General features: G+C 63.9%; 41 protein-coding genes and 1 pseudogene (1 of these 42 only partly in view). 22 read left to right on the top strand and 20 right to left on the bottom strand.

Features of this window, described 5'->3' with window-relative positions; all coding sequences use genetic code 11:
- Window positions 1-135: 135 nt before the first annotated feature.
- From J0L98_RS03870 to J0L98_RS03860, 3 genes and pseudogenes are all read left to right on the top strand, one after another.
- Window positions 136-507, top strand: a pseudogene (locus tag J0L98_RS03870) (transposase); the annotation flags it as partial.
- A gap of 16 nt (window positions 508-523) precedes the next feature.
- The gene (locus J0L98_RS03865) at window positions 524-1207 is read left to right on the top strand and encodes a restriction endonuclease subunit S (RefSeq protein ID WP_296410201.1); all 684 of its coding nucleotides are present in this window, start codon (window positions 524-526) and stop codon (window positions 1205-1207) included.
- Between the two features lie 206 nt (window positions 1208-1413).
- Window positions 1414-3027 carry a type I restriction-modification system subunit M gene (locus tag J0L98_RS03860; RefSeq protein WP_296410199.1) on the top strand — a complete coding sequence of 538 codons (1614 nt, stop codon included), beginning with the start codon at window positions 1414-1416 and terminating at the stop codon, window positions 3025-3027.
- Between the two features lie 269 nt (window positions 3028-3296).
- On the opposite strand, the gene glmS is transcribed toward J0L98_RS03860, so the two are convergent.
- Both glmS and glmU read right to left on the bottom strand, forming a co-directional pair.
- Window positions 3297-5126: a glutamine--fructose-6-phosphate transaminase (isomerizing) gene (gene glmS, locus J0L98_RS03855; protein WP_296410198.1), complete on the bottom strand. Its 1830-nt coding sequence runs from the start codon at window positions 5124-5126 to the stop codon at window positions 3297-3299.
- 253 nt (window positions 5127-5379) lie between these two features.
- On the bottom strand, window positions 5380-6741 hold the full coding sequence (gene glmU / locus J0L98_RS03850) for a bifunctional UDP-N-acetylglucosamine diphosphorylase/glucosamine-1-phosphate N-acetyltransferase GlmU (RefSeq protein ID WP_296410195.1): 1362 nt from the start codon (window positions 6739-6741) through the stop codon (window positions 5380-5382).
- Window positions 6742-6942: 201 nt separating this feature from the next.
- Between glmU and J0L98_RS03845 the strand changes: the two genes are divergently transcribed.
- The gene (locus J0L98_RS03845) at window positions 6943-8355 is read left to right on the top strand and encodes a bifunctional enoyl-CoA hydratase/phosphate acetyltransferase (protein WP_296410193.1); all 1413 of its coding nucleotides are present in this window, start codon (window positions 6943-6945) and stop codon (window positions 8353-8355) included.
- Window positions 8352-9548: an acetate/propionate family kinase gene (locus J0L98_RS03840; protein WP_296410191.1), complete on the top strand. Its 1197-nt coding sequence runs from the start codon at window positions 8352-8354 to the stop codon at window positions 9546-9548. Before J0L98_RS03845 ends, J0L98_RS03840 begins: the two co-directional genes overlap by 4 nt.
- Before the next feature lie 229 nt (window positions 9549-9777).
- On the opposite strand, the gene J0L98_RS03835 is transcribed toward J0L98_RS03840, so the two are convergent.
- From J0L98_RS03835 to J0L98_RS03785, 11 genes are all read right to left on the bottom strand, one after another.
- Window positions 9778-11241 (bottom strand): glutamate synthase subunit beta, encoded by a 1464-nt coding sequence (locus J0L98_RS03835; RefSeq protein WP_296410190.1) that lies wholly within the window; start codon window positions 11239-11241, stop codon window positions 9778-9780.
- Window position 11242: 1 nt separating this feature from the next.
- Window positions 11243-15919, bottom strand: a complete 4677-nt coding sequence (gene gltB / locus J0L98_RS03830; RefSeq protein ID WP_296410188.1) for a glutamate synthase large subunit — start codon at window positions 15917-15919, stop codon at window positions 11243-11245.
- Between the two features lie 233 nt (window positions 15920-16152).
- Window positions 16153-17277, bottom strand: a complete 1125-nt coding sequence (locus tag J0L98_RS03825) for a deoxyguanosinetriphosphate triphosphohydrolase (RefSeq protein ID WP_296410187.1) — start codon at window positions 17275-17277, stop codon at window positions 16153-16155.
- A gap of 13 nt (window positions 17278-17290) precedes the next feature.
- Window positions 17291-18373, bottom strand: a complete 1083-nt coding sequence (gene aroB, locus J0L98_RS03820) for a 3-dehydroquinate synthase (RefSeq protein WP_296410185.1) — start codon at window positions 18371-18373, stop codon at window positions 17291-17293.
- Window positions 18361-18888, bottom strand: a complete 528-nt coding sequence (locus J0L98_RS03815; RefSeq protein WP_296410184.1) for a shikimate kinase — start codon at window positions 18886-18888, stop codon at window positions 18361-18363. The genes aroB and J0L98_RS03815 overlap by 13 nt, the downstream gene beginning before the upstream one ends.
- Before the next feature lie 48 nt (window positions 18889-18936).
- Window positions 18937-21015: a hypothetical protein gene (locus tag J0L98_RS03810; RefSeq protein ID WP_296410182.1), complete on the bottom strand. Its 2079-nt coding sequence runs from the start codon at window positions 21013-21015 to the stop codon at window positions 18937-18939.
- Window positions 21016-21039: 24 nt separating this feature from the next.
- Window positions 21040-23220 (bottom strand): type IV pilus secretin PilQ, encoded by a 2181-nt coding sequence (locus J0L98_RS03805; protein WP_296410212.1) that lies wholly within the window; start codon window positions 23218-23220, stop codon window positions 21040-21042.
- Between the two features lie 2 nt (window positions 23221-23222).
- Entirely contained in the window at window positions 23223-23747 is a 525-nt protein-coding gene (locus tag J0L98_RS03800; protein WP_296408238.1) for a pilus assembly protein PilP, read from the bottom strand.
- A 5-nt stretch (window positions 23748-23752) separates the two neighbouring features.
- Window positions 23753-24427 carry a type 4a pilus biogenesis protein PilO gene (locus J0L98_RS03795; RefSeq protein WP_296410180.1) on the bottom strand — a complete coding sequence of 225 codons (675 nt, stop codon included), beginning with the start codon at window positions 24425-24427 and terminating at the stop codon, window positions 23753-23755.
- The gene (locus J0L98_RS03790; protein ID WP_296410177.1) at window positions 24427-25029 is read right to left on the bottom strand and encodes a PilN domain-containing protein; all 603 of its coding nucleotides are present in this window, start codon (window positions 25027-25029) and stop codon (window positions 24427-24429) included. Before J0L98_RS03790 ends, J0L98_RS03795 begins: the two co-directional genes overlap by 1 nt.
- Entirely contained in the window at window positions 25026-26102 is a 1077-nt protein-coding gene (locus tag J0L98_RS03785) for a pilus assembly protein PilM (RefSeq protein ID WP_296410175.1), read from the bottom strand. The genes J0L98_RS03790 and J0L98_RS03785 overlap by 4 nt, the downstream gene beginning before the upstream one ends.
- Window positions 26103-26277: 175 nt before the next feature.
- Between J0L98_RS03785 and J0L98_RS03780 the strand changes: the two genes are divergently transcribed.
- Window positions 26278-28572 carry a penicillin-binding protein 1A gene (locus J0L98_RS03780; RefSeq protein ID WP_296410174.1) on the top strand — a complete coding sequence of 765 codons (2295 nt, stop codon included), beginning with the start codon at window positions 26278-26280 and terminating at the stop codon, window positions 28570-28572.
- A 66-nt stretch (window positions 28573-28638) separates the two neighbouring features.
- Here the strand turns inward: J0L98_RS03780 and cyaY are convergent, their stop codons facing one another.
- Window positions 28639-28959: an iron donor protein CyaY gene (gene cyaY / locus J0L98_RS03775; protein ID WP_296408231.1), complete on the bottom strand. Its 321-nt coding sequence runs from the start codon at window positions 28957-28959 to the stop codon at window positions 28639-28641.
- A gap of 47 nt (window positions 28960-29006) precedes the next feature.
- Here cyaY and J0L98_RS03770 point away from each other — a divergent pair, with 47 nt between their 5' ends.
- The 4 genes from J0L98_RS03770 to J0L98_RS03755 are packed head-to-tail and all read left to right on the top strand — an operon-like array spanning window position 29007 to window position 34661.
- The gene (locus J0L98_RS03770; RefSeq protein WP_296410173.1) at window positions 29007-29204 is read left to right on the top strand and encodes a lipoprotein; all 198 of its coding nucleotides are present in this window, start codon (window positions 29007-29009) and stop codon (window positions 29202-29204) included.
- Window positions 29201-30463, top strand: coding sequence for a diaminopimelate decarboxylase (lysA, locus tag J0L98_RS03765; protein ID WP_296410172.1), 1263 nt, complete (start codon window positions 29201-29203; stop codon window positions 30461-30463). Before J0L98_RS03770 ends, lysA begins: the two co-directional genes overlap by 4 nt.
- A 38-nt stretch (window positions 30464-30501) precedes the next feature.
- Window positions 30502-31593: an efflux RND transporter periplasmic adaptor subunit gene (locus tag J0L98_RS03760; RefSeq protein ID WP_296410170.1), complete on the top strand. Its 1092-nt coding sequence runs from the start codon at window positions 30502-30504 to the stop codon at window positions 31591-31593.
- Window positions 31590-34661 (top strand): efflux RND transporter permease subunit, encoded by a 3072-nt coding sequence (locus J0L98_RS03755; RefSeq protein ID WP_296410169.1) that lies wholly within the window; start codon window positions 31590-31592, stop codon window positions 34659-34661. The genes J0L98_RS03760 and J0L98_RS03755 overlap by 4 nt, the downstream gene beginning before the upstream one ends.
- A gap of 39 nt (window positions 34662-34700) precedes the next feature.
- Here the strand turns inward: J0L98_RS03755 and J0L98_RS03750 are convergent, their stop codons facing one another.
- From J0L98_RS03750 to J0L98_RS03725, 6 genes are read right to left on the bottom strand one after another with little or no spacing between them, the layout of a single operon-like run.
- Window positions 34701-36116: a 3'-5' exonuclease family protein gene (locus tag J0L98_RS03750; RefSeq protein ID WP_296410168.1), complete on the bottom strand. Its 1416-nt coding sequence runs from the start codon at window positions 36114-36116 to the stop codon at window positions 34701-34703.
- A gap of 8 nt (window positions 36117-36124) precedes the next feature.
- Window positions 36125-36313 (bottom strand): DUF3460 family protein, encoded by a 189-nt coding sequence (locus J0L98_RS03745; protein ID WP_296408224.1) that lies wholly within the window; start codon window positions 36311-36313, stop codon window positions 36125-36127.
- Window positions 36314-36351: 38 nt separating this feature from the next.
- On the bottom strand, window positions 36352-38562 hold the full coding sequence (locus tag J0L98_RS03740) for a bifunctional (p)ppGpp synthetase/guanosine-3',5'-bis(diphosphate) 3'-pyrophosphohydrolase (protein ID WP_296410167.1): 2211 nt from the start codon (window positions 38560-38562) through the stop codon (window positions 36352-36354).
- Between the two features lie 25 nt (window positions 38563-38587).
- Window positions 38588-38803 carry a DNA-directed RNA polymerase subunit omega gene (gene rpoZ / locus J0L98_RS03735; protein WP_169145968.1) on the bottom strand — a complete coding sequence of 72 codons (216 nt, stop codon included), beginning with the start codon at window positions 38801-38803 and terminating at the stop codon, window positions 38588-38590.
- Window position 38804: 1 nt separating this feature from the next.
- A complete protein-coding gene (gene gmk, locus J0L98_RS03730) occupies window positions 38805-39419 on the bottom strand; it encodes a guanylate kinase (RefSeq protein WP_296408220.1) in 615 nt (204 codons plus the stop codon).
- A gap of 10 nt (window positions 39420-39429) precedes the next feature.
- Window positions 39430-40296 (bottom strand): YicC/YloC family endoribonuclease, encoded by an 867-nt coding sequence (locus J0L98_RS03725; RefSeq protein WP_296410165.1) that lies wholly within the window; start codon window positions 40294-40296, stop codon window positions 39430-39432.
- A gap of 85 nt (window positions 40297-40381) precedes the next feature.
- On the opposite strand from J0L98_RS03725, the gene J0L98_RS03720 reads away from it, so the two are divergent.
- From J0L98_RS03720 to ptsP, 12 genes are all read left to right on the top strand, one after another.
- A complete protein-coding gene (locus J0L98_RS03720) occupies window positions 40382-41332 on the top strand; it encodes a serine/threonine-protein kinase (protein ID WP_296408152.1) in 951 nt (316 codons plus the stop codon).
- On the top strand, window positions 41329-42237 hold the full coding sequence (locus J0L98_RS03715) for a PP2C family serine/threonine-protein phosphatase (RefSeq protein ID WP_296410164.1): 909 nt from the start codon (window positions 41329-41331) through the stop codon (window positions 42235-42237). The genes J0L98_RS03720 and J0L98_RS03715 overlap by 4 nt, the downstream gene beginning before the upstream one ends.
- Window positions 42234-42974, top strand: coding sequence for a ribonuclease PH (gene rph / locus J0L98_RS03710; RefSeq protein ID WP_296410163.1), 741 nt, complete (start codon window positions 42234-42236; stop codon window positions 42972-42974). The genes J0L98_RS03715 and rph overlap by 4 nt, the downstream gene beginning before the upstream one ends.
- A 23-nt stretch (window positions 42975-42997) precedes the next feature.
- Entirely contained in the window at window positions 42998-43591 is a 594-nt protein-coding gene (gene rdgB / locus J0L98_RS03705) for an RdgB/HAM1 family non-canonical purine NTP pyrophosphatase (RefSeq protein WP_296410162.1), read from the top strand.
- A gap of 44 nt (window positions 43592-43635) precedes the next feature.
- Window positions 43636-44859, top strand: coding sequence for a radical SAM family heme chaperone HemW (hemW, locus tag J0L98_RS03700; RefSeq protein ID WP_296410161.1), 1224 nt, complete (start codon window positions 43636-43638; stop codon window positions 44857-44859).
- 83 nt (window positions 44860-44942) lie between these two features.
- Window positions 44943-46184 carry a class I SAM-dependent methyltransferase gene (locus J0L98_RS03695; protein WP_296410160.1) on the top strand — a complete coding sequence of 414 codons (1242 nt, stop codon included), beginning with the start codon at window positions 44943-44945 and terminating at the stop codon, window positions 46182-46184.
- Window positions 46185-46320: 136 nt separating this feature from the next.
- Entirely contained in the window at window positions 46321-47622 is a 1302-nt protein-coding gene (gene gshA, locus J0L98_RS03690; RefSeq protein ID WP_296410158.1) for a glutamate--cysteine ligase, read from the top strand.
- Between the two features lie 9 nt (window positions 47623-47631).
- Complete coding sequence (gene gshB, locus J0L98_RS03685) at window positions 47632-48573, top strand: glutathione synthase (RefSeq protein ID WP_296410157.1); 942 nt, start codon at window positions 47632-47634, stop codon at window positions 48571-48573.
- On the top strand, window positions 48564-49610 hold the full coding sequence (locus J0L98_RS03680) for an FAD:protein FMN transferase (protein WP_296410156.1): 1047 nt from the start codon (window positions 48564-48566) through the stop codon (window positions 49608-49610). The genes gshB and J0L98_RS03680 overlap by 10 nt, the downstream gene beginning before the upstream one ends.
- Before the next feature lie 77 nt (window positions 49611-49687).
- Window positions 49688-50071, top strand: a complete 384-nt coding sequence (locus tag J0L98_RS03675) for a PTS fructose transporter subunit IIA (protein ID WP_296410154.1) — start codon at window positions 49688-49690, stop codon at window positions 50069-50071.
- Between the two features lie 75 nt (window positions 50072-50146).
- Window positions 50147-50416, top strand: coding sequence for an HPr family phosphocarrier protein (locus J0L98_RS03670; RefSeq protein WP_296410153.1), 270 nt, complete (start codon window positions 50147-50149; stop codon window positions 50414-50416).
- A 37-nt stretch (window positions 50417-50453) separates the two neighbouring features.
- Window positions 50454-51870 carry the 5' portion of a phosphoenolpyruvate--protein phosphotransferase gene (gene ptsP / locus J0L98_RS03665; RefSeq protein WP_296410151.1) on the top strand. 305 nt of this gene lie beyond the right edge of the window, so only the first 1417 of its 1722 coding nucleotides appear in the window; its start codon is at window positions 50454-50456; the stop codon falls past the right edge of the window.

Raw genomic sequence — 51870 nt, 5'->3', positions numbered from 1 at the left:
GCCATCATCCGTTGCAGCACCGTCGCCTTTAGTTCTTTGGAATACCTCACTGCGTCCTCTTCTTCACCCCAGGTTCAGGACCCAATTTTAGATCGGGATTAGAGGACATCTATCCTGACACCTGGGGGTGACAACCTCGGCGACGAGCAGGCGGTCAAGCTCGAAGAGTTGCTGGCCGCCAACGCGCCGCTGGCGACCGTCTATCTCCTGAAAACGGCGATCAAGGAAGTCTGGTTCGCCCCGAACGTGCGAGAAGGGGCGCGAAGATGGAAGGACTGGTACCGACTGACGATCGACAGTGGTATCGCGCCGGCGATTGCCTTTGCCAAACGACTGCGCAAATACCTGCGCGGAATCCTTGCCTCCGCAATCTTCCCGCTCAACACCAGCGTCCTGGAGGGCGTCAATAACCGGATCAAGGTCATCAAGCGCATGGCCTACGGCTTCCGCGACTCAGCCTATTTCTTCCTGAAGATCAAGGCCGCCTTCCCCGGAAAAGCGCGATGAACCTAAAAAAGGGCTGATGCAGCAGCTTTTTCCCCGCGAAGGCGAAACCCAACCCCGCCTCCGCTTCCCCGAATTCCAAAATGCCGGGGAGTGGGAAATGAAGAGGGTAGATGAACGGGGGGACGTGCTCGCGGGAAAGGCGTTGGCGGTCAATGCGCCTGGCTCATTGCGACCATATCTGCGAACGAAAAACGTCTTGGACGGCGCAATCGAGCTATCAGACGTGCTGACGATGCCTATGACCGACGCTGAGTTCAGCCGGTTCGAGATTCTCGATGGAGACATCTTGTTAAACGAGGGGCAATCATTGGGCCTCGTGGGCCGTGCGTCGATCTACCGAGGCCAGTTCGGTGGACGCTGCGCGATGCAGAACCAGTTAATTAGATTTCGCGCATACCCTTCAACGTGCCCGGAGTTTGCTGCACAGGCCTTCCGGCAATGCCAGAAAGACGGCACGTTTGCCAGCATTGCAACTCAAACAACGTCAGTAGCTCATCTTGGCAGTTCGAGGTTCAGTGCGCTTGAGCTGAGCTGGCCGCCATCCCTCCCCGAACAACAACGCATCGCCTCGTGCCTAAGCAACCTCGACGCCCTGATCGCCGCCGAAACCCAAAAGCTCGCAACCCTCAAGACCCACAAGAAAGGGCTGATGCAGCAGCTTTTCCCATCCCCGGAGGCGGAGGCGGAGGCGGAGGCATGAGCCGGCGGGGTTCGTGGGCAGACGTCAAGGATTCCTTGACAACTTAAATGCGACCGAGCCGTGCGGCAACTACCGAGGAATCCTCGGGAGTTCAAATACCCGAACCTGTCGGGAATTCCAACAGATTGCCAAGGCCGATCACTTGGATCGCGATTTTGAGCAGGCGATGAAGCTGCAGCCACAGCCCAATCCATTAAAGAAAAAACATGACTGAACAAAACCAGAAACAACTGGGCAGCACCCTCTGGAGCATCGCCGACCAACTGCGCGGGGCGATGGATGCGGACGACTTTCGCGACTACATGCTGTCCTTCCTCTTCCTGCGCTACCTATCGGACAACTACGAGATGGCCGCGAAGAAGGAACTGGGCCGGGATTACCCGGATGTGGGCGGTGACACTCGCAAGGTGCCGCTGGCGCTCTGGTATGCGAACAATGTGGACGACATCCCGGCGTTTGAGAAGCAGATGCGGCGCAAGGTGCATTACGTCATCCAGCCCGCGCACCTCTGGAACAGCATCGCCAACCTGGCCCGCACCCAGAACGGCGAGCTGCTCAACACGCTGCAAGCAGGCTTCAAGTACATCGAGACGGAATCCTTCGAGAGCACCTTCCAGGGCCTGTTCTCCGAGATCGACCTGAGTTCCCCCAAGCTGGGCAAGAAGTATGAGGACCGGAACGCCAAGCTGTGCGCCATCATCCAGAAGATTGCCGAAGGGCTGGCGGAGTTCTCCACAAACATCGATGCGCTGGGCGATGCCTATGAATACCTGATCGGCCAGTTTGCCGCCGGGTCCGGCAAGAAGGCGGGCGAGTTCTACACGCCGCAGCAGATTTCCGACATCCTCTCCGCCATCGTCACGCTGGACAGCCAGGAACCGAAAACCGGGACCAAAAAGCGGCTGGAGAGCGTGCTGGACTTTGCTTGCGGCTCCGGCTCCCTGCTGCTCAACGTGCGCAAGAAGGTGAATAAGGCCGGCGGCACCATCGGCAAAATCTTCGGCCAGGAGAAGAACATCACCACCTACAACCTCGCGCGCATGAACATGCTGCTGCACGGGGTGAAGGACACGGAGTTCGACATCTTCCACGGCGACACCCTGCTCAACGAGTGGGACATGATGCGCGAGCAGAACCCTGCGAAAAAGCCGGCTTTCGATGCCATCGTCGCCAATCCGCCCTTCAGCTACCGCTGGGAGCCAACCGACGCGCTGGCCGACGATGTGCGCTTCAAAAGCCACGGCCTTGCCCCAAAATCCGCCGCCGATTTCGCCTTCCTGCTGCACGGCTTTCACTTCCTCAAAGACGAAGGCGTGATGGCGATCATCCTGCCGCATGGCGTGCTCTTCCGTGGCGGCGCCGAGGAACGCATCCGCACCAAGCTGCTCAAGGACGGCCACATCGACACCGTCATCGGCCTGCCCGCAAACCTCTTCTACTCCACCGGTATCCCGGTCTGCATCCTCGTGCTGAAGAAGTGCAAGAAGCCCGACGACGTGCTCTTCATCAACGCAGCCGAACACTTCGTGAAGGGCAAGCGGCAAAACCAGCTAAGTGAGGAGCACATCGCCAAAATCATCGACGCCTACCGATTCCGACAGGAAGAGACGCGCTATTCACGACGGGTGTCGATGGCGGAGATCGAGAAGAACGACTTCAACCTGAATATTTCACGCTACATCAGCACGGCGGTGGGCGAGGCTGAAATCGATTTGCAGGAAATCAATACCGAGCTGGTCACCCTGGCGCAGAACATCAAGGATGCACGGGACAAACACAATGGCTTCCTCAAGGAGCTGGGATTGCCAGCCTTGCCGTAAGTCTCAAAGCGCTTCGTCAACTCGCATAACAAGGCTAGAGCGGACGGCAATTCCGCTACGCCCCTTTGCTGCCGAAGAGCTTGGACGTTGCAGAAGTGCCGCATCTTCTAGTGGGCTATTTCCGCTTTGGTTCGAATACCGCCCCCCAAGAACGTCAAAACGCCCGGCTCACCGGGCGCTTTTACGTACCAAGCTCTCAACCAGCCTGACCCGCTCAGCGGATCAGGCAAGGCGAGGGCGACAAGCAGACATGGCCTGCCGCCGCCCGATCACTCCACCGTCACGCTCTTCGCCAGATTCCGCGGTTTATCCACATCGGTGCCCTTCACCAGCGCGGCGTGGTAGCTGAGCAGTTGCAGGGGGATGACGTGGAGGATGGGGGAGAGCATGCCGTAGTGTTCGGGCAGGTGCAGGATGTGCACGCCTTCGCTTTCGGGGATCTCGCTGCCGGCGTCGGCAAACACGTAGAGCTCGCCGCCGCGGGCCTTTACTTCCTGCAGGTTGCTCTTGAGCTTTTCGAGCAGGCTGTCGTTGGGGGCCACGGAGATGACGGGCATGTCCTTGTCCACCAGGGCCAGGGGGCCGTGCTTGAGCTCGCCCGCGGGGTAGGCTTCGGCGTGGATGTAGGAGATTTCCTTGAGTTTGAGGGCGCCTTCGAGGGCGATGGGGTAGTGCTCGCCGCGCCCCAGGAAGAGGGCGTGCTGCTTGTTGGCGAAGCGTTGGGCCCAGCGTTCGATCTCGGGTTCGAGCTCGACGACCTTGGCGACGGCCACGGGGAGGTGGCGTAGCTGGGTGAGGTGTTCGGCTTCGGCCTGTTCGCTGAGGCGGCCGTTGACCTTGGCGAGGGCCAGGGTGAGGAGCGCCAGGGCGGCGAGCTGGGTGGTGAAGGCCTTGGTGGAGGCGACGCCGATCTCGGGGCCGGCGCGGGTGACGAAGCGCAGGGCGGTTTCGCGGACGATGGCGGACTCGGGCACGTTGCAGATGGCGAGAGTCTTGGTCATGCCCAGGCCCTTGGCAAACTTGAGGGCGGCCAGGGTGTCAGCGGTTTCGCCGGATTGGGAGATGACGACGACCAGAGTTTCGGGGTCGGGCACGGATTCGCGGTAGCGGTATTCGCTGGCGATCTCGACGGTGCACTGGAGCTTGGCGACGGATTCGATCCAGTAGCGGGCGACGAGGCCGGCGTGGTAGCTGGTGCCGCAGGCGAGGATGAGCACCCGGCGGGTGGCGCCGAAGATGTCGACGGCGGCGGTGCCGAAGAGCTGCGGGGAGATGCCGCCGCCACCGGCGATGATCTCGAGGGTGTTGCCCAGGGCCTGGGGCTGCTCGAAGATTTCCTTCTGCATGTAGTGGCGGTACTTGCCCAGCTCGACGGCGTCGGCCGACAGGCTGGAGATGTTCACCGGGCGCTCGACGGGGGTGCCGTCGGCGAGGGTGATGCGGTAGCCGTCGAGGGTGAGCTCGGCCACGTCGCCGTCTTCCAGGTACACCACCTTGCGGGTGACCTGCAGCAGGGCGGCGGTGTCGGAGGCGGCGTAGTGGCCGTCTTCGCCGATGCCCAGCAGCAGGGGCGAGCCCTTGCGGGCGACGATGGCGCGGTGGGGTTCGGCTTCGCTGACTACGCCGATGGCGTAGGCGCCGATGAGTTGCCCAAGGGTGATGCGCACGGCCTCGAAGAGGTCGGGGGTGGTCTTGAGGGTGTCGTGGAGCAGGTGGGCGATGGCCTCGGTGTCGGTCTCGGAGGTGAAGGCGTAACCTTTGGCCTGCAGGGCGCTGCGCAGCGCTTCGAAGTTTTCGATGATGCCGTTATGCACCACGGCGAGGCCGGCGGAGATGTGGGGGTGGGCGTTGCGCTCACAGGGCACGCCGTGGGTGGCCCAGCGGGTGTGGGCGATGCCGATCTCGGCGCTCAGGTGGGTGGCATCGGCCTGGGCGGCGAGCTCGGCGACGCGGCCGACGGCGCGCAGGCGCTGCAGCTTGCCGTCCTTGAGCACGGCGAGGCCGGCGGAGTCATAGCCCCGGTATTCGAGCTTGCGCAGGCCCTCAAGCAGCACGGGAACGATGTTGCGACGGGCAATGGCGGTAACGATGCCACACATGGTGGGGGGGCCTTTCAGATGTTGGGTGTTGTCAGGGCAAGACGAGGGGGGCGCCGTCGGCCACACGTAGGGGCGACTTCCGTCGCCCGCGGACTTCGATCAGCGGCAGGCCTGTCATGGGCGTGCGGTGGGCGACTGTGCGGTCTCGTAGGGGCGACTTCAGTCGCCCGCGGACTTTGATCAGCGGCATGCCTGTCATGGGCGTGCGGTGGGCGACTGAAGTCGCCCCTACAGGTGCCCCCAACGGAGATCTTCACTTCTTCACTTTCACCGGGCGCTGCCAGCCGGCCAGGGAGATCTGCTTGGCGCGGGACACGGTGAGTTGTTCGGCGGGGGCGTCCTTGGTGAGGGTGGTGCCCGCACCCAGGGTGGCGCCCTTGCCCACGCGCACGGGGGCGACGAGTTGGGTGTCGGAGCCGATGAAGACGTCGTCTTCGATGACGGTGCGGAATTTGTTGGCGCCATCGTAGTTGCAGGTGATGGTGCCGGCGCCCACATTGACGCGCTGGCCGATGTCGGCGTCGCCCACGTAGGCCAGGTGGTTGGCCTTGGAATGGTCGGCGATGGTGCTGTTTTTGACTTCGACGAAGTTGCCCAGGTGCACGTCGTTGCCGAGCACGGTGCCGGGGCGGGTGCGGGCATAGGGGCCGATGATGCAGGCTTCGCCCGTGATGGTGTCTTCGATCTGGGAGAAGGGGGCAACGCGGGTGCCGGCCCCAAGGGTGGCGTCGCGCACGATGCAGTTGGCGCCGATACGCACACCGTCACCCAGCACCACAGTGCCTTCGAAGACGCAGTTGATGTCGATCTCCACATCGCGGCCGCATTCGAGGCTGCCACGCACGTCGAGGCGGGCCGGGTCGATGACGGTGACGCCGGCGTCGGTGAGGCTACGGGCGATGTTGCGCTGGTGGATGCGTTCGAGCTCGGCGAGCTGGGTCTTGTTGTTGACGCCAAGGGTTTCCTCGAAGGCGTCGGGCTGGGTGGTGACCACGTCCAGGCCGTCGGCCACGGCCATGGCGATGATGTCGGTGAGGTAGTACTCGCCCTGGGCGTTGTCGTTCTTCAGCTTACCCAGCCACTGGCGCAGGCGGGTGACCGGGGCGGCGAGGATGCCGGTGTTCACTTCCCGCACCTGGCGCTCGTCGGGGGTGGCGTCCTTCTCTTCGACGATGCGGGTGACCTTGCCGGCGCCATCGCGCAGGATGCGGCCGTAACCGGTGGGGTTGTCCATGGACACGGTGAGGAGCGCCAGGGCGGTGTCGCTGGCGGCGGCCATCAGGCGCTGCAGGGTGGGGACGCCGATCAGGGGCACGTCGCCGTAGAGGATCAGGGCGGTGTCGCCGTCTTCCACCAGGGGCATGGCCTGCTGCACTGCGTGGCCGGTGCCCTGGGGCGGGTCCTGGCGGGCCCAGGCCAGATCGGGGGCATCGAGGGCTTCACGCACCACTTCGCCGCCGTGGCCATACACCACCACGATGCGCCGCGCTTCAAGGGTGCGGGCGGTATCCAGCACGTGGGCCAGCATGGGCTTGGCGGCGAGGGGCTGCAACACTTTGGGCAGCACCGAACGCATGCGCTTGCCTTGGCCGGCGGCCAGTACGATCACTTCCATGGATGCTTGGGGGCGGGATGACGATGCCACAAATTCTAGCATGGTGGATTTTGGCGCCTTCGCGGAGCAGTTCTCGAATTACATACCGCCACAAAACCGCCCCAGGTGATGCATTGCAACATTCCTTTGATCTAATGCTAAAGTTCCCGCGAGGCATTTCCGTAGAATGGCCGATGCTGCAGTGCAACTTCAGGACACACCATGACAAGCCAAGCCCACGATTTCATCGAGAACCGGACCTTTGACGAAATCGCCGTGGGCGATTCCGCGCTCCTGGTCCGTACCCTGCGCCCCGAAGACATCCACCTTTTCGCGGTGATGTCGGGCGACGTCAACCCCACCCATGTGGATCCCGAGTTTGCCCGCTCCAGCCAGTTCCGCGAGGTGGTGGGGCACTCCATGTGGGGCAGTGTGCTGATCTCCTCCATTCTCGGCACCGAGTTTCCCGGGCCGGGCACGGTTTACGTGGGCCAGACCCTCAAGTTCTGGCGCCCCATCACCATTGGCGACACCCTTACCGTCACCATCACCTGTACCCAGCGCTTCGAGCACAACCACCATCTGCTGCTCGATTGCCAGTGCGTCAATCAGGACGGGCTGAAGGTCATCGACGGTACGGCCGAGGTGATGGCGCCCACCCAGAAGATCAAGCGCCCGCGCATGGCCCTGCCGGAGGTCACCATTTCCGACCGCCAGCAGCGCTACCTCCATGTGCTGGAGATGACCAAGGGCATGGAACCCATTCCCATTGCGGTGGCCCACCCCTGCGATACCGAATCCCTGCGTGGCCCCATCCAGGCGCGCGATGCGGGGCTGGTGATTCCGGTGCTGGTCGGCCCGGAGAGCAAGATCCGCGAGGTAGCGGCCCAGAACGGCATCGATCTGCGCGGCGTGCGCATCATCGACGTTCCCCACAGCCACGCCGCCGCCGAAACCGCTGTGCGCCTTGCCCGCAATGGCGAGGTGGAGGCCCTGATGAAGGGCTCGCTGCATACCGACGAGCTGATGAGCGAGGTGGTGGCCAAGGAGACCGGCCTGCGCACGGCGCGGCGCCTGTCCCATGTGTTCATGGCCGACGTGCCCACCTACCCCCATCCGCTGCTGATCACCGACGCCGCCATCAACATCGAACCGACCCTGGCCGACAAGGTGCATATCATCCAGAACGCCATCGAACTGGCGATCATGATGGGCGTGCCCGAACCCAAGGTGGCCATCCTGTCGGCGGTGGAAACGGTCAACGAGAAGATCCGCTCGACCCTCGATGCCGCCGCCCTGTGCAAGATGGCCGACCGGGGCCAGATCAAGGGGGGCCTGCTGGATGGCCCGCTGGCCTTCGACAATGCCGTGTCCCTGGTGGCTGCCAAGACCAAGGGCATCCGCTCGGCCGTGGCCGGTCAGGCCGACATTCTGGTGGTGCCCGATCTCGAGTCCGGCAACATGGTGGCCAAACAGCTCGAATACCTCGCCGACGCCCTGATGGCCGGTGTGGTGCTGGGTGCCCGTGTCCCCATCGTGCTCACCAGCCGTGCCGATACCGCCGAAACAAGAACCGCCTCCTGTGCCATTGCACAGTTGATGGCCCACAAGCGTCGCCAGGGAGTCCGTCTATGAAAGCAGTCCTGATCCTCAACGCAGGGTCTTCGAGCCTGAAGTTTGCCCTTTTCCCCATGACACCGCGTCTGGCCGACACGCCGCGCCTGTCGGGCCAGGTGGAGGGCATCGGCGCCGAGCCACTGATGCACGCCAAGGACACCCTCAGCGGCGAGCGCTTCACCGAGGCGCTCAGCGTGCCCGAGGGCACCGACCAGAATGGCCAGCACCGTTTGGCCCTGGAGTTCATCTTCGGCTGGATCAACCGCCACAGCCCGGGCGTGGACATCGTGGCTGCCGGCCATCGCATCGTGCATGGGGGCGATCACTACGGCGCACCCGTGGTGCTGACGCCAGAAGTGGTGACCGAGCTTGAAACCCTGATCCCGCTGGCGCCCCTGCACCAGCCCCACAATCTGCGCGCCATCAAACTGCTTTTCGGACTGATGCCGGACGTGCGTCAGGTGGGCTGTTTCGATACCGCCTTCCATCGCACCCGCCTGCCGGTGGCAAGCCGTTTCCCTATCCCGCGTGCGCTGACCAACGAGGGCATCAAGCGCTACGGCTTCCATGGCCTGTCCTACGAGTTCGTGTCGCGCCAATTGCCCGACCTGCTGGGCGAGGAGAAGGCGCGGAGCGGCATCGTCATCGCCCACCTGGGCAACGGCGCCAGCATGTGCGCCCTGCGGGATGGCCAGTCACGGGATACCAGCATGGGCTTCACCGCCGTGGACGGCCTGATGATGGGCACCCGCACCGGCAGCCTGGACCCGGGTGTGATCCTGCACCTGGTGGAGCAGAAGGGGATGGATGCCAAATCCCTGAGCAATCTGCTCTACAAGCAATCCGGCCTGCTCGGGGTGTCCGGCCTGAGCCAGGACATGCGGGCGCTGCTGGAATCGGATGAGGAATCGGCCAAGGAAGCCATCGAACTGTTCTGCTACCGTGCGGCCTGCATGATCGGCCAGCTCAGCATGGCCGCTGGCGGGCTTGATGCGCTGGTATTCACCGGCGGCATCGGTGAGCACGCGGCGCCGGTACGCGCCCGCATCGCCGAGTGGCTGGCCTGGACGGGACTGTCCCTCTACCCTGCCGCCAACGAGCGCCACGCCACCCGCATCCATGCCCGGGACAGCAAGATCGAAGTCCTGGTGGTGCCCACCAACGAGGAATGGATGATCGGCCACCATGCCGTAAATCTGCTGGGCCTGTAAGAGATGCCGCGCCACGGGAGCTCTCCTCCCGTAGGGGCGACGTCAGTCGCCCGCGGGCTTCGATGAAGGGCATGCCTGTGATTCAGCGGGCGGATGGGAGACTGAAGTCGCCCCTACAAGTCGCCCCTCCTCCTCAAGCCAGCACATCGCGATATCCATAAAGGTACGCGCCCTGCATCAAAACGAAAAAGCCCGCAATTGCGGGCTTTTTCGTGGAGCAGTGCTTGCCTCAGCGCGGCAGGACGCTGCTGCCCATCAGGAAGGTGTCCACCTCGCGGGCGGCCTGGCGGCCTTCGCGAATGGCCCACACTACCAGGGACTGACCACGGCGCACGTCACCTGCGGCAAAGACCTTGGCCACGTTGGTGGCGTAGCAGCCTTCGCCGTCGGTAGTGGCCTTGGCATTGCCACGGGCATCCTTGTCGACACCAAAGGCTTCCAGCAGCGAAGCCACCGGGTTGGTGAAGCCCATGGCAAACAGCACCAGATCGGCCGGCAGCTCGCGCTCGGAGCCCGGAACTTCAGAAGGCTTGCCGTCCTTCCATTCGAGCTCGACCGTGCGCAGGGCCTTGACCTTGCCGTTTTCACCGATGAATTCCTTGGTGGACACGGCAAACTCGCGCTGGCAGCCCTCTTCGTGGGAGGAGGAAGTGCGCAGCTTGATCGGCCAGTAGGGCCAGGTCAGGGGGCGGTTCTCTTCCTTCGGCGGTTCGGGCATCACTTCAAACTGGGTCACGGATGCTGCACCGTGACGGTTGGAGGTGCCCACGCAGTCGGAACCGGTATCGCCGCCACCAATCACGATGACGTGCTTGCCTGTGGCGGAGATGGGGTTCTTGTCGTCGCCGGCCACTTCCTTGTTCTGGGGCACCAGCAGCTCGAGGGCGAAATGGATGCCGGCCAGCTCGCGGCCAGGAACGGGCAGGTCGCGGGGCACTTCGGAACCGGCAGCCAGGATCACTGCATCGAACTCGGACTTGAGCTGATCGGCGCTGACCACTTCGACGGCGTCATCGTTGATGCCGGTGACGCCCGGCTTGGCGCCGACACAGACCTTGGTGCGGAAGGTGACGCCTTCGGCTTCCATCTGCGTGACACGACGGTCGATGTGGGACTTCTCCATCTTGAAGTCCGGGATGCCGTAACGCAGCAGGCCGCCGATGCGGGAGCTCTTCTCGAAGACGGTGACATCGTGGCCGACGCGGGCCAGCTGCTGGGCCGCGGCCAGGCCGGCCGGGCCGGAGCCGACGACGGCGACCTTCTTGCCGGTCTTGGAGGTGGGCGGCTGCGGCACCACCCAGCCGTTCTCCCAGGCCTTGTCGATGATGGCGTGCTCGATGGACTTGATGCCCACCGCGTCGGTGTTGATGTTCAGCGTGCAGGCGGCCTCGCACGGGGCGGGGCAGATCCGGCCGGTGAAATCCGGGAAGTTGTTGGTGGAGTGCAGGACCGCGATGGCTTCCTGCCAGTTGCCCCGGAACACCAGGTCATTCCAGTCGGGAATGATGTTGTTCACCGGACAGCCACTGTTGCAGAAGGGCACGCCGCAGTCCATGCAGCGGGCGCCCTGCTTGGCGGCCTCGTCGTCGCTCAGGTGATCGACGAACTCCTTGTAGTGCTTGAGACGCTGCTCGACCGGGGCGTAGGCCTCGGAAAGACGCTGGTACTCGAGAAACCCAGTTGGCTTGCCCATGTTACGCGGCCTCCAGTTCTTTCTGTTGTTGCGCGGCCATCTCGGCCAGCGCGCGACGGTATTCGTGCGGCATCACCTTGACGAACTTGGCCCGGTAGGTGGGCCAGTCGGCGAGGATGGACTTGGCGCGTTCGCTGCCGGTGTAGGTGGCGTGGCGCTCGACCAGCATCTTGAGCAGGGCTTCATCGGCCATGCCCAGGTGACGCACATCGACGCGACCGTGGGACTCGAGATCATCGCCGGACTCGGAACCCTTGCGGGCTTCGATTTCTTCCTCGACCGGCTCCAGGGCCACCTGGGCCATGTTGCAGCGGGACTCGAAAGTGCCTTCTTCATCGAACACGTAGGCCACACCACCGGACATGCCCGCAGCGAAGTTGCGGCCGGTCATGCCGAGCACCACCACAGTGCCGCCGGTCATGTATTCGCAACCATGGTCGCCCACGCCTTCAACAACCGTGGTGGCGCCGGAGTTGCGCACGGCGAAACGCTCGCCGCCGACACCCGCGAAGTAAGCTTCACCTTCGGTGGCACCGTAAAGCACGGTGTTGCCGATGATGATGTTGCTCGGCGTATCGCCACGGAAACCCGCCGCCGGACGCACGATGATGCGGCCACCGGACAGGCCCTTGCCCACGTAGTCGTTGCCTTCACCCACCAGTTCGAGGGTCAGGCCGCGGGACAGGAAGGCGCCGAAGCTCTGGCCAGCCGTACCGTTGAGGCGGATATGGACGGTGTCGTCGGGCAGGCCGGCGTGACCGTACTTGGCCGCAAAACGCCCGGACAGCATGGCGCCGACGGTGCGGTTGATGTTGCGCACGGGGATCTCGAAGGAGACCTTTTCGCCGTTCTCGAGGGCCGGCTTGGCCAGCTCGATGAGCTTGTTGTCCAGCGCCTTGGCCAGGTTGTGGTCCTGGGTTTCGGTGTGGATGCGCGGCACGTCGGCAGGCACGTTGGGCATGTGGAAGATGCGGCTGTAGTCCAGGCCGCGGGCCTTCCAGTGCTCGATGCCGGCACGCATGTCGAGGAGGTCGGCACGGCCGATCAGGTCGTCGAACTTGCGCACGCCCAGTTGGGCCATCAGCTCGCGGACTTCTTCGGCGATGAAGAAGAAGAAGTTGACCACGTGCTCGGGCTGACCGGAGAAGCGCTTGCGCAGGGTCGGATCCTGCGTGGCCACGCCCACCGGACAGGTGTTGAGGTGGCACTTGCGCATCATGATGCAGCCTTCGACCACCAGCGGCGCGGTGGCGAAGCCGAATTCATCCGCACCCAGCAGGGCACCGATGACCACGTCGCGACCGGTCTTGATCTGACCATCCACCTGAACACGGATACGGCTGCGCAGACGGTTGAGGACCAGGGTCTGCTGGGTTTCGGCCAGGCCGAGCTCCCACGGCGAACCGGCGTGCTTGATGGAGGACCAGGGCGAGGCACCGGTGCCACCGTCGTGACCGGCGATCACCACGTGGTCGGCCTTGGCCTTGGCCACACCGGCCGCCACGGTACCCACACCGACTTCGGACACCAGCTTGACGGAGATGTCCGCCGCCGGGTTGGTGTTCTTCAGATCGTGGATCAGCTGCGCCAGATCTTCGATGGAGTAGATGTCGTGGTGCGGCGGGGGCGAAATCAGGCCAACGCCGGGCACCGAGTGACGCAGGAAACCGATGTACTCGGAGACCTTGTGGCCGGGCAGCTGACCGCCTTCACCGGGCTTGGCGCCCTGGGCCATCTTGATCTGGATCTGGTCGGCGTTGACCAGGTACTCGGTGGTGACACCGAAACGGCCGGACGCCACCTGCTTGATCGACGAGCGCAGGCTGTCGCCGGCCTGCAGTTGCAGGTCACGCTCGATACGGCCGGCACCGATGATCTCGGACAGCTTGGTCGGCTCGGAGATGGGGATGAAGCGCTTGGGATCCTCACCACCTTCACCGGTATTCGACTTGCCGCCGATGCGGTTCATGGCGATGGCCAGCGTGGTGTGGGCTTCGGTGGAGATGGAGCCCAGGGACATGGCGCCAGTGGCAAAGCGCTTGACGATCTCCTTGGCGGGTTCGACCTCTTCGAGCGCCACCGGAGCACCGGCGGGCTTGAGTTCGAACAGGCCGCGCAGGGTCATGTGGCGCTTGCTCTGATCATTGATGATCTTGGCGTATTCCTTGTAGGTGTCGAACTTGCCGGAGCGGGTGGAGTGCTGAAGCTTGGCAATGGCGTCCGGCGTCCACATGTGCTCGTCGCCACGGATGCGGTAGGCGTACTCGCCACCGGCGTCGAGCATGCTGGCCAGCACCGGGTCGGCACTGAAGGCCTGCTGGTGGAGACGGATGGCCTCTTCCATGACCTCGAACACACTGATGCCCTCAACCTGCGAGGAGGTGCCGGTGAAGTACTTCTCGACCAGACCCTTCTGCAGGCCGATGGCCTCGAAGATCTGTGCGCCGGTGTAGGACATGAAGGTGGAGATGCCCATCTTGGACATGACCTTCATGAGGCCCTTGCCGACGCCCTTGATGAAGTGCTTGGTGTACTTCTCGGCGGTTTCAGCATCGCCACCGGCGATCTGGGCCAGGGTTTCGAGGGCCAGATAGGGGTGGACGGCTTCGGCGCCGTAGCCGGCCAGCACGGCGAAGTGGTGGGTTTCCCGGGCGGAGCCGGTTTCCACGACCAGGCCGGTGCGGGTGCGCAGACCCTTGCCGACGAGGTGCTGGTGAACTGCGGAGGTGGCGAGCAGCGCCGGGATGGCCACATGGAGCGCATCCACCTTGCGGTCGGACACGATCAGGATGTTGGAGCCATTGAGCACCGCGTTCTCGGCTTCGGCGCAGAGGGAGGCGAGGCGGGCTTCGACACCTTCCTTGCCCCAGGCCAGCGGGTAGCAGATGTCCAGTTCGGCCGAACGGAACTTGTTTTCGGTGTAACGGGCGATCTCCCGCAGCTTCGCCATGTCGGCGAAGGTCAGCACCGGCTGGGGAACTTCAAGACGGTACGGGGGGTTGATCTCGTTGATGCCGAGCAGGTTGGGACGCGGGCCGACGAAGGACACCAGCGACATGACCAGTTGTTCGCGGATCGGGTCGATCGGCGGATTGGTCACCTGGGCGAAAAGCTGGCGGAAGTAGTTGTAGATCGGCTTGGACTTGGCGGACAGCACGGCCAGCGGGCTGTCGTTGCCCATGGAGCCGGTGGACTCTTCACCACTCTTGGCCATCGGCTCAAGGATGAACTTGATGTCTTCCTGGGTGTAACCGAAGGCTTGCTGACGATCCAGCAGCGACGCTGCGCATTCGGGGGCCGCAACGCTCTCGGGCTCGGCACAGGTGTCGAGGCGGATATTGATGCGGCTGATCCACTCCTGGTAGGGCTTGGCGGCGGCGAGGGAATCCTTGATTTCCTTGTCGTCGATGATGCGACCCTGCTCCATGTCGATCAGGAACATCTTGCCGGGTTGCAGGCGCCACTTCTTGACGATCTTCTCGTCGGGAATGGGCAGCACGCCGGACTCGGAGGCCATGACCACGTAGTCGTCGTCGGTGACGAAGTAGCGGGCGGGGCGCAGGCCGTTGCGGTCGAGGGTGGCACCGATCTGGCGGCCGTCGGTGAAGGCGACGGCCGCGGGGCCGTCCCACGGCTCCATCATGGCGGCATGGTATTCGTAGAAGGCGCGGCGCTTCTGATCCATGAGGGTGTGGGATTCCCAGGCTTCGGGAATCATCATCATCATGGCGTGGGCCAGGGAGTAGCCGCTCATCACCAGCAGCTCGAGGGCGTTGTCGAAGGACGCCGAATCGGACTGACCCGGGTAGATCAAGGGCCACAGCTTCTGCAGATCTTCGCCGAGCAGCGGGGAGTGGGTACCCTTCTCACGGGCACGCATCCAGTTGTAGTTGCCGCGCACGGTGTTGATTTCGCCGTTGTGGGCGATGTAGCGGAACGGATGGGCGAGATGCCAGGTGGGGAAGGTATTGGTGGAGAAGCGCTGATGCACGAGGGCCAGCGCGGAGACGCAGCGCGGATCCTGGAGATCGAGGTAGTACTGACCGACCTGATCGGCAAGCAGCAGACCCTTGTAGTTGATGGTCCGCGCCGACATGGACGGGGTGTAGAACTCTTTGGAGTGCTTGAGCTTGAGGCTGCCGATGGCGTTGGCTGCACGGCGGCGGATCACGTAGAGCTTGCGCTCGAGGGCCTCGGTGACCATCACGTCGGGGCCACGACCAATGAAGACCTGGCGGATCACCGGCTCCTTGGCCTTGACGGTGGGCGACATGGGCATGGCCGGGTCGGTGGGCACATCACGCCAGCCGAGCACCACCTGGCCTTCGGCACGGGCAGCACGCTCGATCTCGTCCTGACAGGCGAGACGGGAGGCATGCTCCTTGGGCAGGAAGACCATGCCGACACCGTAGTCACCGGCGGGCGGCAGCGTCACGCCCTGCTTGGCCATCTCTTCGCGGAAAAGGGTATCCGGAATCTGGATCAGGATACCGGCACCATCGCCCTGCAGCGGGTCGGCGCCCACGGCACCCCGGTGATCCAGGTTCTTGAGGATCTCGAGACCTTGATTGACGATCTCGTGAGTTCGGTTGCCCTTGATATGTGCGATGAAGCCGACACCACAGGCGTCATGTTCGTTGGCTGGGTCGTAAAGACCCTGCTCCAGGGGAAGATCCATCTTGTTTTTCCTCGACACAACACACACCGGTGCCTGCATTCCTGCGGCACCGGACATTCAAACTGCGGAAAGTCGCCCCGTCCGAACCGTGAAAAAGCCGGCGGATGCTGGCCAGCCGGCTACGCTCGATCCCGGCGAGGAGACCGTTCAAACACATTGGGCGAGGGTCGAATATACCGCCGCAGGTGCCCGTTCTTCAAGGAATTTTTGCGCCGCCGCATGGCGGCACCGGCTCAATGGATCTCGCCGACGGCAAACAGGCGCCGGTGTTCGCGCATCGCGTAGCGATCAGTCATTCCGGCAATGTAGTCGGCAATGGCGCGCGGCTGGTCGACCCGGGCCATCAACTGGTATTGGGGCGGCAGCAGGCGGGGGTCGTTCATGAACGCCCCGAAGAGGTCCTGAATGATGCGCCGGGCCTTGTCGGTCATGCGCAGGACCTGATAGTGGTGATAGAGGTTTTCCCGCAGAAAAGTCTTCAGAACACGCAAATCGGGCAGGAGCTCGGTGCTGTAGGAAACGAGCCGGGGCGCCGCCCGCACGTCATCGAGGGAGACAACCCCGGCGGCTGCGATATTGCTGCGGGTCTGCTCGATCAGATCGACCGCCATCATGTTCACCATCCGCCGGATGGTCTCATGGATCAAGCGCCGACCTCCGATTCCCGGGTAGGTGGCCTCTACGAGCTGGCGCTTGTGGGCGAAGATCGGAACCGCCTCGAGTTGCTCAAGGGAGATCAGGCCGGAGCGCAGGCCATCGTCCACGTCGTGGTTGTTGTAGGCGATCTCGTCGGCCAGATTGGCCAGCTGGGCTTCAAGGGAGGGCTGGCGGCCTTCGAGGAAGCGCCGCCCGACGTCACCGAGCAATTCGGCATTCTTCGGCGAGCAGTGCTTCAGAATCCCTTCCCGGGTTTCATGCATGAGGTTGAGACCGTTGAACTCCGCATAGCTTTCCTCGAGGAGGTCTACGGTCCGGAGGGACTGGAGATTGTGCTCGAAGCCCCCGAAATCCTTCATGCAGGCGTTGAGTGCTTCCTGGCCGGCGTGGCCGAAAGGGGTGTGCCCGAGGTCATGGGAAAGGGCCACGGCCTCTGCCAGATCCTCGTTGAGGTGCAGGGCGCGGGCAATGGAACGGGTGATCTGGGCAACTTCGATGCTGTGGGTCAGGCGGGTGCGGAACAGATCGCCCTCATGGTTCACGAAGACCTGGGTCTTGTACTCGAGCCGCCGAAACGCGGTGCAATGGACGATCCTGTCCCGGTCGCGCTGAAATTCGCCGCGGGCGGTCGGCGGAGGCTCCGCAAGCTGGCGGCCCCGGCTGTTTGCTTCGGTTACCGCGTAGGACGCCAGCTGAGTCATGGGGCCGCCCAGGCTAAGCGCAGCACGTTTCGATGCTGGCGCGGATCTGGGCCGAAGTCGCTTCGGCACTGATCACCGCCCGACCCACCCCCTTCAGGAGCACGAGCCGGAGGGTGCCGTCGGACACTTTTTTGTCATGGGACATGAGTTCCAGGTAGCGATCAGCACCAAGCGCCGGCCCGACCACGGGCAGCCCCGCCCTCTCGTGGATGAGCCGGACCCGCGCCACCTCATCGTCAGTGAGCCAGCCGAGCCTCCGGGAGAGATCGGCGGCCATGATGGTGCCCGCGGCGACGGCCTCGCCGTGCAGCCACTGACCGTAACCAAGACCGGTTTCGATGGCATGACCGAAGGTGTGGCCCAGGTTGAGCGTGGCGCGCTCGCCTTGCTCGGTTTCGTCGGCGGCAACGACCTCGGCCTTGTTACGGCAGGAGCGTTCAACGGCCTCCGCGAGCGCCTCCGGATCCCGCGCCAGCAGGCGGTCAAGATGAGTTTCGATCCATTCGAGAAAGGGCAGATCCCGGATCAGGCCATACTTGATGACCTCAGCAAGCCCTGCCTTGAGCTCGCGATCCGGCAGGGTATCGAGAACCGTCGTGTCGGCCAGGACCAGCTTAGGCTGGTAAAAGGCGCCGATCATGTTTTTGCCGAGGGGGTGATTGATGGCGGTCTTGCCACCGACCGAGGAGTCCACCTGGGACAACAGCGTGGTGGGAACCTGGATGAATGGCACGCCCCGCTGATAGGTCGCCGCGGCAAACCCCACCATGTCCCCCACCACGCCGCCACCCAGGGCGATCAGGGTGGTACTCCGGTCGCAACGCGCAGCCAGGAGTGCATCGAAGATGAGGTTGAGGGTTGGCCAGTCCTTGTGCGCTTCGCCGTCCGGCAGCACGATTTCGGTGATCTGGAGACCCTGGGCGCGCAAGCCGGCGACAAAGGGATCCAGATAGAGCGGCCCGACCACGTCATTGGTGACAACGGCCACCCGCCGTGCTTTCAGGTAAGGCAGGATAAGGGCGGGATCGGAAACAAGCCCGGCACCGATCCGGATCGGATAGGTGCGCTCCGCCAGCTCGACATTCAGTGTTCGCATAGGGTCTGCAGTTCTTTCTCGATCATCCGGACCATGGCATGGGGTGTTCCCCGTCCGCCCTCGACAATGATGTGGGCCACGTCCCGGTAGAGGGGGTCACGAGCGGCATGAAGCTGCTGCAGCCGGCCCCGCGGGTCCGGAACCTGCAGCAGGGGGCGGCTGCGGTCGTGACGGGTGCGCTCCCAAAGGATGTGGGGAGGCACGTTGAGGTAAACCACGACACCCCGGCCGGACATCAGCTGCCTGTTGACAGGGCTGATCACGGCGCCTCCGCCCGTGGCGAGCACCAACCCGGACTCCTGGGTCAGTGCATCGAGGGTGCAGGTTTCCCTTTTCCGAAAACCATCCTCCCCTTCGATCTCGAAGATCGTCGGGATTTTGACGCCTGTGCGCAGTTCAATCTCGTGATCGCTGTCAACGAAGCGCAGGCCGAGGCGCTTGGCAAGCTCGCGCCCCACTGTCGTCTTGCCAGAGCCGGGCATACCGACGAGAACGATACATTTCGGCTGATTCATGCCCCGCCCCAATGGACCGGGGCTCGACCAGAAACCCCGGAACAACCATCAATTGATCGAAAGATTGAAGCCGCTCACGCTCCCGCTGGGAGAGGTTACGGTGACGCCAATGCTACCCGTCAAACGAGATGTGCACTTGGAACCTTCGACGACCACGGTATGGAAGGTGCCGCCCGGCGCATTGGTGTTCGACACCGTATTGGACCCGGGCGGGAAGGACACCGTCGCCTTGACCGTCTCACCCGTATCGTTGGTGTAGGTCACGTTGGACGTTGCGGTGAGCGCTGCACCTGCAGGCATCGGGTTGTTGTTGGCGTCGGGCATACGGAACGTGAAGGCAGCCGTACAGACTTGGGGCACCGAAGTGGGGAAAGTGAATACCGACGGCGTGACCGTACCGACAACGTGGCTCGACAACACCACCACCTGGGTGCGGCGGACATGGGCAGTCCCCCAGACCCCATTGCAGGTTCCGGCTTTGTACGGGGCGTTGGCGTAACGACCATCGGAAGGATAGGCCGGGCAGGCCGTGGTGTTGGATGCGCTGAACTGGATCTCCCGCTCACCCGAGCCCCACGTCTGGTTTTCGGTGTTATCCACAAAGGCATCACCGAGATCACGGAAGGCTTCACCCGAGTCGTAGAGGTTGTTCTGGTTCAGATCGTCGAAGCTCTCTTCACCCTGGGCGTAGGCCAGCACGGTGACCCGACCGGCGGTGACGGCAAAGGTGGATGGCTCACTATCAACGCGCGGACGGAACTCACCACTGGTGATGGTTACGCTGCAAGCGCCGGAGGCCGTTACGCAGGACGGCTGAATCCCTGCCCCTTCACTGATGAAGTTGATGACCGTGCCATCCGCAACCGGGTTGCCCAGTCGATCAAACGCATGCACGGTCGCGTTCGTGGTCGTGCCGTCCCGATTCCAGCCCTCGATATTGAAGGTGCCGAGGGACAGGGAGAAACGATCCTGGGTCGGCCGGCCCGTGGAGATGGTGAGGTTGGTGGACTGGGTGACGATCGTCGGATCATCCACCAGGGTGGCGATCACCCACACGGGGGTGGGCACCGACCCGGCAGATACCGTCACACTGACCAGACCCGCGGCGTCGGAGGTAGCCTGCACGGTGCCGGAAGCCTGATTGTTGAGCTTGATGCCGCCCACACGGGTGGAAAGATCGAAGCTGACGGCCTTCGAGGCCACGGGGTTGTTTGTGCTATCCACCACCTTGAAGGTGACGACCGAGCTGGAAGAAAGCCCGGCGCCCCCCGTTCCGGAAAGGGCCATCGTGGAGGGGTTGGCCGATACATAGCCGATGTTGGATGCCTTGGGCGCAGCGACGTTGATGGTGGTCTGGGCGGAGCTACCCTGAACCGATGCGGTGATGATGTCAGATCCGGCACAGCCATTGTCGGTATAGGTGGCCGTGGCAACGCCATTCACGGTCGCAACGCTCTTGGTGATGCTGGCCTTGCCGTTGCTGTCACAACCCGAGGAGAAACTCACGGTGAGCGGAGTCGTGGTCAAGGCGCCATTGAAGAATACCTGGACAGAAACAGAGGTGCTGCCATAAGCGCTCAATGCGCTGGCATTCGCGCTGAGACTGGACAGGGTCACAGAGCCGGGGCTGACACTGTAGGCGATCTTCTGGGTTACCGAGGTGCCGTCCACGTCGACGGTGGCGGTGACCTCCGCTGCGCCACTGGAGGCCAGATCTGCCGCCAGCAGGGTGATGGAGGTCAGGCCATTGGCGTCGGTGAGGCGCGTGCCGGAAGTCGGTTCAAACACGGCAAGAGACGAATTGGTGGTGAAGGTGACCACCCGGTTGGCCAGCGGCACCCCTTTGGCCGAGACCAGCAAGGCGCGAACAGTCAGCGGCTTGCCCGAAGTGAGATTGTTGGTGCTCACACCCGTTCCGGCATCCACCAAGGTCATGGTGATCGTTGGCGTCTGCGTGGTGCCACTGCCGGTGTCCGTTCCCGTACAGGTCAGGAAACCACCCGGACAGCTGGTTGAGTCATCACCGCCACCACCGCCGCCGCCGCAGCTGACGAGCGCAAACGCAATGAGGGTGGAGCCAATAAGCCGGGCACGGGAGCGGACGGCCGCTGAGAAAAAATCACGCATTGAAAAATCCATTCAGGCCAGTGGTCAGCGCAAACCTAGCTGATCGTTGATGATGCGGGGCGTAATGAAAATGAGCAGTTCGGTCTTGTTGTCGGTCCGCTCGTTGCTGCGGAACAGGTAACCGAGTACGGGGATGTCACCCAGGAGCGGAATCTTAACCGTATTGTTGGACACATCCTGCGTGTAGATCCCGCCAATCACGATGGTTCCACCATTTTCCACCACGACTTCAGTCTTCACGTGCTTGGTATCAATGGGGACATTGCCGTTCGCCACCGGACGATCATAGCGCGGCTGGTCCTTGTTGACTTCGATGCTCATCATCACCTTGCCGTCCGGGGTGATCTGCGGCTTGACCTTGAGCGCCAGGTTGGCCTTCTTGAAAGACACGGTCGGCGCCGTTGTTCCACCACCCTGGGTCTGGAAGGGCACTTCGGTACCCTGCTCGATGATCGCTTCGACCTTGTCGGCGGTCATCACGCGGGGTCGGGAGACGACCTTGCCCCGGCCATCGGCCTCGAGGGCAGAGACTTCCATGTCGATGAAGCGGGTGGCCGCACTGTTCCAGAGGGCCAGTGAGAACGCGCCCGCCTGTTTGCCGTTGATGGTCGAGGCAGGCAGGTTCACCGCCAGGGAATCGGTGAAGTTGGGCACCGTGGATATCTGCCCCGCCTGGTAACCCGTCGACGTCAGGGAGCCCGATCCGAACGTGTTGCGGTAGACGGAGACACCACCATCGGTCTTACCGAGCAGACCGCCGGTCTTGGCGCCGAAGCCAAGCCTCACCCCGAGGTTGCGGGTGAAGGTATCGGTCGCCTCGACGATTTGCGCTTCGATCAGAACCTGCCGGACCTCCACGTCGATCTCGGCAATGAGCCGGCGCAACTCTTCCAGGCGCGAGGCGACATCGTTGACGAAGATCTTGTTGGAACGCTCGTCGGGCACCACGCTGCCGCGCTTTGAAAGCACGCTTTGGTCCTTGCTCTTCAGGAACTCCGCAACGTTCTTGGCCTTGTGGTAGTTGATCTGAAAACTCTCCGTACGGAGGGGCTCAAGATCGCCGATCTGCGCCTTGGATTCCAGATCGAGCTTCTCGCGTGCCGCAAGCTCGTCACGGGGCGCGATCCAGATGACGTTGCCGTTCTTGCGCAGATCGAGTCCGCGGGCCTGCAGGATGATGTCCAGAGCCTGATCCCAGGGGACGTCTTTCAAGCGCAGGGTCAGGTTGCCCTGGACGGAATCGCTGGTAATGATGTTGAAATTCGTGAAATCGGCAATCACCTGGAGCACCGAACGCACGTCAATGTTCTGGAAGTTGAGAGACAGCTTCTCTCCACCAAAACGTGCCTTGCCGGCGCCCTGCACCAGCTTGTTCGGGTCTTCCTTGACCGGCTTCACTTCAAGTACGAACTGATTGTCGCTCTGGTAGGCGTTGTGCTCCCACTGACCACGGGGCGTGACGGTCATGCGCACGTTCCCCCCCTGGGCCTGGGTGACCACAGAGGATACGGGGGTACCGAAATCCACCACATCGAGCTTGCGGCGAAGCTGCTCGGGGACGTCGGTCTTGAGGAAGTCAACAATCAGGCTGGTGCCTTGCTGACGAATATCGATGCCGGCATTGGGATCCGACAGATCGACGATCAGACGCCCCTCGCCATCCTTTCCGCGGCGGAAATTCACGTCACGGATGGCGTGCTTCTCGTTCGGGCCGGAAGCCGCCGGTGCAAACTGGGTTGATTGGGGGACCATCCCGGTAGCTTCCTTGAACGGTCCGGATGCCAGCGTGATGAAGACGTCGCGGTCCTCAAGCCGTGTCTCGTAGGGATAGATCCGAGAAAGGTTCAGCACCAGCCGGGTTCGATCCCCGACCTGCACGATGTTCACGCTACGCAGGTCACCGGTGTTGAGAACCTGACTATTCCGACCGAGTCCGTTTGCGGTATCCGGAAAGTCAAAGGCAATCCGCGCCGGATTGGCCACGCTGAAACTGCCCGGGGCGGCACTCAGTGGCTGCGCCATGGTCAGCTTGAGAACAATGCTGCCCCCCTGCTCGGCGGCAACCATCTTTTCGATCCGGTTGCCGGCGGGCGCGGCAAGCGGAGAGGACTCAGCAGTCTGAGCGAGCGCCGACGTGGCCGGGGCCATCCATCCCAGTACCGCCACCAAGGCCAATGCGCCCAACGTGAAGCTACAACGTCTCATTTTCATTTCTTCGCCTCCTGAGGCGCCTGCTCCTGGAGTTGCAGCGTGCTGATGCGTTCGGTCCATTCGCCACCGGCATCCTCAACGAGCTCTTTCAAAGTGATTTCAGACTCGGATATGGCAGTGATCTGCCCATAATTCTGCCCGAGATAATTGCCCAGCCTGACCTGATGCAGGGTCTTGTCAGCCGCGACAATGGCGTGGGACTGGCCGCGCTTGATCAGGACACCCACCATCTTCAAGGACTCCAGCGGGAAAGCTTCCAGGGGCTCCTTGCGGCGGTTGGCATCGGGCATGAACATCCCCGATTTCTTGTCAGGCTCGAGCTTGGCGGCCCGGAAGGGATCTGTCCTGGTCGCCCCCTCATAGGTCACTTCCACGGCCTGCTGGATTGGCGGCAGGGGTTTGAGATTGGGCTTGAGATCCTTCGAGGCCTCAGCCATCCAGTGGCGCAGATCGTCCTGCTGGTCCGAACATCCGGAGAGAAGCAGGACGGCGGCCAGCGGAAGCATCAAAGTCAGTCGCATGATCCTCACTTGGCGGCCTTTTCCTTCGCTTTCTCCCTCCGGATCCGGGCGACTTCCTCATCATCCAGATATCGGTAGGTCACGGCTGTGGCATCGAATTTCAGGTTACCCTCCTTCTGAGCCTCAATGGCAATGTCGTTGAGGGTCACGATGCGGGGCATCTGGGCCACGTCGCTGACAAATTCACCGAGGTCGTGGTAACTGCCTGTCACACGCACGGCAATGGGCAACTCGGCGTAGAAATCCTTGGAGCCTTCGGCACCCGGTTTGAACAACTCGAACTGAAGCCCCCGCCCCAAGCCTGCCTGGTTGATGTCGGCGAGCAGGGACTCTATTTCGGAGCGATTGGGCAGTTGCTTCAGGAGGGCACCAAACTGCCGGTCAATCTCGCTGAGCTGACGGCGGTACTCGGCCAGGTTGACCGCCTGACGTTTTTTGCTCAACCAGTCTTCCTTGAGAGTCTGCTCTTCCCGCTCCCGTGTCTCCAGCATGGTTAACTGGTCACTCCAGTCGAACCACCAGCCGCCAACGACGATGGCCAAGAACAGGGCGAAAAGGGTCGCCACCCGCGGCAGCAGAGGCCATTGCCCGGGATCATTGGGATCAAGCCCTCTGAAATCCCGCTGTAAAGACTGCAGATCGAGGGTGCGCAGATTGTTCAACGAGTCCTTGAGGCCCATTACGGCTTCCCTTTCGAGCCCAGGGCGCTCTTGCTGCCAAGCACGTCGGCGTCCGGAGACTTGGCGCGCTCGATGTTGACGTTGAGGCTGAACTCACTGACCCGGCGGGTATTGAGCACCGCCGCCTTGACCTCGACAAGGTCAGCCCGCTCCAGGTGGGGAGACGCGTCGAGGTTACGCATCAGATTCGATACCCGCGCATTGGACTGGGCAAAGCCGACAAGATTGATTTTCGAGCCCGTCTGCTTGAGGGACTTGAGATAGATGCCTTCGGGCATCTGCCGGGCCAGTTCATTGAAGATCTGCACGGTTTCCGTCCGGTTGGTCTGCAGCGACTCGATGACCTGCTTGCGTGACAGCAAGGCTTCGGCCTGTTCGCGCAGCCCCTTGATCTCGACGATCTCCTTGTCGAGAACGGCAATCTCGTTTTTCAGGAAGGCGTTCTTGGCCTCCTGCCCTTCAACATAGCCGGAGATGATGGTGTGCCCGACGAACCACACGACCAGTCCAGCCAGGGCAGAAACAGCGGCCAGCAGCACGAACTGCTGGCGACGAGCCTTGCGTTTTTCCTCCCGGTGGGGGAGCAGGTTGATGCGAATCACGAATCAAACCTCCGCAGAGCGAGGCCGCAAGCCACGAGGAGGGCAGGTGCATCTGCCGACAGACTCTTGGGACGGATCTTGCCGCCAAGGCTCATTCCGGCAAACGGATTGGCAATGTGGGTATCGACCTGGGTACGGCCCGACACGGTCTCAGCGAGCCCCGGAATGACCGCACAGCCACCGGCGAGAACGATGTGGTCCACCTGATTGAACTGGGTCGAGGTGAAGAAGAATTGGAGGGCACGCGACACTTCCAGCGCCAGGGCGTCCATGAAGGGCCGCAATAGGTCCGCTTCGTAGCTCTCGGGGAGCGAACCGGTACGCTTGCCGCTCTCGGCCTCCTCCAGGGACATACCGAAATGGCGCATGATGTCCTGGGTCAGGAGGAAACCACCGAAGGCCTGTTCCCGGGCATACACCTGTACCCCGTTGCGGAGCACGGATACGTTCATCACATTGGCCCCCGCATCCACCAGGGCAATGATCTTGTCCTGTCCGGCATCGGGCAGATCCGCCTGAACCAGCTCAAATGCGGATAGGGCGGCGTAGGACTCCACGTCCATCACCAGGGCCTTCAAACCGGCGGCCTCCGCCGCGGCCACCCGGTCTTCGACTTTTTCCTTGCGCGAAGCCGCAATCAGTACCTCGTCCTCGTCAGCACCCGATGCTGCGGGCCCCACCACCTGGAAGTCGAGATTGACCTCATCAAGGGCAAAGGGAATGTACTGATTTGCCTCGGACTCAACCTGAACCTCCAGCTCCTGATCGCGCAGGCCGGCAGGCAGAATGATCTTCTTGGTGATCACCGCAGATGCGGGCAACGCCAGGGCAACGAATTTCGTGTTGGTACCCAGCCTGCGCCAGCCCCGACGAATCGCCTCGGAAACCGCCTCCAGGTTGGCGATGTTACCGTCGGACACGGCGTCCCTGGGCAGGGCTTCGATGGCATAGCGCTCGACCCGGAATCCTCCCCCGGAGACGGCGGCCAACTCGACCATCTTGACCGACGACGACGATATGTCGACACCGATCAGGGGGCGCGCCCCAGGGCTGAGAAAGGATAGGTCGATCACAAAAAGTCCTGAAAATTCTTTACGTTAGGCGCAATTACAACAATCTACTTCAAATCCTAACAACAACCATGACGGGTGTAAAGCAAGTGCCGGTAAAACACCCATTCATGCAACGGGCGTCAAAACGCCCTCGGCTCGTATAATGCGGAACTTCTATCCGCTTCCTGCCACCGACATGCGCTGGGTACTCTACCCTTTCATTGCCCTCCTCGGCCTGATTGCCATAGGCGTTGCGGTCCTTGCCCTCGCCGTGGCGTTCGCCTGGCCCACCCTGCCATCGCTGGAAGCCCTCACCGACTACCACCCCAAGATCCCCCTGAGGGTTTATACAGCGGATGGCGAACTGATCGGCGAATACGGCGAGGAGCGCCGAGCCTTCATCCGCATCCAGGATGTCCCCCCGGTCCTCAAGCATGCCATCCTGGCGGCCGAGGATGACCGCTTCTATCAGCATCCCGGCGTCGACTTTGCAGGCATCCTGAGAGCGGCTGGCGCCAATCTGGCCACCGGCAGCAAGCGCCAGGGCTCATCGACGATCACCATGCAGGTGGCACGCAATTTCTTCCTGACCCGGGAGAAGACCTATTCCCGCAAACTTTACGAAGTCCTCCTGGCCTTCAAGATCGAACAGAACCTCACCAAGGACCAGATCCTCGAGGTCTATATCAACCAGATTTTCCTGGGAAGACGCGCCTACGGCTTCGCTGTGGCCTCGCATACCTATTTCGGCAAATCCATCCGGGATCTGAACGTCCCCGAAGCCGCGATGCTTGCCGGCCTGCCCAAAGCACCCTCCGCCTACAACCCTGTGGTCAACCCCAAGCGCGCCGCCCAGCGCCAGCAGTATGTACTGCGCCGCATGGCCGAACTCGGCTTCATCAGCGAAGCTGAGCACCGCCAGGCCGTCGAGACCCCACTCAAGGTGGTCAGCAGCTCGGCGGATCTCGGTGGCAGCGCCGACTACATTGCCGAAATGGCAAGGCAGATCGCCTACGAGCAATACCGCGATGAGGCCTACACCAAGGGCATCAAGGTCATCACCACCATCGTCAGGGCAGAGCAGGAAGCCGCCTACAAGGCATTGCGCCGCGGCATCCTCGACTATGACCGGCGCCACGGTTACCGCGGCGCCGAGAGTTACGCCGACCCAAGCCGGCTGAACACCCAGCACGCGGAATCCATGGACGAGATTCTGGCAGAGACCGCCGATTATGACGACATGTTGGCCGCCATCGTCACCCAGGCGGGCGGCGGTTCGGTGACGGTCTATCGCTACGGGGAGTCGATCCGGATCAGTGGCGATGGCCTGCGCTTCGCGTCCAGCATGCTGGGCGAGAAAGCGCCGCCCAACAAGCGCATCCGCCCCGGCGCCATCGTCCGCATCAGCCGGAGTGAGAATCGCTGGGAGATCACCCAGCTACCCGAGGTGGAGGGTGCGCTCGTGGCTGCCGACCCCCGGACCGGCGCTGTGCGGGCGCTGGCCGGCGGCTTCGACTTCAACCGCAACAAATTCAACCATGCCACCCAGGCATGGCGGCAACCCGGCTCGAGCTTCAAGCCCTTCATCTACTCGGCAGCCTTCGAGAAGGGCTATGGCCCGAACAGCGTGGTGGATGACTCCCCGCTGTCCTTCCCGGCTGGAGAGACCGGCAGTCAATCCTGGGAGCCCAAGAACTACGACGGACGCTATGATGGCCCCATCTCGATCCGCTCGGCCCTGGCCCGCTCCAAGAACATGGTGTCGATCCGCCTGCTCAAATCGATCGGCCCCCGCTACGCCCAGGACTACATCACCAAATTCGGCTTTGATGCGGAGCGCCACCCCCCTTACCTGACCATGGCTCTGGGCGCCGGCTCGGTGACTCCGTGGCAGATGTTGCGCGGCTATTCCGTCTTCGCCAACGGCGGCTACCGGGTGGAACCGTTCCTGGTCAAGGAGATACGGGACGAGGCGGGCAACGTGCTCGCCCGCGTAGATCCGCCAATCGCCGGCGAAACCGCCGAGCGGGTCATTGATGAACGCAACGCCTACCTCATGGATTCGATCATGAAGGACGTCGTGCGCCGGGGCACGGCAACGAAAGCGTTAGTACTCAAGCGTGGCGACCTGGCCGGCAAGACCGGCACCACCAACGAATATGTGGACGCATGGTTCTGCGGCTATCAACCCACCGTCGCCGCCGTCGCCTGGATCGGCTTCGACCAGCCGCGCAAGCTCGGCAATGGCGAGACGGGGGGTGCTGCGGCCCTGCCCATGTGGATCAACTACATGCGCAAGGCCCTCGATGGCATCCCGGAAACCTATCCGCAAGCACCCAAGGGCCTGATCCGCATTCAGCCTGCAGGCAGCCCCGGCGAGGAAATGATCTACCAGGAGAACCTCCCCGCGGCGCCGCCAGTCGTTCCGCCCGAACCCGCAGGTACGCCCACCGAGGAGGCACCCAGCCAGCCAGCGGCAAGCGCCCACTGAGTGCCTTTGAATTGATCTGACGCGTTGCCCGATTTCTTCACAAGCGCAGAATCCCGCGGGGGCCGATCAGCCCGCCAGACTGATCGCCTCTCCCGCCTGCTCGGACATGCAACGGGACAGCACGGCGTAGAAATCGGCGCCGTCGCGGGTCCCCACCCAGCGGCCCTCAGCGGGCCGGAAATGGAACCCACCCGACTTGGCCGCCAGCCAGATCTCCCGGGCTGCCGAGTGCCGATTCACGATGATCTTGCTGCCGTTCTCGAACTCTATCTCGACGATCCCGCCGGGCTTGACCTCATAGTCGATCTCCGCCGTGCAGGCATCCAGAAGGCGCTCCAGGCGGTCCAGTTCGGCTTCCGCCAAGGCATTGAAGTCTGCTTCATCCATCGTCTGATCCCTTGTTCTGTTAACATTCCCGTTTTTGCGCGGAACCCATGCGAACCTTCGCCATCGCCGCCGCGGCCTGCGGCTCACTCCTGCTGACCGCCTGTGGCATCAAGGGCCCGCTGCACTATCCGCAGATTCCCAAGCCAGCAGCCAAGGCCGCCACACCCGCCGACACCACGCCGACGCCCAGCCGGGCGCCTGGCATGGATCATAACAAACCCGTCTCCCAGGACCCCGCCCAATGACGACCGCCCTGCCCGTGCCGACGCTCAACGTCGGCCCCGCCGGCCTGACCCTCGAAGGGGTTGCCCTCGCCGATATCGCCGAGCGTTTCGGCACGCCCACTTACGTATACTCCCGCGCCGCCCTCACCGCCGCCTACGAGGCCTATCAGCAGGCCCTTGGTCAGCGTAAGGCGCTGGTCTGCTACGCGGTCAAGGCCAATTCGAGCCTCGGCATCCTGTCGGTCTTTGCCCGACTTGGCGCCGGCTTCGACATCGTTTCAGGCGGCGAGCTGGCGCGGGTGCTGGCGGCCGGTGGTGACGCCGGCAAAGTGATCTTTTCCGGCGTCGGCAAGACCCGCGACGAGATGCGCTACGCCCTCGAAGCGGGTATCGGCTGTTTCAACGTGGAGTCGGCAGCCGAACTCGACCGCCTCAACGAAGTCGCCGCCAGCATGGGCAAGCGTGCGCCGATTGCCTTCCGGGTGAACCCGGACGTCAATCCCAACACCCACCCCTACATCTCCACCGGCCTGCGCAGCAACAAGTTCGGCGTCGCGTTCACCGAAGCCCTGGACCTCTATCGCAAGGCGGCAACACTGCCCCACATCGAGATCAGCGGCATCGACTGCCACATCGGCTCCCAGCTTCTCGATCCCGCTCCGATGGCCGAGGCCACCGACAAGATCCTCGGCCTGGTGGACAAACTGGCCAGCGAAGGCGTCAAGCTCGACCACATCGACCTGGGCGGCGGCCTTGGCATCCGCTACCGCGACGAAGAGCCGCCCACCCCCACCGAGTATCTCAAGCCGCTGCTGGAGCGCTTTGCCGGCCGCGACGAAGCCCTGTGCTTCGAGCCGGGCCGCTCCCTGGTGGGCAACGCCGGCCTGCTGCTGACCCGCATCGAATACCTCAAGCCCGGCGTCGAGAAGAATTTCGCCATCATCGACGCGGCCATGAACGACCTGGCCCGGCCGGCGCTTTACGACGCCTACCACGAGATCGTCGCCGTTGCCCCCCGCAAGCTGCCCACAACTCGCTACGAAGTGGTCGGCCCGATCTGCGAGAGCGGCGACTTCCTCGGTCACGACCGGGACCTCGCCGTCGATACGGGTGACCTGCTGGCCATCCTCTCTGCCGGCGCCTACGGCATGACCATGAGCTCCAACTACAACACCCGCCCGCGAGCAGCCGAGGTGCTGGTGGACGGGGACACGGTGCATGTCATCCGCGAGCGGGAAACCCTCGAACACCTGCTCATGGGCGAGCGTCCGCTTCCCTGACAGCACCGACTCCTGCCACCCGCCCGATGGCCACGATCATGCGTTTCGCCCCCCGCGTCACCCTGCTCTTTGCCCTCGGGCTTGCCGGCTGCGGCAACAAACCCGAGCCGGCACCCGACAAACCCGCCGGCCCGCCGGCCACACTGGTCACGACGACCGTCGCCCGCAGCGCTGCCCTCGACATCACCGAGGACACCCTGGGGACGCTGGAGGCCCTGATCGACCCCAGCATCGGCGCCGAGGTGGCAGGCCGGGTCACCCGGGTGGTGGCCCATAGCGGGGACAAGGTCAGGCGCGGCCAGCTACTCGCAGAGCTGGACGCCTCCGACTTCACCATCCAGAGCCGGGTCGATGGTGCCGAGATTGCCCGGCTGGAAGCGCTGGTGGCCCAGGCCGAGCGCTTCGCCGAACGTCAGCAGGATCTCGTCGCCAAGGGCTTCATCTCGCGCAATGGCGCCGAGGACAGCCTGGCCCAGCGGGATGCCCTGCGCGCCCAGCTGGCCACTGCCCGGGCGCGGGAAAGTGCTTCCCGCAACGATCTCGGCCGCACCCGGGTCGTGGCGCCGGTGGATGGCGTCATCGAAACCCAGATCGTCTCCCCCGGCGACTATGTAAAGGTGGGCGATCCGCTCTTCCGCCTGATCTCCAACCGCATCCTGCGCGCCCACCTGCCCTACCCGGAGTCTGCGGCGGGTCGCATCCGTGCCGGCCAGCCGGTACGTCTGAGCCTGCCCCACCAACCGGGCAAGGTCATCGAGGGCACGGTGGAGGACGTGAAGCCCACCATCAATGACAGCAGCCGGGCACTGGATGTCCTCGTCCGGGTTACCAACGACGGCGGCCTGCTGTCGGGGGGCACCGTCAATGCCTCCATCGTCACCGGGCGCAAGGCCGCAGCGGTGATGGTCCCCGAACAGAGCGTGGTGTTGCGGCCGGCCGGCAAGGTGGTTTACGTGATTGCCGGGGGCAAGGCCGTTCAGCGGGTGGTTGAAGTGGGCGCCAAACGTGATGGCCGGGTAGAGATCGTCAAGGGCCTGGCCGATGGGGAAACGGTGGCAGAGGACGGCGCGGGCTTCCTGAGTGACGGCGCCGCCATCAACGTCAAGGCCGCCCCCGCCCGCAAGCCATGACCCTGCCCGAGCTTTCCATCAAGCGTCACGTCCTGGCGTGGATGATGAGCGCCGTGCTGGTGCTGGTCGGGGTGATCGGCTACCAGCGGATCGGCATGGACCGCTTTCCCTACATCGAATTTCCTGTCATCTCGATCACCACGGCGCTGAAGGGCGCCAACCCGGACATCGTCGATTCGAGCATCACCAACGTCATCGAATCGGCGGTCAACAGTGTGCCGGGCATCGAGCACGTGCAGTCCACCTCATCACCCGGCGTCTCGGTGGTCAACATCACCTTCGCCCTCGAAAAGAAGGTGGACGTGGCCTTCAACGAAGTCCAGTCCAAGGTCAATCAGGTACTTCGCCGTCTGCCCAAGGATGTGGACCCGCCGGTCATCGCCAAAGTCGAGACCAACGCCCAGCCCATCATGTGGCTGGCTCTGCAGGGCGACCGCACCCAGCAGCAACTCAACCAGTACGCCCTCAACGTACTCAAGAAACGCCTGGAGACCATCGACGGCGTGGGCGAGGTGCGCCTCGGTGGCCGCCGTGACCGCACCATCCGGGTCAACCTGCTGCCCGACCGCATGGCCGCCCATGCCATCACCGCCCAGGACATCAGCGACGCCTTTGCCCGGGAGCATGTGCAGCTCGCCGGCGGCTTCGTGGTCGGCCAGAAAACCGAAAGCCTGCTCAAGCTCGACCTGGAGTTCCATCAGGTCGGCGAGCTGCGGGGCCTCATCGTTGCCTGGCGCAACAAGGCACCCATCCGCCTGGGCGACGTGGCCGAGATCGAGGATGGCCTTACCGACAACCGCCAGTTGGCCCGCTTCAACGGCAAGACCACCGTGGGCCTGGGCATGGTGAAGATCGCCAACGCCAACACGGTGGCCATCACCGAACGCATCCTGGAACGTGTGGAACGGGAACTGCGCCCGGCCTTGCCGCCCGGCATGAGCCTGTCGGTGGTCTCCAATGACGCGGTCTTCATCCTCGAGATCGTGGACTCCCTCAAGGAGCACCTGATCGAGGGCACCCTGCTGGCCTCCCTGGTGGTGTGGATCTTCCTGCGCTCGGTGCGCTCCACCCTGATCATCGCCCTGGCCATCCCGGTGTCCCTGATGGGCGCCATCGCCGTCATCTACTTCGCCGGCTTCACCCTCAACTCCCTGACCATGCTGGCCCTGCTGCTGCTCATCGGGGTGGTGGTGGACGACGCCATCGTGGTGCTGGAGAACATCTTCCGGCACCGGGAAGAACTGGACCCGGACCCGGTATCGGCCGCCATCAACGGCAGCAACGAAGTGGTCTTTGCGGTCATGGCCGCCACCCTGTCGCTGGTATGCATCTTTGCGCCGGTGGCCTTCATCTCCGGGATCATCGGCCAGTTCTTCCGCAGCTTTGCCCTGGTGGTCACCTTTGGCGTGCTGGTTTCGCTGTTTGTGTCCCTCACCCTGACGCCCATGCTGTGCGCCCGCTACCTGCGGGTAGAGAAGCAGCACGGTCCGATCTACCGGGCTTTCGATCGCCTTTTCGCCGGCCTGGACGCGATCTACCTGCGCCTGCTGGAAGGCGCCCTCACCCATCGCCTGTGGGTGCTGCTGGCCACCCTGGCCGTGGTAGGCTCCAGCGCCTTCTTCTTCGCCCATGTGGGCAAGGCCTTCACCCCGGAGCAGGATGAGGGACGCTTCCTGGTGTCCCTGCGCACGCCCCTGGGCTCAAGCATCGACTACACCGACAGCAAGCTGCGCGAGGTGGAAGCCATCCTTGACCGGCACCCGGAGATCCGCTCCGAGTTTGCCCTGATCGGCCTCGGCACGGCGGGGCAGGTCAACCAGGGCACAGTGGTGGTGCGCATGGTTCCGCGGGAGGAGCGCAGCGTGAAGCAGCAGGACGTGATCCCACTGCTGCGCAAGGAATTCAGCCAGGTTGCCGGCGCCCGGGTCTTTGCCGCACCCTATCCCATGGTCCAGGGGCAGCGGGGCGAGCCACTGCAGTTCGTGCTGACCGGCGAGAACCTGCAGGAGCTCGGCCGTCATGCGGTGGCTCTGCAGCGCAAGTTGGCCACCATCCCCGGCATCGGCCGCATGGACACCGACCTGCAGCTCGACCTCCCTCAGCTGACCTTCGCGCCCGACCGACTGCGCATCGCCGACGCCGGCCTGAGTACCCAGGACGTGGCCCTGGCCATCAACATGCTCACCGGCGGGGTGGACATCGCCAAGTACAGCGACGAGCCCGGCGACGGCCAGCGCTACGACATTCGGGTGAAGGCCCGGGAAGGCAGCTTCACCCAGCCATCCGATCTATCGAAGATCTTCCTGCGCAACAAATCAGGCCAGCTGGTGCGCCTCGACAGCGTGGCCAGCTTCCGGGAAACCCTGGGGCCAGCTGTCGTCGGGCGATTCGACCTGCAATACGCCGCCACTTTCTATGCCTCCCCGACCCTGCCCCTGGGCGAGGCGGTGGAAGTGGTCAAGCGCAGCGCGGCAGAGCTGCTGCCCACGGGCTACCAGGTCAAGCTGATCGGCCAGGCCGAAGAATTCGGCAAGACCCAGAAGTACATGACTTTCACCTTTGCCCTGGCTCTGACCCTGCTCTACATGGTGCTGGCCAGCCAGTTCAACAGCTTCGTGCAGCCCTTCATCGTCATGCTGGCCCAACCCCTGGCCATCGTCGGCGGCGTGGCGGCCCTGTGGGCCACGGGCCACACCCTGAACATCTATTCGATGATCGGCCTGGTGCTGCTGATCGGCCTGGTGGCCAAAAATTCGATCCTGCTGGTGGATCTCACCAACCAGCGTCGCGATGAAGGCCTGCCCGTGGACGCCGCCCTGCGCAATGCCTGCCCGATCCGCATGCGTCCGGTGCTGATGACCTCGGCCACGGTGATCCTGGCCCTGGCCCCGGCAGCATTGGGCTTTGGCGCCGGCAACGAGACCAACCAGCCCCTCGCCATTGCAGTAATCGGCGGCATGGTCAGTTCGACCCTGCTGACCTTGGTGGTGGTGCCGGCGGTGTATTCGCTGGTGGAAGGCTGGCGCGAGCGACGCCGGAAGACGGTACCGGAGCCGACCCGGCCGTAGATCGGGGGCGTGGGGTGGGCCGCCCCAAGGCGTATCCGGCTATGCCGACGCCCCGGATACGACGCTGACGGAAGCCTTGCCGGCGGGCGTCTCCAGCCAGCGCAACAGGATGCGATAGGTATCCAGATCAAAGGCCCGGGCTGGCGGTGCCGCAATGAGCTCGGCCAGGGCGGATTCGTCCTCCACGGTCCCCAGCACACACCAGCCATCCAGCAGGTGGAAGGCTAGGCGGCCGGTCTCGGGATGCGCTTCACGGACCGTCACCGGGCCACCCCACGGCCAGCGCTTGAGACGCAGGCTCTCCAGTACTTTCAGCAGACGTTCGTCGTGTTCAGTCGGGCTTTCCTTGCCGGCGCACACGCCGGCACAGCGTTTGGCCAAGTACGCGAGGCACGGCCCCTCGCTCCAGGGCTCCGTGCCCAGACGCCTGGGGCACAGCCGGTAGAGGCTGGCGAATTCGCGCAGGGCAGCGTCCGCCTCCTTCTTGCTTCGAAACGCCCCGTACAGCGCGGGCCCGGCGAGGGGATCGGCACCATTCAGGCTCTCCCGCAACAACACCGGGCCGCGTTTGCGGGTCGGGTCGTAGCGGAGCCCGAACACGGCCTCCGCGTCCCACGGCTGGCGATTCTCGGCGGGCTTCAACTGGCGCAGCAGCCGTGCCTCGAGGAGCAGCGCACCCAGCTCACCCGCTGTCACATGCCAATCCACCCGCCGCACATTGCGGGCGATCTTGGCTTCCTTGCTGTTGCGGTGATCGGACGAGAAATGGCTCATCACCCGCGATCGCAGGCTGAGGCTGCGACCCACGTAGATCGGGAGATCGTTCTCACCATGAAAGACATAGACCCCCGGCCCCTCGGGGATGCCTTCGAGCACGCCCTCCGGCAGGCCTGCAGGCCGGCTGGGTGCCTTCATGGCCTTGCCGATGGCCATGTCGAGCACGTCCCGCTCGAACGTGCTGGAGACAATGCCGGCGAACTGATGCAGGGCTTCGGTATCCCCCATGGCCCGGTGCCGGGCCGAGCAGGTAAGGCCGTGACGGTCTATCAGCGCATCCAGCCCGTGCTTGTGATGCTGGGGGTAAAGGGCGCGGGAAAGCTTGACCGTGCACAGCACCGGGGCGTCGAAGCCTTCGCCGATGCGCTGGAATTCGTTCTTGATGAAACCGTAGTCGAAGCGGGCGTTATGGGCGACAAAGATGCAGTCGGCCAATAGCTGCCGAATCGGCCCGGCAAGCTCCGCAAAGGCGGGGGCACCGGCCACCATCTCATCGGTGATGCCCACCAGGCTCTGGATATTGCCCGGAATGGGGATGCCCGGATTGATCAGGCTGGACCAGCGCTCAACGAGTTCTCCATCCTCAACCCGCAGGACGGCAATCTCGGTGATGCGGTCCACCACCGGATTGGCTCCGGTGGTTTCGACGTCAATGAAGGCAAGCCGTGGTGCGAACAATCCGCCGCTTAAGCTTCAGTCGAGTAGGGGTAGGCCTTGGCCGGAATCTTGGCCTCAGCGTATTGCCGGGTAGTCTCGGCGTCCTGGGGCTTGTCCCACCAAAGGGCACGGCCCTTTTTCTGCTCCTCACGCTCTTCCGGATGCTTCTCCATCCATTCGCGCATGAACTTGGTGTGCTCGGATTCGTAACCTGCCATGTGTGATCTCCCTTTTTGCGGCGTGGATTCTAACAGTCTCAGTTGCCCTTCTGGTCGCCCTTGAGACGGTTGATGCGGACAACCTCCGGGATGTTGCGCATCCCGCGTATGACTTTGGCCAGATGCATACGGTGGGTCACCTGCAAGGTGACATAGATGGTCGAGTAAGCACCCTGATCCCCATCCGTGCTGACGTTCTGGATATTGCAATCCTGCTCCGAGATGGCGTTGGCCACCTTGGCCAGCACCCCGCGGACGTTCTGGGTGAGGAGCTTGAGGGGCACGTCGAAGAGGCGGTCGGACGAGGCCTCCCATTCCACATCGATCCAGCGATCCCGTTCACTGCGCAGCTTGCGGGCCTGGGGGCAGTCATGCATGTGAACCTCGAGCCCCTGCCCTTTACGGATAACGCCAACGATGGGATCGCCGGGGATGGGGCGACAGCAACGGGCCAGTTGCACCGCCACCCCCTCGGTGCCGCGGATCAGGATGGCACCCGCGGGTTTGGGCTTGACCACATCAGCACGACCCGACTCGACATCCTGGATCTCCGCCAGTCGCCTCGCCACAATGGCCGGCAAACGCCGCCCGAGGCCAATATCGGTCATCAGCTCACGGCGGTTGGGTAATGTGAACTCCTTGAGGAATCGATCCCAGGCAAACATGCTGACCTGACCGAGCGTCAGTCCGTGGGGCCGCAGAGCCTGGTTGAGCAGGCGCTCGCCCAGGGTCGAGGCCTCTTCCTGCTGGGCATTCTTGAGGAAATGCCGGATCTGGGCCCGCGCTTTGCCCGTGCGCACGTAGCTGAGCCAGGCGGGATTGGGGCTCGCATGGGCGGCGGTGATGATCTCGATCTGGTCGCCATTGTGGAGCTCGGTGCGCAAGGGCATCAGCTCACCATTGATGCGCCCGGCCACGCAGCGGTTACCCACGTCGGTATGCACGGCATAGGCAAAGTCCACCACGGTGGCGCCCCGCGGCAAGGCAAAGATCTTGCCCTTGGGGGTGAAGGCGTAGACCTCGCCCGGAAAGAGATCAATCTTGACGTGCTCGAGGAACTCGCTGGAGTCGCCCGAGGTGGACTGGAGCTCAAGCAGCGATTGCAACCAACTATGGGTTTTGTGCTGAAGCTCGGTGAGGGTCTTCTCGTCTTCCTTGTACAGCCAGTGCGACGCCACGCCACTCTCAGCGATGTGGTTCATCTGGTGGGTACGGATCTGCACCTCGACCGGCGTGCCGAAGGGCCCGATGAGCGTGGTGTGCAGGGACTGGTAGCCATTGGCCTTGGGAATGGCGATGTAGTCCTTGAACTTGCCCGGCACCGGCTTGTAAAGGGCATGCAGTGCGCCGAGCGCCCGGTAGCAGGTCGGGACATCCGGAACGATGACGCGAAAACCGTAGATATCCAGCACCTGGGAGAAGCTCAGGCGCTTCTCCGCCATCTTGCGATAGATGCTGTAAAGGTGCTTCTCCCGACCCCGCACCTCAGCCTGGATATCCCACTGGGGAAGACGCTCCTCGATGGCAACGAGAATCTTGCCCACCACTTCCCGGCGGTTGCCCCGGGCCGCCAGGATGGCCTTGGAGAGCACGCCGAAACGCATGGGATAGCGGTGCCGGAAGGCCAGCTCCTGGAGCTCACGGTACAGGCTGTTGAGCCCTAGCCGGTTAGCAATGGGGGCGTGGATCTCCTGGGTTTCCCGGGCGATGCGACGGCGCTTGTCGGGGCGCATGTGGTCAAGCGTCCGCATGTTGTGCAGACGGTCGGCCAGCTTGATGAGGATCACCCGCAGGTCGCTGGCCATGGCCAGCAGCATCTTGCGAAAGTTCTCGGCCTGGGCTTCTTCTTGAGACTGGAACTCGATCTTGTCGAGCTTGGAGACCCCGTCGACAAGCTCCGCCGTGGTTCGTCCGAAGCGCTCGGAGATCTCGGCCTTGGTGATGTGGGTGTCCTCCATCACATCATGGAGGAGGGCCGCACACAGGGCCTGGGCATCCAGATGCCAGCCGGCGAGGATCTCGGCGACGGCAACCGGGTGGGAGATGTAGGGTTCGCCGCTCTTGCGCACTTGCCCTTGATGGGCGTCGGCGGAGAAATGGTAAGCGGCTTCGATGCGACCCACGTCCTCAGGACGGAGGTAGGCCGCAACCTGCGCCCTCAGTCGCCCAAAGTCGAGGGGCAGGACGCAGGAGGGAGGAGGCTGGAAAACGCCGCTGCCGCTGACTGGGATCGGAGCGGCGGATTCCATGGCATCACTCTCTCGGGAGAGGCGCTCAGGCCTGACCGCGATTGAGGACTTCGGCCCCGACCTTGCCGGCAGCAATTTCACGCAGGGCGATCACGGTGGGCTTGTCCTTGTCGTGGCGGTCCAGGTCCACCTGGGGGGTGGCGCCGGCCGTCAGCTGACGGGCACGGTAGGTGGCCGCCAGGGTAAGCTGGAAGCGGTTGGGGATTCTTTTCAGACAATCATCAACAGTAACGCGGGCCATATCAATCCTGTTCCAGGTAATGGAAAAACTCCGGCTTGCGTGCCTCCTGGTTGGCGTAGCGAAGCCGTGACGCCCGCACCACCGCTACCAAGTCTTCCAGTGCGGTGGGCAAGTCTTCATTGATTATAACGTAGTCGAACTCGGCCACATGGCGCATCTCGCCCCGGGCACCCAGCACCCGGCGTGCAATCACCTCCTCGGCATCCGTACCCCGACCACGCAGGCGACGCTCAAGCTCCTCCAGTGACGGGGGCAGGATGAACACACCCACCGCCTTCGGAAAGACCTTGCGCACCTGCTGCGCACCCTGCCAGTCAATCTCCAGCAGGATATCGTGGCCGGCAGCGATCTGCGTCTCGAGCCAGGCACGGGAGGTCCCGTAATAATTGCTGTGGACCTCGGCCCACTCAAGGAATTCACCCTTATCGCGCAGGGCGCGGAAAGTGGGCACATCGACAAAGTGATAGTGCGTGCCATCCACCTCGCCAGCGCGCGGCGCACGGGTCGCGTAGGACACCGAGAGCTTCACCAGGGGATCCCTGGCCAGCAGGCCGCTGACCAGGGTGGTCTTGCCGGCGCCAGAGGGCGCAGTGACAATGAACAGCGTACCGGGCATGGGCCTTTTCCTACTCAATGTTCTGAACCTGCTCGCGCATCTGCTCGATGGCCAGCTTGACTTCGACGGCAATGGCGGTCATGTCCGCAGCCATGGCCTTGGAGCCCAGGGTGTTGGCTTCGCGATTGAGTTCCTGCATCAGGAAGTCCAGCCGCTTGCCGGCGGACCCACCGACCTTCAGGATGCGTTCCACCTCGTCCAGGTGCGTGGACAGGCGCGACAGCTCCTCGGCCACATCAACGCGCTGGGCAAACAGCCCGACCTCAAGACGGATGCGATCATCGTCAAGGGTTGCAGCGGCATCCCGGAGCCGGGTGGCGAGCTTCTCCTGATACTCGGCAACAAGTGCCGGAACGCGGGGCTGCACGGTCGCCACAAGCTGACGCATGTGGGCGATGCGGCCACGAATCATCTCGGCCAGCTTCGCGCCTTCGCGCTGGCGGGTGGCCACGAGTTCATCCAGGGCAATCGAGATCGTCGCCGCAATTTCCGGCTGCATGGCCTCAAAGGTGACGCTGTCATCCGCCAGCACCCCCGGCCAGCGCAGCACTTCGACAACCGACAGGGGCGCAGCCTGTGGCAGCTCCGCCTGAATGGCCGCCTGGGCGGCCTTTAGCTGCCCCAACAGCATGCCGTTGATCGAAATGTCGCGCGCTGCGTTATCCTTCGCCTGCAGGTTGAAGCGGCATTCCACCTTCCCCCGGCTGAGCTTTGCGGTGATCGCTTCACGCAGCATGGGTTCCGCCTGACGGAGATCATCATTGATCCGGAAGGCAAGATCGAGATAGCGGGAATTGACGCTCCGCAGTTCGAGATGCAACGCGACGCGGCCCAGGTCGCGGGTCTGGACGGCATAGCCAGTCATGCTGTGAATCATCTTTTTTCCCAAGATAGAGCGGCAATCCCCAGCTAAACTAACGAGCTGGATTGCCACCAAAAGACGAAGTGTAGCGCCCCGCCTGATGGCCACTCAACAGAACTGCGCCCTCCCGTCCGGATTTCAGCTCGACCACTACCGGGTCGAGCGGCAGCTTTCGCTGGGTGGCTTCTCTATCGTCTATCTGGCCTACGATCAGGACGGCACCCCTGTCGCGATCAAGGAATACCTGCCCAACTCCCTGGCCCTACGGGCTGAAGGTGAGGTCACGCCCCATGTCACGGAAGCCCACCAGGGCGCCTTCCGCTACGGCATGAAGTGCTTCTTCGAAGAGGGTCGGGCGCTGGCCAAGCTGGTGCACCCCAATGTGGTACGGGTGCTCAACTTCTTCCGGGCCAACGGCACCGTCTACATGGTGATGCAGTTTGAACGAGGCCGGACACTCCACGACTATGCCCAGAAGAACAAGGGCAACGTCCGCGAACGCTTCATCCGTGGCGTATTCACCCGCATGCTCAATGGGCTTCGCGAGGTCCATGCCCACAAGCTGCTGCACCTGGACATCAAACCGTCGAATATCTATCTGCGGGCCGACGGCACACCGGTGCTGCTGGATTTCGGTGCAGCCAGGCAAACCCTGATGTCCGACACGCCGATCCTGAAGCCGATGTACACCCCGGGCTTCGCCTCCCCCGAACAATTCACCAACCGGGACGCCCTCGGCCCCTGGAGCGATATCTACAGCGTAGGCGCCAGCATGTATGCGTGTCTGGCCGGCAACTCGCCCCAGCGCTCGGACGAGCGGCTCAACAACGACACCGTTCAGCCCGCGACAAAACTATGGGCCGGGCAGTATTCCCATCATTTTCTGGCCACCATCGACTGGTGCCTGCAACTCGACCCACTGAAGCGGCCTCAAAGCTGCTTCGCACTGCAGAAAGTCCTCGCCCAGCGCCACCGCGAGGCGCCGCCCCCACAAAAGACCTGGCTCGAAGGGCTGGGCTCCCGACTAAAAACAATGATAGGCCGTACATGAGATTCACGATTTTCCAGGAAAGCCGGGTTGGCAAGCGGCGCACCAACCAGGATCGCGTCGCCTACTCCTACACCCGGGATGCACTGCTGCTGGTCCTCGCGGACGGCATGGGGGGACACCTTTACGGTGAGGTGGCGGCCCAGATCTCGGTCCAGTTCATTGCCCAATCCTTTCAGCAGGAAGCCCGGCCCAAAGTCACCGACCCGATCCTCTTCCTGTCGCGGGTGCTCAGCAACGCTCACCACGCCATCCTCGACTACGCCTTCGACAAGCACCTGGCCGACATTCCTCGCACCACCATCGTCGCCTGCCTGGTACAGGATGGCATTGCCCACTGGGCCCACGCGGGCGACTCCCGTCTCTACCTGATCCGCAGGGGCAAGCTGGCCGCCCAGACCCGCGACCACTCGCGGGTCCAGCTCATGCTCGACCAGGGTCTCCTTGATGCCGAGAGTGCCGCCATACACCCTGGCCGCAACCGCATCTTCAGCTGCCTGGGCGGCAGTCACCCGCCGCAGATCGAGTTTTCCCGGGGCACCCCACTCGCCAACGGAGATGTCATTGCCATCTGCTCGGATGGGGTCTGGGGCCCCCTCGATACTGACGCCCTGGTCCACACCCTCGCCGACGGCCGCGTCATGGATCGCGTCCCCCAGCTCATGAACGAAGCCGAGGCCCTCGGTGGTGCCCAGTGTGACAACATGTCCCTGATCGCCATGACCTGGCACGACGACCACCAGGAAGATACCCCCGACACGGTCTCCACCCGTACCATGCCCGCCGATGCCTTCACCACCCAGATGGAAGGCTTCGGACGCAACAAGCGCGACCAGGAGGATCTCAGCGAAGACGAGATCGAACGCGCCATCCGCGAAATCAACGCAGCGATACATAAATTCAAATGACCGACACCCCCTTCGCCCGCCCCAGTGGCCGCACGCCTGCCCAGCTTCGCCCCGTCCGCATTACCCGCGGCTTCACCCGCCATGCCGAAGGGTCGGTGCTCATCGAGTTCGGTGATACCCGCGTGCTGTGCACCGCCAGCGTCGAAGAATCCGTGCCCCCCTTCCTGCGTGGCAAGGGCCAGGGCTGGCTGACCGCCGAATACGGCATGCTGCCCCGCTCCACCCACACCCGCAGTGCCCGCGAGGCCGCCAAGGGCAAGCAGAGCGGCCGCACCCAGGAGATCCAGCGCCTGATCGGCCGCAGCCTGCGTGCCGTGGTGGACATGGCCGCCCTGGGCGAGCGCCAGATCACTATCGACTGTGACGTGCTGCAGGCCGACGGCGGCACCCGCACCGCCTCCATCACCGGTGCCTGCATTGCCGTTCATGAAGCCCTCGACGGCCTCGTCAAGGCCGGCAAGCTGCCCGCCAACCCGATGCGCGACTTCGTCGCCGCCATCTCGGTAGGCATCTACAAGGGCGTTCCCGTCCTCGATCTGGATTACCCGGAAGACTCCGACTGCGAAACCGACATGAACGTAGTGATGACCGGCTCGGGCGGCTTTGTCGAAGTCCAGGGCACTGCCGAAGGGGCACCCTTCTCCCGCACCGAACTGAACAGCCTGCTGGAACTGGCCGGCGCCGGCATTGCCGAACTCGTCGTGGAACAGAAGAAGGCCCTCGGCATTCCAGCCTGAGCGCCACGAAAGCGAGGCACCCCATGAAACAACTCGTCCTGGCCAGCGGCAACGCCGGCAAGCTCAAGGAACTCTCCGCCCTGCTCGCTCCCCTCGGCATCGAAGTGCTGCCCCAATCGGCCTTCAACGTCACCGAGGCCGAAGAGCCCCACCCCAGCTTTGTCGAGAACGCCATCGCCAAGGCCCGCCATGCCGCCCGCAGCACCGGACTGCCGGCACTGGCCGACGACTCCGGCCTGTGTGTCGAAGCCCTGGGTGGCGCACCGGGCGTGGTGTCGGCACGTTTCGCCGGCGAACCCAAGTCGGACGAACGCAACAACGCCCTGCTGCTTGAAAAGCTCGCCGGCCAGGCCGACCGCCGGGCGCGCTTCTACTGCGCCCTGGCCCTCGTCCGCCACGCTGACGACCCGCAACCCCTGATCGCCTGCGGCGAGTGGCACGGCGAGATCCTCGCCACCCCCCGCGGCACTGCCGGCTTTGGCTACGACCCACTCTTCCTCGTCAGCGAGCTTGAGCAGACCGCCGCCGAAATCCCCGCCGAGCTCAAGAACGTCCTGTCCCACCGGGGCAACGCCTTCCGGCAACTGCTCGACAAGCTGCGCGCCGAACCCATCTGATGAACCCCGGCGCCTGCAAGGGCGCTGCCACGCACCCCGTCCCGATGTCCGAAGCCCGCATCATCCCGATCACGCCCCGGGCCACTCCTCGCCCGTCTGCCACGGGCCAGTGGGAGTCCCGGCTCACCGCCTCGCCCCCGCTGGCGCTCTACGTGCACTTTCCCTGGTGCGTAAAGAAGTGCCCCTACTGCGACTTCAACTCCCATGGCGTTCGCGATGAAGGCATTCCCGAAGCCGCCTACATCGAAGCCCTGATCGCGGATCTGGAAGGGGCGCTGCCCCAGGTGTGGGGCCGGCGCGTACATAGCATCTTCATCGGTGGGGGCACCCCCAGCCTGATGAGCCCTGACGGGCTGGACACCCTGCTCACCGCCATCCGCATGCGCGTAATGCTCGACCCGATGGCCGAGATCACCCTTGAGGCCAATCCGGGCACCGTCGACGCGGGCCGCTTCCGGGCCTTCCGGCAGGCAGGCGTCAATCGGCTTTCCGTGGGCATCCAGAGCTTCAACGAAGGGCATCTCCAGGCTCTCGGGCGCATCCACGGCCGTGCCGATGCCATTGCCGCCGCCGAAGCGGCGCTCACCCATTTCGAGGCGGTCAACCTCGACCTGATGTATGCCCTGCCCGGCCAGAGCCTGGCCGAAGCGGAAGCCGATCTCGCCATGGCCATCACCCTGGCACCCCAGCACCTGTCCTGCTACCACCTGACCCTCGAACCGAACACCGCCTTCGCCGCCAACCCGCCGGTCATCCCGGACCCGGACGCCTCCGCCGACATGCAGGACCTGGTGGAAGCCCGGCTGGCCGCGGCCGGCTACGGCCACTACGAAACCTCCGCCTTTGCCCGCCCCAACCGGGAATGCCGGCACAACCTCAACTACTGGACCTTCGGTGACTACCTGGGGATCGGTGCCGGCGCCCACGGCAAGCTCTCATCCCACGAGGGCATCGTGCGGGAAACCCGCCCCAGGCACCCGTCGGCCTACCTGGCAGCACGGGAGTCAGGCGCCTTTGTCCAGGAACGGCGCACCATTGAGAGCGCCGAACTGCCCTTCGAATTCATGATGAACGCCCTTCGCCTCAATCAGGGCTTCCCGCGCCGCTTGTTTGCCGAACGCACCGGCCTGCCCTTCGAAGCGGCCGAAGCCGGATTGCTTAAAGCCACCCGGCAGGGGCTGATCGAAACCGATGGCGAGCGCCTGCGCCCGACAACGCAAGGGCGCCACTTCCTGAACGAACTGCTGATGCTCTTTCTGCCCGGCTGAGCCTCGACACGGGACCGACCTCCGTCGCCCCCGAGCATCTCCGCCTGCGGCATAATCCGTCGTGTTTCCGCCCGGCTTTTCCCATGCTCCCAGCGCCTGCCTCACCAGCCCTCCATCCCGATCCTGCGAGCCTAGGGCAGGTCTTCACCCCCGAACGCATTGTCCGGGCCATGCTGCGCCTTCGCCACAATGCCGGCCGCGTGCTTGAGCCTTCCTGCGGCGATGGCGCCTTCCTGCAGCACCTGCGCCACGCCGTGGGCATTGAACTGGACCCACGCCAGTGCCCTCCCGGCGGCCTCAACATGGATTTCTTCGCCTACCCGGAGAGCGAAAAATTTGACACGGTGATCGGCAACCCCCCCTACGTGCGCTATCAGGACGTCGCCCCGACCACCCGGGCCCTGCTGCGTCAGGACGGCTTTGACGGCCGCAGCAACCTGTACCTCTTCTTCATCGAAAAATGCGTGCATCACCTGGCCCCGGGGGGCGAACTGATCTTCATCACGCCCCGGGATTTCCTCAAATCGACCAGTTCCCGACGCCTCAACCGCTGGCTCCATGAACGGGGAACCATCACCCACGCCATCGAACTGGGCGACGCCCGCATCTTTGCTGATGCCCTGCCCAACTGTCTGATCTGGCGCTACGAGCTCGGCAACCTGTCCCATAACACTGCCTGGGCCCAAATTGGCCAGGGTGACGAAGTCGCTCACGCCCTGGATCACCCCCACTGGCAATACCGGCATTTTTCCGAATGCGCAGGCCACCTGCTGTTCAGCCGCGGTGAATACGCCCTCAGCCTGGCGGATGTGGCCACGGTGCGAGTCGGTGCCGTATCCGGCGCCGACGAGATCTACGTCAGCGACCGTGACGGCAACCGGGATTTCGTCAGCTCCGGCACTGTCGCCAGCGGCCAGACCCGCCGCATGATCTGGTGCGCCCCCGGTGAGCCTCCTCCCCCGGCCCTGCTCCCCCACCGCAAGCGTCTGCTGGCCCGACGCATCCGCAGCTTCGACGACTCCAACTGGTGGCAATGGGGCCGGGGCTATCCCCAAAGCAATGCGCCGCGGGTCTATGTAAACACCAAGACCCGCCGGTCCGAGCCCTTTTTCATTCATCCCTGCCTGAATTTCGACGGCGCCGTGCTGGGGGTCTTCCCACGCCGGACGGGTGCAGACCTGGCCGCCTTCCGCGATGCGCTGAACGCCGTTGACTGGGCCGATCTGGGCTTCATCTGCGACGGCCGCTATCTGTTCAGCCAGCGCAGCCTGGAGAACGCCCCCCTTCCGGCAAGCTTCAGCATCTTCCTGCCCACCGAGGATTGAGGACGCACCGTCAAGGGGCGTAAACAGTGGATGGTGTAACATCCCGCGAACAATCACGGGCCGCGCGGGTCCACGACGCACTCCCTTCCGTCGCCCCCCGACGCAACGCCCACCCGAGAACAGTTCGCGAGGTCCCATGGTTCCCCATCTCACCACCGCACTCACCGGCCCCCTGCTGGAGCTTGAGCGCCATTTCCTCGATAACGCCTGCGCCATTGAGCGCTGGATGCGCACCCAATGGCAGGAACATCTACCCCCTTTTTACGGCTCGACCGATCTGCGCAACTCAGGTTTCAAGCTCGCGCCGGTTGACCTCAACCTGTTCCCGGGTGGTTTCAACAATCTCAACGACGCCTTCATGCCCCTGTGCGTGCAGGCCGCCCAGGCCGCCATCGAGCGCATCTGCGCGGGTGCCGGCTCCATCCTCCTGATTCCCGAGAACCACACCCGCAACCAGTTCTACCTCCAGAACGTGGCCAAGCTGGTGTCCATCCTGCGTCTGACCGGGCTCGAAGTCCGTCTCGGCAGCCTGCTTCCCGAGATCACCGCGCCCACCGTGGTCGAACTCGCCAATGGCAGCAGCCTGACCCTCGAACCCCTGGAGCGCCACGGCAGCCGCCTCGGCCTGAAGGACTTCAACCCCTGTGCGGTGCTGCTCAACAACGACCTGTCCGCCGGCGTTCCCCGTGTCCTGGAGAATCTCCACGACCAGTGGGTCATCCCGCCGGTCCATGCCGGCTGGCACGCCCGGCGCAAGTCCAACCACGCCGCCGCCTACGACCGGGTGACTCAGGATTTCGGCAAGGCCATCGGTATCGACCCGTGGCGCATCAACCCGGCCTGGGACACCTGTGGTGGCCTGGATTTCCACGCCCGTGCGGGTGAGCAGGAGCTGGCTGACAAGGTCGCTGCGATGCTCGACAACATCCGCGCCAAGTACAAGGAGTATGAAGTCGCCGACGAGCCCTTCGTTGTGGTGAAGGCCGACGCCGGCACTTACGGCATGGGCGTGATGACGGTCAAGGATGCCGCCGAGCTGATCGGGCTGAACCGCAAGCAGCGCAACAAGATGAGCGTGGTGAAGGAAGGCCTGGAAGTACACGACGTGATCATCCAGGAGGGCGTGCACACCTTCGAGACGGTCAACAACGCCGTTGCGGAGCCGGTGGTCTACATGATGGATCACTACGTGGTCGGCGGCTTCTACCGGGTGCACACCCAGCGCGGCCGCGACGAGAACCTCAACGCCCCGGGCATGCACTTCGAGCCCCTGGCCTTCGAGGCCCCCTGCAGCCTGCCCGACTGCAACCAGGGGCCGGACGCCCCCCCCAACCGTTTCTACGCCTACGGTGTGGTGGCCCGGCTGGCCCTGCTCGCCGCAGCGGTCGAGATCGAGACCACCGAGCCCGCACCAGCCCTCGAAGAAGCCGCAGCCTGAGCCACCACCATGAAATTCGCCTTCATCCTCGACCCCCTCGACGCCCTCAAGGCCTACAAGGACTCCAGCATTGCGATGATGCGGGCCGCCGCCCGGCGCGGTCACCAGGTCTTCGCCATCCAGCGCGAAGCCCTGGTGTGGGAGGGTGGCGAGGTATCGGCGCGGGCCCTGGCCCTCACCCCCACCGATGACGATCACGCCTGGTACCGCGCCGGTGGCGAAGCCGTTCTGCCCCTCACCGCCTTCGACGCCGTGCTGATGCGTCAGGATCCGCCCTTCGACTTCGAATACGTCACGGCCACCTGGCTGCTTGAACGGGCGGCCCAGGCCGGGGCACGCATCTTCAACCACCCGCGCTCAATCCGTGATCACTCGGAAAAACTCGCCATCACCGAGTTTCCCCAGTTCACTCCGGCCACCCGGGTGGCCCGGGCCGCCACCGACATCAACGCCTTCATCGATGCCCATGGCGACACCATCCTCAAGCCCCTCGATGGCATGGGCGGTAGTCAGATCTTTCGGGTGCGGGCCAACGACCCCAACCGCAACGTCATCATCGAGACACTCACCCACGACGGGCGGCGCACCATCATGGCCCAGGCCTACCTGCCGGCCATCTCCGGGGGTGACAAGCGGGTGTTGATCATCGGCGGCAAGGTGATCCCCTACGCCCTCGCCCGCATCCCCATGGCCGGCGAGACCCGCGGCAACCTGGCTGCCGGCGGGCGTGGCGTGGCCATGCCCCTGACTGATGGCGAACGCGCCATCGCCGAGCACCTTGCCCCCATCCTGTGGGCGCGCGGCCTGCTCATCGTCGGCCTCGACGTGATCGGCGACCGCCTCACCGAAATCAACGTCACCAGCCCCACATGCATGGTCGAGATCACCGCCCAGATGAGCTTCGACGTACCCGGCGCCGTCATCGATGCCCTTGAGGAGGCATGCGCCTGATACACCGGCTCACCTTCTGGCTGCTGACCATCGGCCTCGCCCTGCTGCTGGCCGGCTGCCAGCGGGAGCGCCTCCATCAACAGGAATCCTATGTGTTCGGCACCCGGGTGGAGGTCATCACCTGGGGCGCGCCCGAGCCGGAAGCCCGCGCGGCCACAGCCGCGGTACTGCAGGAGTTCGACCGCCTGCACCGGGCCTATCATGCCTGGGAGCCCTCCGAGCTCACCACCCTCAACACTGCCATCGCTGCAGGCACCCCACAGATCCCGGTATCGCCGGAACTGGCCACCATGCTCGCCGACGCCAAGGCCATCGCCGCCACTGGTGACGAACTCTTCAACCCGGCCCTGGGCCAGCTGATCGCCCTGTGGGGTTTCCACACCGACACATTCACCCCCACCCGCCCCGCTCCCGACACGCTCGCCACCGCCATCAAGGCTCGCCCAAGCATGGCGGACCTGACAATCAACGGCACCACCGTCAGCAGCCGCAACCGCGCCGTGCAAATTGACCTGGGTGGCTATGCCAAAGGCTACGCCCTCGACCGGGCCGCCACCCTGCTCCGGCAAAGAGGCATCAGTAACGCCCTGATCAACATCGGCGGCAACGTGATGGCCCTCGGCAGCAAGGGCGAGTACCCCTGGCGGGTCGGCATTCAGCACCCGCGGGAAGCCCGCCCCCTGGCCAGCCTCCCCTTGCGCGACGGGGAAGCCATCGGCACCTCCGGCGATTACCAGCGCTTTTTCGAACTCGACGGTGAGCGTTACTGCCACCTCCTGGACCCCCGCAGCGGCATCCCCGGCCGGGGCACCCAGGCCGTCACCGTACTGATCACCCCGCGCCCGGGCGCCGGCACCCTGTCCGACGCCGCCAGCAAGCCCGTCTATCTGGCCGGGCCCGAATGGCGGATGTACGCCAAACGCTTCGGCATCGATCACGCCCTGAGGGTTGATGGGGACGGCCGCATCGAAGTCAGCCGGGCATTGCGCGACCGCCTCCAGTTTGAGCAAGGCCTATCCGCCACCGTGGTGGACTGAAGAGCGGCTCGCACGACCCCGTCATCTCCGGGTTTCTACGGCTTGCCGGGGCGGCCCCTTCGGATAGAATGCCCCACATGATCGGCATTTTTCTCATCACCCATGGCACGCTAGGCGAATCACTGATCCAGTGCGCCTGTCACGTGATGAATCGCCGTCCACCCCAGATCGTGCAATTGGGCATTTCCGGCCAGGATGACCCTCTGGATGCCCTACCGCTGGCGCGACAGCTGGTCACGCTCGTGGATAGCGGTGACGGGGTTCTGATCCTCACCGACATTCTGGGCGCCACCCCCGCCAACGTTGCGGCCAAACTCCTTGAGCCCGGACGCGTCGAAGGTGTGGCGGGCGCCAATCTGCCCATGTTGCTGCGCGCCATCACCTACCGGGAACGCAGCATGGACATGTTGGTCAAGAAAGCAGTGGCCGGCGCCTGCGAGGGCGTCGTGCACATGAAATAAAGCTTCACCCATAACAACAACCGTTGCTCCCAACACGCATCGTCAGCACACCGAGGAAGACAGGAAGACCGAACCATGCCGCGTCAGGAAGCACAAATCATCAACAAACTGGGGCTCCACGCCCGCGCCTCCGCCAAATTGACCCAGACCGCCAGCGCTTTCCAGAGCGAAGTCTGGCTGGAGCGCAACGGCAAGCGGGTCAATGCCAAGAGCATCATGGGCGTCATGATGCTGGCCGCAGCCAAGGGCAGCACCATCACCATCGACACCAGCGGAAACGACGCGGATGAGGCCATGGGCGCCCTGATCGCCCTGATCGCCGACAAGTTCGGGGAAGGGGAATGACGCGGCCGTCCCGCCCGATGGCGCGGGAGGGCGGGCGATGAGCTTCACCGTACACGGTCTTGCCGTATCTCAGGGCATCGCCATCGGCCACGCCCATCTGGTCTCCCATGCCCTGCTGGAAGTCGCCCACTTCACGATTGCCGCCAAGCACGTGGAGGCCGAAGTCACGCGCCTGCACAACGCCGTCACCCGAGTAAAAGCCGAGCTGGCCGGGCTCAAGGCCGCCACCGGTGCGGGCGCGGCCCCCTCGGAAGTGGATGCCTTCGTCGGCATGCACATCATGTTTCTCGAAGACCCGATGCTGGTGGAGGCGGCCGAACAGCTCATCCGCACCCGGCGGGCCAACGCCGAGTGGGCGCTTGTCCAGCAGATGGAACAGTTGGTGGAGCAGTTCGAGGCCATCGAAGACGCCTACCTGCGCGAACGCAAGTCCGACGTGGTGCAGGTGGTTGAGCGGGTCGTCAAGGTTCTCCTCGGCCACCCCGGCCACCTTCCGCCCAAACGCAAGGACGGCCTCGGCACCATCGTCGTCGCCCACGACCTGTCGCCCACCGACACCATCGGTTTCAAGGACCACGCCGTCGCCGGCTTCATCACCGACGTGGGCGGGCCCACCGGCCACACCGCCATCGTCGCCCGCAGCCTGTCGATTCCGGCCGTCGTCGCCCTGCGCCACATCCGCCATGTGGTGAAGGACGACGAGCTGATCATCATTGACGGCACCCGCGGCGTCGTCATCGTCGACCCGGATGAGCGCGTCCTCGAGGAATACCGCCTGCGCAAGGCGGCCGTCGAACTCGAACGCTCCAAGCTCAAGCGCCTCAAGTCCACCCGGGCCGCCACCCTGGACGGCGAGGAGGTGCAGATCCTCGCCAACATCGAGCTTCCCCCCGACGCCGTGCAGGCCAAGGGCGTTGAAGCGGACGGCGTGGGCCTGTTCCGCACCGAATTCCTGTTTATGAGCCGGGAAACCTGGCCGGACGAGGACGAGCAGTTCGATGCCTACCGCGCCGTGGTCAAGACCATGGCCGGCAAGCCCGTCACCGTGCGCACCCTCGACGTGGGCGCCGACAAGGAGCTCGAGGGCGCCACCCGCACCGAGGACAACCCGGCCCTGGGCCTGCGGGCGATCCGCTTCTGCCTGGCCGAGCCCAAGATGTTCCTGACCCAGCTACGGGCGCTGCTGCGTGCCAGCCACTACGGCAAGCTGAAGATCCTGATCCCCATGCTGGCCAGCAGCAACGAGATCGACCAGACCCTGGTCCTCCTCGACAAGGCCAAGGCCCAGCTACGCGAACGCAAGATCAAGTTCGACGAGGCCGTACAGGTCGGCGGCATGATCGAAGTCCCCGCCGCGGCCCTGTGCCTGGGTGCCTTCACCCGGCGACTGCAGTTCCTGTCCATCGGCACCAACGACCTGATCCAATACACGCTGGCCATCGACCGGGGCAACG

It is taken from the genome of Zoogloea sp. (genome assembly GCF_017302315.1).
Taxonomy (GTDB): Bacteria; Pseudomonadota; Gammaproteobacteria; order Burkholderiales; family Rhodocyclaceae; genus Zoogloea.
This window is presented reverse-complemented; position numbering and strand designations above follow the sequence as displayed.

Bases quoted from the DNA above. Each gene is read 5' to 3' on its own strand.
- J0L98_RS03865 (WP_296410201.1), top strand. From the start codon at position 524: ATGCAGCAGCTTTTTCCCCGCGAAGGCGAAACCCAACCCCGCCTCCGC.
- J0L98_RS03860 (WP_296410199.1), top strand. From the start codon at position 1,414: ATGACTGAACAAAACCAGAAACAACTGGGCAGCACCCTCTGGAGCATC.
- glmS (WP_296410198.1), bottom strand. From the start codon at position 5,126: ATGTGTGGCATCGTTACCGCCATTGCCCGTCGCAACATCGTTCCCGTG.
- glmU (WP_296410195.1), bottom strand. From the start codon at position 6,741: ATGGAAGTGATCGTACTGGCCGCCGGCCAAGGCAAGCGCATGCGTTCG.
- J0L98_RS03845 (WP_296410193.1), top strand. From the start codon at position 6,943: ATGACAAGCCAAGCCCACGATTTCATCGAGAACCGGACCTTTGACGAA.
- J0L98_RS03840 (WP_296410191.1), top strand. From the start codon at position 8,352: ATGAAAGCAGTCCTGATCCTCAACGCAGGGTCTTCGAGCCTGAAGTTT.
- J0L98_RS03835 (WP_296410190.1), bottom strand. From the start codon at position 11,241: ATGGGCAAGCCAACTGGGTTTCTCGAGTACCAGCGTCTTTCCGAGGCC.
- gltB (WP_296410188.1), bottom strand. From the start codon at position 15,919: ATGGATCTTCCCCTGGAGCAGGGTCTTTACGACCCAGCCAACGAACAT.
- J0L98_RS03825 (WP_296410187.1), bottom strand. From the start codon at position 17,277: ATGACTCAGCTGGCGTCCTACGCGGTAACCGAAGCAAACAGCCGGGGC.
- aroB (WP_296410185.1), bottom strand. From the start codon at position 18,373: ATGCGAACACTGAATGTCGAGCTGGCGGAGCGCACCTATCCGATCCGG.
- J0L98_RS03815 (WP_296410184.1), bottom strand. From the start codon at position 18,888: ATGAATCAGCCGAAATGTATCGTTCTCGTCGGTATGCCCGGCTCTGGC.
- J0L98_RS03810 (WP_296410182.1), bottom strand. From the start codon at position 21,015: ATGCGTGATTTTTTCTCAGCGGCCGTCCGCTCCCGTGCCCGGCTTATT.
- J0L98_RS03805 (WP_296410212.1), bottom strand. From the start codon at position 23,220: ATGAGACGTTGTAGCTTCACGTTGGGCGCATTGGCCTTGGTGGCGGTA.
- J0L98_RS03800 (WP_296408238.1), bottom strand. From the start codon at position 23,747: ATGCGACTGACTTTGATGCTTCCGCTGGCCGCCGTCCTGCTTCTCTCC.
- J0L98_RS03795 (WP_296410180.1), bottom strand. From the start codon at position 24,427: ATGGGCCTCAAGGACTCGTTGAACAATCTGCGCACCCTCGATCTGCAG.
- J0L98_RS03780 (WP_296410174.1), top strand. From the start codon at position 26,278: ATGCGCTGGGTACTCTACCCTTTCATTGCCCTCCTCGGCCTGATTGCC.
- cyaY (WP_296408231.1), bottom strand. From the start codon at position 28,959: ATGGATGAAGCAGACTTCAATGCCTTGGCGGAAGCCGAACTGGACCGC.
- J0L98_RS03770 (WP_296410173.1), top strand. From the start codon at position 29,007: ATGCGAACCTTCGCCATCGCCGCCGCGGCCTGCGGCTCACTCCTGCTG.
- lysA (WP_296410172.1), top strand. From the start codon at position 29,201: ATGACGACCGCCCTGCCCGTGCCGACGCTCAACGTCGGCCCCGCCGGC.
- J0L98_RS03760 (WP_296410170.1), top strand. From the start codon at position 30,502: ATGCGTTTCGCCCCCCGCGTCACCCTGCTCTTTGCCCTCGGGCTTGCC.
- J0L98_RS03755 (WP_296410169.1), top strand. From the start codon at position 31,590: ATGACCCTGCCCGAGCTTTCCATCAAGCGTCACGTCCTGGCGTGGATG.
- J0L98_RS03745 (WP_296408224.1), bottom strand. From the start codon at position 36,313: ATGGCAGGTTACGAATCCGAGCACACCAAGTTCATGCGCGAATGGATG.
- J0L98_RS03740 (WP_296410167.1), bottom strand. From the start codon at position 38,562: ATGGAATCCGCCGCTCCGATCCCAGTCAGCGGCAGCGGCGTTTTCCAG.
- rpoZ (WP_169145968.1), bottom strand. From the start codon at position 38,803: ATGGCCCGCGTTACTGTTGATGATTGTCTGAAAAGAATCCCCAACCGC.
- gmk (WP_296408220.1), bottom strand. From the start codon at position 39,419: ATGCCCGGTACGCTGTTCATTGTCACTGCGCCCTCTGGCGCCGGCAAG.
- J0L98_RS03725 (WP_296410165.1), bottom strand. From the start codon at position 40,296: ATGATTCACAGCATGACTGGCTATGCCGTCCAGACCCGCGACCTGGGC.
- J0L98_RS03720 (WP_296408152.1), top strand. From the start codon at position 40,382: ATGGCCACTCAACAGAACTGCGCCCTCCCGTCCGGATTTCAGCTCGAC.
- J0L98_RS03715 (WP_296410164.1), top strand. From the start codon at position 41,329: ATGAGATTCACGATTTTCCAGGAAAGCCGGGTTGGCAAGCGGCGCACC.
- rph (WP_296410163.1), top strand. From the start codon at position 42,234: ATGACCGACACCCCCTTCGCCCGCCCCAGTGGCCGCACGCCTGCCCAG.
- rdgB (WP_296410162.1), top strand. From the start codon at position 42,998: ATGAAACAACTCGTCCTGGCCAGCGGCAACGCCGGCAAGCTCAAGGAA.
- hemW (WP_296410161.1), top strand. From the start codon at position 43,636: ATGTCCGAAGCCCGCATCATCCCGATCACGCCCCGGGCCACTCCTCGC.
- J0L98_RS03695 (WP_296410160.1), top strand. From the start codon at position 44,943: ATGCTCCCAGCGCCTGCCTCACCAGCCCTCCATCCCGATCCTGCGAGC.
- gshA (WP_296410158.1), top strand. From the start codon at position 46,321: ATGGTTCCCCATCTCACCACCGCACTCACCGGCCCCCTGCTGGAGCTT.
- gshB (WP_296410157.1), top strand. From the start codon at position 47,632: ATGAAATTCGCCTTCATCCTCGACCCCCTCGACGCCCTCAAGGCCTAC.
- J0L98_RS03680 (WP_296410156.1), top strand. From the start codon at position 48,564: ATGCGCCTGATACACCGGCTCACCTTCTGGCTGCTGACCATCGGCCTC.
- J0L98_RS03675 (WP_296410154.1), top strand. From the start codon at position 49,688: ATGATCGGCATTTTTCTCATCACCCATGGCACGCTAGGCGAATCACTG.
- J0L98_RS03670 (WP_296410153.1), top strand. From the start codon at position 50,147: ATGCCGCGTCAGGAAGCACAAATCATCAACAAACTGGGGCTCCACGCC.